The 57,671-nt window shown below is 68.9% G+C and carries 39 protein-coding genes (1 of these 39 running past the window's edge); 17 read left to right on the top strand and 22 right to left on the bottom strand.

Features of this window, described 5'->3' with window-relative positions; genetic code table 11:
- From KEG38_RS18095 to KEG38_RS18060, 8 genes are all read right to left on the bottom strand, one after another.
- A protein-coding gene (locus tag KEG38_RS18095; RefSeq protein WP_272420947.1) for an STAS domain-containing protein crosses the window boundary here: on the bottom strand, positions 1 to 629 show its 5' portion. 169 nt of this gene lie to the left of the window's left edge; the window shows 629 of its 798 coding nt (coding positions 1-629); it begins with the start codon at positions 627 to 629; its stop codon lies beyond the left edge, outside the window.
- A 210-nt stretch (positions 630 to 839) separates the two neighbouring features.
- Positions 840 to 2,417, bottom strand: coding sequence for a vWA domain-containing protein (locus KEG38_RS18090; RefSeq protein WP_272420946.1), 1,578 nt, complete (start codon positions 2,415 to 2,417; stop codon positions 840 to 842).
- 163 nt (positions 2,418 to 2,580) lie between these two features.
- Positions 2,581 to 6,510, bottom strand: a complete 3,930-nt coding sequence (locus KEG38_RS18085) for a serine/threonine-protein kinase (protein WP_272420945.1) — start codon at positions 6,508 to 6,510, stop codon at positions 2,581 to 2,583.
- A 313-nt stretch (positions 6,511 to 6,823) separates the two neighbouring features.
- Positions 6,824 to 7,267 carry a DUF4265 domain-containing protein gene (locus tag KEG38_RS18080; RefSeq protein ID WP_272420944.1) on the bottom strand — a complete coding sequence of 148 codons (444 nt, stop codon included), beginning with the start codon at positions 7,265 to 7,267 and terminating at the stop codon, positions 6,824 to 6,826.
- Positions 7,264 to 8,118, bottom strand: a complete 855-nt coding sequence (locus KEG38_RS18075; RefSeq protein WP_272420943.1) for an HNH endonuclease — start codon at positions 8,116 to 8,118, stop codon at positions 7,264 to 7,266. Before KEG38_RS18075 ends, KEG38_RS18080 begins: the two co-directional genes overlap by 4 nt.
- 1,084 nt (positions 8,119 to 9,202) lie before the next feature.
- Positions 9,203 to 9,922 (bottom strand): hypothetical protein, encoded by a 720-nt coding sequence (locus KEG38_RS18070; protein ID WP_272420942.1) that lies wholly within the window; start codon positions 9,920 to 9,922, stop codon positions 9,203 to 9,205.
- A complete protein-coding gene (locus tag KEG38_RS18065) occupies positions 9,919 to 10,716 on the bottom strand; it encodes a hypothetical protein (protein WP_272420941.1) in 798 nt (265 codons plus the stop codon). The genes KEG38_RS18070 and KEG38_RS18065 overlap by 4 nt, the downstream gene beginning before the upstream one ends.
- Before the next feature lie 45 nt (positions 10,717 to 10,761).
- Entirely contained in the window at positions 10,762 to 11,709 is a 948-nt protein-coding gene (locus KEG38_RS18060) for a histidine phosphatase family protein (RefSeq protein WP_272420940.1), read from the bottom strand.
- A gap of 227 nt (positions 11,710 to 11,936) precedes the next feature.
- On the opposite strand from KEG38_RS18060, the gene KEG38_RS18055 reads away from it, so the two are divergent.
- Together KEG38_RS18055 and KEG38_RS18050 are read left to right on the top strand one after the other, a co-directional pair.
- Positions 11,937 to 13,505, top strand: coding sequence for a PGRS family protein (locus KEG38_RS18055; protein ID WP_272420939.1), 1,569 nt, complete (start codon positions 11,937 to 11,939; stop codon positions 13,503 to 13,505).
- A gap of 192 nt (positions 13,506 to 13,697) precedes the next feature.
- On the top strand, positions 13,698 to 14,903 hold the full coding sequence (locus KEG38_RS18050) for an MDR family MFS transporter (protein ID WP_272420938.1): 1,206 nt from the start codon (positions 13,698 to 13,700) through the stop codon (positions 14,901 to 14,903).
- 52 nt (positions 14,904 to 14,955) lie between these two features.
- Here KEG38_RS18050 and KEG38_RS18045 read toward each other — a convergent pair whose 3' ends face one another.
- Entirely contained in the window at positions 14,956 to 15,906 is a 951-nt protein-coding gene (locus tag KEG38_RS18045; RefSeq protein WP_272420937.1) for an NADP-dependent oxidoreductase, read from the bottom strand.
- Between the two features lie 165 nt (positions 15,907 to 16,071).
- On the opposite strand from KEG38_RS18045, the gene KEG38_RS18040 reads away from it, so the two are divergent.
- Positions 16,072 to 16,983: a hypothetical protein gene (locus KEG38_RS18040; protein ID WP_272420936.1), complete on the top strand. Its 912-nt coding sequence runs from the start codon at positions 16,072 to 16,074 to the stop codon at positions 16,981 to 16,983.
- A gap of 19 nt (positions 16,984 to 17,002) precedes the next feature.
- Here KEG38_RS18040 and KEG38_RS18035 read toward each other — a convergent pair whose 3' ends face one another.
- From KEG38_RS18035 to KEG38_RS18015, 5 genes are read right to left on the bottom strand one after another with little or no spacing between them, the layout of a single operon-like run.
- Complete coding sequence (locus tag KEG38_RS18035; RefSeq protein WP_276073216.1) at positions 17,003 to 18,295, bottom strand: acetyl-CoA C-acyltransferase; 1,293 nt, start codon at positions 18,293 to 18,295, stop codon at positions 17,003 to 17,005.
- Between the two features lie 13 nt (positions 18,296 to 18,308).
- Entirely contained in the window at positions 18,309 to 19,730 is a 1,422-nt protein-coding gene (locus KEG38_RS18030) for a 3-oxoacyl-ACP reductase (RefSeq protein ID WP_272420934.1), read from the bottom strand.
- Entirely contained in the window at positions 19,727 to 20,617 is an 891-nt protein-coding gene (locus KEG38_RS18025) for a MaoC/PaaZ C-terminal domain-containing protein (RefSeq protein WP_272420933.1), read from the bottom strand. Before KEG38_RS18025 ends, KEG38_RS18030 begins: the two co-directional genes overlap by 4 nt.
- 5 nt (positions 20,618 to 20,622) lie before the next feature.
- Positions 20,623 to 22,548 (bottom strand): acyl-CoA dehydrogenase family protein, encoded by a 1,926-nt coding sequence (locus KEG38_RS18020; protein WP_272420932.1) that lies wholly within the window; start codon positions 22,546 to 22,548, stop codon positions 20,623 to 20,625.
- A gap of 4 nt (positions 22,549 to 22,552) precedes the next feature.
- The gene (locus tag KEG38_RS18015) at positions 22,553 to 23,191 is read right to left on the bottom strand and encodes a TetR/AcrR family transcriptional regulator (RefSeq protein WP_272420931.1); all 639 of its coding nucleotides are present in this window, start codon (positions 23,189 to 23,191) and stop codon (positions 22,553 to 22,555) included.
- Between the two features lie 186 nt (positions 23,192 to 23,377).
- Here KEG38_RS18015 and KEG38_RS18010 point away from each other — a divergent pair, with 186 nt between their 5' ends.
- The 4 genes from KEG38_RS18010 (at position 23,378) to KEG38_RS17995 (ending at position 28,308) form a co-directional block, all read left to right on the top strand.
- Positions 23,378 to 25,786, top strand: coding sequence for a TonB-dependent receptor domain-containing protein (locus KEG38_RS18010; protein ID WP_272420930.1), 2,409 nt, complete (start codon positions 23,378 to 23,380; stop codon positions 25,784 to 25,786).
- Positions 25,787 to 25,800: 14 nt separating this feature from the next.
- Positions 25,801 to 26,646 (top strand): hypothetical protein, encoded by an 846-nt coding sequence (locus KEG38_RS18005; RefSeq protein ID WP_272420929.1) that lies wholly within the window; start codon positions 25,801 to 25,803, stop codon positions 26,644 to 26,646.
- A 10-nt stretch (positions 26,647 to 26,656) separates the two neighbouring features.
- Positions 26,657 to 27,520 (top strand): hypothetical protein, encoded by an 864-nt coding sequence (locus tag KEG38_RS18000; RefSeq protein WP_272420928.1) that lies wholly within the window; start codon positions 26,657 to 26,659, stop codon positions 27,518 to 27,520.
- 185 nt (positions 27,521 to 27,705) lie between these two features.
- A complete protein-coding gene (locus KEG38_RS17995) occupies positions 27,706 to 28,308 on the top strand; it encodes a pilin (RefSeq protein WP_272420927.1) in 603 nt (200 codons plus the stop codon).
- Between the two features lie 3 nt (positions 28,309 to 28,311).
- Here KEG38_RS17995 and lon read toward each other — a convergent pair whose 3' ends face one another.
- Positions 28,312 to 30,723, bottom strand: coding sequence for an endopeptidase La (gene lon, locus KEG38_RS17990; RefSeq protein WP_272420926.1), 2,412 nt, complete (start codon positions 30,721 to 30,723; stop codon positions 28,312 to 28,314).
- A gap of 170 nt (positions 30,724 to 30,893) precedes the next feature.
- Here lon and KEG38_RS17985 point away from each other — a divergent pair, with 170 nt between their 5' ends.
- Positions 30,894 to 32,114, top strand: coding sequence for a GNAT family N-acetyltransferase (locus KEG38_RS17985; RefSeq protein ID WP_272420925.1), 1,221 nt, complete (start codon positions 30,894 to 30,896; stop codon positions 32,112 to 32,114).
- Here the strand turns inward: KEG38_RS17985 and KEG38_RS17980 are convergent, their stop codons facing one another.
- Positions 32,115 to 34,199: a glycoside hydrolase family protein gene (locus KEG38_RS17980; protein ID WP_272420924.1), complete on the bottom strand. Its 2,085-nt coding sequence runs from the start codon at positions 34,197 to 34,199 to the stop codon at positions 32,115 to 32,117.
- A gap of 310 nt (positions 34,200 to 34,509) precedes the next feature.
- On the opposite strand from KEG38_RS17980, the gene KEG38_RS17975 reads away from it, so the two are divergent.
- The 5 genes from KEG38_RS17975 to KEG38_RS17955 all read left to right on the top strand — a co-directional run bounded on the left by KEG38_RS17975 (position 34,510) and on the right by KEG38_RS17955 (position 42,124).
- A complete protein-coding gene (locus KEG38_RS17975; RefSeq protein WP_272420923.1) occupies positions 34,510 to 37,695 on the top strand; it encodes a beta-propeller domain-containing protein in 3,186 nt (1,061 codons plus the stop codon).
- 161 nt (positions 37,696 to 37,856) lie between these two features.
- Positions 37,857 to 38,330, top strand: coding sequence for a hypothetical protein (locus KEG38_RS17970; protein ID WP_272420922.1), 474 nt, complete (start codon positions 37,857 to 37,859; stop codon positions 38,328 to 38,330).
- Positions 38,331 to 38,436: 106 nt separating this feature from the next.
- Positions 38,437 to 39,924 (top strand): serine/threonine-protein kinase, encoded by a 1,488-nt coding sequence (locus tag KEG38_RS17965; protein WP_272420921.1) that lies wholly within the window; start codon positions 38,437 to 38,439, stop codon positions 39,922 to 39,924.
- Positions 39,921 to 40,958 carry a tetratricopeptide repeat protein gene (locus KEG38_RS17960; protein WP_272420920.1) on the top strand — a complete coding sequence of 346 codons (1,038 nt, stop codon included), beginning with the start codon at positions 39,921 to 39,923 and terminating at the stop codon, positions 40,956 to 40,958. Before KEG38_RS17965 ends, KEG38_RS17960 begins: the two co-directional genes overlap by 4 nt.
- A gap of 20 nt (positions 40,959 to 40,978) precedes the next feature.
- Positions 40,979 to 42,124: a putative metal-binding motif-containing protein gene (locus tag KEG38_RS17955; RefSeq protein ID WP_272420919.1), complete on the top strand. Its 1,146-nt coding sequence runs from the start codon at positions 40,979 to 40,981 to the stop codon at positions 42,122 to 42,124.
- Here KEG38_RS17955 and KEG38_RS17950 read toward each other — a convergent pair whose 3' ends face one another.
- From KEG38_RS17950 to typA, 4 genes are read right to left on the bottom strand one after another with little or no spacing between them, the layout of a single operon-like run.
- A complete protein-coding gene (locus KEG38_RS17950) occupies positions 42,125 to 43,612 on the bottom strand; it encodes an alpha/beta hydrolase (protein ID WP_272420918.1) in 1,488 nt (495 codons plus the stop codon).
- Between the two features lie 27 nt (positions 43,613 to 43,639).
- A complete protein-coding gene (locus KEG38_RS17945; RefSeq protein ID WP_272420917.1) occupies positions 43,640 to 47,188 on the bottom strand; it encodes a YhaN family protein in 3,549 nt (1,182 codons plus the stop codon).
- A complete protein-coding gene (locus tag KEG38_RS17940) occupies positions 47,185 to 48,432 on the bottom strand; it encodes a metallophosphoesterase family protein (protein ID WP_272420916.1) in 1,248 nt (415 codons plus the stop codon). The genes KEG38_RS17945 and KEG38_RS17940 overlap by 4 nt, the downstream gene beginning before the upstream one ends.
- Positions 48,433 to 48,478: 46 nt before the next feature.
- Entirely contained in the window at positions 48,479 to 50,317 is a 1,839-nt protein-coding gene (gene typA, locus KEG38_RS17935) for a translational GTPase TypA (protein ID WP_272420915.1), read from the bottom strand.
- Positions 50,318 to 50,433: 116 nt separating this feature from the next.
- Here typA and KEG38_RS17930 point away from each other — a divergent pair, with 116 nt between their 5' ends.
- The 3 genes from KEG38_RS17930 to KEG38_RS17920 all read left to right on the top strand — a co-directional run bounded on the left by KEG38_RS17930 (position 50,434) and on the right by KEG38_RS17920 (position 53,641).
- Positions 50,434 to 50,877 carry a hotdog fold thioesterase gene (locus KEG38_RS17930; protein ID WP_272420914.1) on the top strand — a complete coding sequence of 148 codons (444 nt, stop codon included), beginning with the start codon at positions 50,434 to 50,436 and terminating at the stop codon, positions 50,875 to 50,877.
- Between the two features lie 54 nt (positions 50,878 to 50,931).
- A complete protein-coding gene (locus KEG38_RS17925) occupies positions 50,932 to 51,801 on the top strand; it encodes a 3D domain-containing protein (protein WP_272420913.1) in 870 nt (289 codons plus the stop codon).
- 118 nt (positions 51,802 to 51,919) lie between these two features.
- Positions 51,920 to 53,641, top strand: coding sequence for a DnaJ domain-containing protein (locus KEG38_RS17920; RefSeq protein WP_272420912.1), 1,722 nt, complete (start codon positions 51,920 to 51,922; stop codon positions 53,639 to 53,641).
- A 27-nt stretch (positions 53,642 to 53,668) separates the two neighbouring features.
- Here the strand turns inward: KEG38_RS17920 and KEG38_RS17915 are convergent, their stop codons facing one another.
- Together KEG38_RS17915 and KEG38_RS55545 are read right to left on the bottom strand one after the other, a co-directional pair.
- A complete protein-coding gene (locus KEG38_RS17915) occupies positions 53,669 to 54,376 on the bottom strand; it encodes a hypothetical protein (protein ID WP_272420911.1) in 708 nt (235 codons plus the stop codon).
- A gap of 125 nt (positions 54,377 to 54,501) precedes the next feature.
- Complete coding sequence (locus tag KEG38_RS55545; RefSeq protein ID WP_272420910.1) at positions 54,502 to 56,253, bottom strand: S41 family peptidase; 1,752 nt, start codon at positions 56,251 to 56,253, stop codon at positions 54,502 to 54,504.
- A gap of 436 nt (positions 56,254 to 56,689) precedes the next feature.
- Here KEG38_RS55545 and KEG38_RS17905 point away from each other — a divergent pair, with 436 nt between their 5' ends.
- On the top strand, positions 56,690 to 57,499 hold the full coding sequence (locus KEG38_RS17905; protein WP_272420909.1) for a sigma-70 family RNA polymerase sigma factor: 810 nt from the start codon (positions 56,690 to 56,692) through the stop codon (positions 57,497 to 57,499).
- Positions 57,500 to 57,671: the final 172 nt, after the last annotated feature.

The raw sequence follows: 57,671 nt of genomic DNA, 5'->3' as shown, positions 1-57,671 counted from the left end.
CCGATGGCGCGCACCATCCCGATGAGGTAGTTCGCGGTCGCCGTATCCACCACATCGACGCCGGTCAAATCGAGCAATACGAAGCTGGCGCCCGTGCGCGAAACCGCGGAGAGCAGATCGTTCATCACGCGCGCGGCGCGGCTCGAATCGATGATCCCCACGAGCGGCAGCGCGATCACGCCGTCCCAGACCTCGAGCACCGGCGTCTCCAGGTTCCGGATCACGTCCTGCTGCCGCTCGATCACCTCGAGCTTTTGCGTGAGCTCGCGCTGCGCCTTTTGCGCCTCGGAGACGTCGATCGACATCCCGATCACGCCGGTGACCTGGCCGTTCGCGTCCTTGACCGGCGTGTACCAGCTCTCCCAGAAATGGCCCGGCGCGGGCTCCGTGATCTTGCGGTGCGCCTCGCCCTGGAGCGCGCGCTCGAGCCATACGTTGACCTCGGGCGGATAAAGATCATGAACGTTTTTCCCGGTCAGATCTCCCTCGGGCCGCGCGGCTTTCCCGTCGTGAAACCGCATGTATCCCTCGGAATCGACGGCCCAGACGACGACGTCCAGGTTATCGAGCAGCGTCCGCAAAATGGCCGCCTCAGCAGCAGGTCCGCGGTCGACTCCACCACCGTCCATGCCACCCTCCCACGGCCGAAAAGGCCGTTGAGTCGTTCAAATTGAAATGGTCTCAGGGGGTACCATGGACATATAGCCAGCGCCATGTCCCTGACGCGCCGAATCTGGCAAAGCAGTAAATGGACGGGGATGAGTAGCCGCGAATGGACGGAAGCCGTACGAACGGGCCTCCATACCGTCGGGAGAACCCCTAAGGTTGCTACGGAGGCATCAATACTGCGGGTGCTTCTGAATGAGGCTCACGACCTCGAGCAACTCGGGATCGTCACCTTTCACGTTCGCCGCGACGGCCATCGCGTGCGCGTCGGCCAGGTTCTGCGACGTCGGCGCCTTCAGGGCCTCGGCGAACGCGACGATGGCCTTCGCCTTGGGCAGCCCTGCCTTTTGCGCCGCGAGCAGGTCCCCCACGGTCGTCGTCACGAACGTCTCCTGGTCGAGGTACGTGAGCGGCGTCTTCCAGCGCGCCCGCACGGTGATGGTGTCGGTCGCGACGATCTGCGCCGGGTCGCAGGCCTTGAGCACCTGATTGAAGATCATCGCGTCGCTCGGCGCGAGGTGCTGACGCTCGACCTCCTCGGGGTTTTCCGAATACTCCTCGCCGTAGAACTTGTGCATCTGGAAGTACCACGGCATCGTCAGCTCGACCTGCACGCCGCGCGCTGCGATCTCCATCGTCTCGTCGAAACGCTCGACGAACATGCGCGAAGCCTCGTCCACGCCGTCGAGGTAGACGTACGCGCCGCGCCCCTTGTCGGTCACGATATCCATCAGCCGATCGTCGTACGAACCGCCGGGCCCCGTACCCACGCCGACCAGGTAAATGCCCTCCTTGTCGGCGTCCTTCGATTTCTCCCCGATGAAGGCGGCGTCCGTCTCGCCCACGTTCGCCCCGCCGTCGCTGATCAGGACCACGCGGTTCAGCCGCCCCGAACCATAATGCTGCTCGGCGAGCCCATAACCCGCGACGAGGCCGCTGTGCAGGTCCGTCCCGCCGTTCGCCGTCAGCCCGTTTGCCAGGGACACGATCTCCGGATCGTTCGGCCCCGTCACCACGTGGCCGCTCATCACCACGTTGTTGTTCGTGTCCCAGGTGACGGCATTGACGATATCGCCCTCGGCGAGGCTCGCGGCGATGGCTTTCACCGCCGCCCGCTCCCGCTCGATGCCGGGGCCGCCCATCGAACCCGACACGTCGAGCACGAACGTCACCGTCATCGGGCGCCGCGGCTTGACTGCGTCGTACGAGCGCACGGCGATCTGGAAATCGAGCTCGTTCGCGACCGCGGTATTCGCGAGCTCCGGGTAGAGCGCGAGCTTGCCCGCGGCCGGCGCGTCGTACTGGATCCGATAATAATTGAGAAACTCGTACGTGCGGATCTCCTGGGCCATCGGCGTGATGCCCATGCCGATGAGCTCGCGCGCGTGGACGGGGGAGCCCATCGAATTGGAATCGTCGGCCGAGAGATAAAGGACGACGGGCTTCGAGCTGTCGAGCCCTTCGCAGGTGAACTCCGCGGCCGCGTCCGTGCCCGCGTCCGCGCCTGGGGAGGGCACGACCGGATCCGGCGGCGGCTGCTCCCCCAGGGACCCGCCCGAGGAGCTGCTGCCCACGCCCACCGACCCCACGGGCCCAGGCCCGCCTCCACCGCTTCCGCCCGACGCCTCGTCGACGTACCCCCCCGAGCTCATTCCGGTGCTATCCACGGCAATACAAGCGGCGAGGGTCCCGCCGAACGAACCCAGCAACAAAGGAAGCACGGAAAGCGAGCGCAGAGACCGTAGTTTCATGAGGACCTCCAAAGCGAGGAGCCGAAGCGGAGCAAACCGCATGCCCGAGGCACGAGGTACGATTTCAGCGTCGAAGCTCGTTCCTTGTTTCGCCGTCCCCCTGGCGCACGCTGGCACAAGGCACCACGCGCCAACCTACGGCGTCAGGCGGTCACGGCACTTCTCAGGCTCCGGCACCGAGCTCGCGCCCGAGCTCCATCGTGCGGGCATTCTCGGGCACCCGCTCGAGAAAGCTCTCGCGTGTCGCGCCGTCCGTCATTCGGTTCGCCCGCGCGAGGAGCCGCGTCCGCGCCTGGAAGATCGCGTGTTTCCCGCTCGCCGCGCTCCCCGACGCGACCAGCGCCTCGGCATACACCAGCCGAAGCAGCGCCTCGCCCTCCTCCATGCCCCCGAGCGACGCGAAAAGCCCCATCGCCGCCCCTGCAATGCCGAGCCCTGACGGCCAGTTGCCCTGCGCGAGCAGCGCGCGCGCCCACGCCGCGAGCGCGAACGCCCGCAGCGGCCCGATTGCCGCCAGCGCCTCGGCCGCGCCCTCGGCCTCGATCTCCGCCGCTTCCAGGTCCCCGCGCGCGAGCAGCAATGCGGACAGGTAAATCCGCGCCCGCCCCTCCTGCCGCCGGTTCGATTGCTGCGCGAAATCGGACATCGCCTCGCGCAAATGCCGCCCGGCCTCCTCGAGCGCCCCGCGCGCGGCGAGCGCAGGCCCGAGGTTCTGCTTCGCCAGCGCCGCCACGTTGTACAGCCCGAGCCGCCGCGCCTCGCCGAGCAGCTCCACGAGATCCCGCTCCGCCTCGGCAAACAGCCCGAGCTGAATGCGCGCATGCGCCGCGTTCACCCGCCCCACGCAAGCATCCCTGCGGTTACCCGTCGCGAGAAACGCCGGAATGCTTCGCTCCGTCGCGAGCAGCGACGCCGCCGGATCCCCCGTGCAGAGCGCCCGCGACGCGTGCAATGCGTAAAGCCGCGCCGCCACCCCCTGATCCCGCTCCGCAATGGGCCACGCCGCCATTCCAAGCTGCCCGATGAGCACCTCGGCCGCCGCGTGCTCTCCCGCATGCAGCAGCGACGCCGCCACGTGCGCCACCGCGCTCACCGCCGGCGCCGACGTGCCCATGGCCTCCGCGCCCGGCGCGCGCACCGCCTCCGCGAGCGTCTCCAGCGCGTCCTTTTGCCCGAGCCGGACCAGCATCGACGCCGCCGTCGCCGCCGCCCCGTACCACGCCCCGCTCCCCCGCGGCAGCGCTTGCATTGCGCTCGCAGCGCGCGCCGAAGCCTCGGCCGCCTCCCCGAGCCAGCGATACGCCTCCGCCTGAATCCACGCGAGCTCCCCGCGCGCCTCGGGCGACGCGCCCCGCGCCCCCTTCTCGGCCCGCTCGATCGCCGCCCGGAAATCGTTCCCTTCGAGCGCCTGCTCCGCCGCCCGCCGGTACCACGCCGCGGCCCGCGCCGTTGCCTTTCCGCGCTCGTAATGTTCTGCGAGGACTACCGCGTCCCGCTCCCCTGCCTCCTCCAGCCACGCCCCCGCGAGCTCGTGCCCCAGCGCGCGATCCGCCTCCGTCAGCGCCGCATACGCCGCCTCGCGCACGAGCGCGTGCCGGAACGCATACTCCTCCTGCGCGGGAAAACGACTCTGCGGCCGCTTCACCACGAGCTCCCGTGCGCAGAGATCCGTCAGCATCGGCCCGAGCGCGTCCTCGCGTGTCCCCTCGCCGAGCAGCGCCGCGGCCCCGCCTCGCCAGAACACCTGCCCGAATACGCTCCCGGCGCGCAAAAGCCGCCGCGCCTCGGGCGGAAGCGCGATGAGCCGCGCCTCGACCATGGCGAGCACCGTCTCCGGCAGCTCCGCGGCCCGCCCGCTCTCGGCCGCGCGGATCAGCTCCTCCAGGTAAAACGCATTGCCCCCGGCCCGCTCCACGAGCCGCGCCACCATCACGTCCGAGATCCGGTCGCCGAGCACCTCCCGCACGAGCCGCTCGGCCGCCTTCTTCGACAGCTCCTTCAGCCGGATCTCCTGCAAAGGCCGCCCCTCCCAGAGCCCCGGAAACACCTCCGGCAGATCGGGCCGCGAAAGCGCCAGCACGAAAATCGGCCGCTCGGGCAACGCGCGGAGCAGCTCGTCGACGAGTTTTACCGTCGGCCGATCCCCCCAATGCAAATCTTCGAGGATGAGCATCGCCGGCCGCTCTTCCGTCTCGACGCGCAGGAGATCCTCCCACGCGGCCCGGATCTGATCCCCCATCAGCAAAGGATCCCTCCGCGCCGCGCGCAATTCGATGCTCTCCTCGTCCGCCGGCGGCACACCCGCGAGGGGCCCGAGGAACATCACGGCCCGTTCGAGCGCCTTGCCCGCGAGGTGCCGCCCGAGCCGTGCGCGGAGCCTTTGCCGCTGCACATCGAGCGGCATCCCCCCGGACAACCCCGCCTGCCCGCGCAGCATTTGCCCCACCAGTGCGAAAGGCGAATTCTGGCTCATCGGATCGCCCTGCCCGACCCAGATCCCGACCGAATCCCGCTTTTCGCGCACCTTGCGCAAAAGCTCGTGCCGGAGCCGGCTCTTGCCCATGCCCGGCGCCGCCAGGATCACCGCCGCGCGCGAGAGCGGCTCCTCGAAACATTCGTCGACGAGCGCCATCAAAATGGCCATCTCGCTCTCGCGACCGACGCAATGCGTGGGCCGGCCGAGCAGCGTGCGCGCCGCCTCCGCCACGTCGCGCTCGCCGCGCAGATAGAGGCCCCCCTCGTCGCCGTCGACATCGAACCGCACGTCGAGCAGCCCCGCCATCACGTCATCGAGCCGGATCGGCGGCGCCTTGCCGGCCGTCGCCTTCTTCCCGAGCAGCCTTACGCCCCGCTCGATCACCGCGCCCATCGGCAGCCCCTCGGACGATACCTCCGCGCCCGCCACGAGCGCCATCGGCGCCTCCGGCAACGCCGCCCGCAATTCCAGCGCCGATCGCGCTGCCCGCGCCGCCTGATCGGTCGCCGCGCCCGTCGACAGAAGACTCACCACGAGCGTCCCATCCGAAAGCGCGTCGAGCCGCCCCCCATATCGCTCGACGATCGCCGCGAATGCCCTCGACCGACCGCTCTCCGCGTCCATCGCCGTCTCGGCCCCTGCAAGCTCGATCGTCGGCGCGAAAACCTCGCTCTCCCCAACCTTCGGCGCCCGCTCGCCCGGCGGCAATTTCGTCAGCACGAGCGACACCACGCGCCGCTCCTTGCCCGTCAGCCCGCTCGGCCGCATGCTCGCCTCGATCGCGTCCGAGCCTTCGATGAGCCCGAGCCCCGCGAGCTCCGCCGCCACCGCGGCCCCGTCCCGCGGCCGATCCTTCGGCGCTTTCGCCAGCATCCGCGCCACGAGATCGTCGAGTGCCTCCGGCACCCCGAGCCTTTGCGACGACACCCGCGGCGCCTCCTCCAGCACCACCTTGAGCAACGCCGCGTGCATCTCCTCCGCCGCGAACGGCGCCCGCCCCGTCAGGCAATGAAACAGCACACAACCGAGCGCGAACACATCCGCCCGCGCGTCGATTCGCTTCGATCCCCGCGCCTGCTCCGGCGCCATGTACGCGGGCGTCCCGAGCACGTAGCCCGAGTTCGTCAGCGCCTCGCCGCCCTCGACCCGCGCGATCCCGAAATCGAGCAGACGCACATCCGTCGCGCTCTGCCCCACGAGAAAGATGTTCCCCGGCTTCAGATCCCGGTGCACGATCCCCGCCGCGTGCGCGACCCCGAGCGCCTCGGCCACGCGCAGCGCGACGCCCACGCTCTCCGCGGCGTCGAGCCCGGTGCGCTTGAGCCGGTCGCTCAGCGTCTCGCCTTCCAGCCACTCGAGCGCGAGCCACGGCTCCCCTTCGGCGCCGAGCCCGTGCGCCACGTGCCGCACGATCCCCGGGTGATCGAGCCCTTCGAGCAGCTCCGCCTCCCGGACGAAGCGCGTCTCGGTGTCGGCGTGCGCGTGGGCCCAGAGCACCTTCAGCGCGACGAGCCCGCCCGTCCTGCGGTCCCTCGCGCGAAACACCTTCCCCATGCCGCCCGAGCCCGCCACTTTGTCGAGCTCGAACCGATCCGCGACGACGTCTCCGGGCTTCATCCTGGGAGCCCGATGCGTAGCGGAAAGCGCGGGAAAAGGCCAGGTTTTCGGTGCTCTTCTCGTCCGCGGCGGCGGGGTGGGGCGGCCGGCAGAAACCGGCGATAGGGCTCGGGCGGGCGCACGCCGAACTTCTCCTCCAGCTCTTGGAGGGACTGCTCGCTCAGGGGTTCTCCGCGGTCGTCGATTTGCATGTCATCGCAGCTTTGGCAGGGTGTTTGTCCATACTCGTCAGCTTGGGCCCCAGAAGAAAGCTCTGCCCCCCGGTGCGTGAATCGTGATGCTGCACTCGCCGGCCGTGTGAGGTGATCAGTCATCACACGTCCCCCAGGCAGCCCTCCTCGTATTCGAGAACCCCGGCAGCTTCCTGTTCATCCAAGAACTTGCGCACGTCGTTGTAGGGAACAGTCGGCGGGATATCGACGGCAACGAGCCGAGGCAGATCCAACTCGGACTCGCAGCCCATTTGTCGCAGATGATCTCGCACAACGCGAACATCCCCTTCTTCTTCGAACCACAAGCGTACAGTGCTATGACCGGACGCCGTGACCAGCCCAGAAGAACGCAACATGCCGCCTTCATCCGGTGTGGCCGCCACGATGTCGTTGTATGCCACGCCCCGGGCGTAGAACGGGATATTGTCTATCCTGTAGCCGTTCGATACGGGAACTGCCCACAGGCTCTCGAGATCGACGGTCCCGTCCTCGTTCTCGACATCGAATAGAATCTTGACGTGCTCAGGATGCGGCTGTTCGTTCATAACGTGTCGCCTTTCTTTAAGTTGCAGTCGCGGCAGAGGATCTGGCCATTGGAGGGATCTCCGTTGCCACCTTTGCTTCGAGGAATCTGGTGGTCACGATGGCGCTCGTTTCCCGGCGGGCGGACGCCGCGCTGTGACTTTTGGGCGGGCACGGCTTGGGAACCGCATGTCTCGCAAACGTTCACTCCTCCATTTCGCGCAGCGTTGGCCGCATCGATCTCTGCCTTACCCTTTGCTGTGAATAGCTTGCCAGCTCTCGGCCCGCCAGCACTCCCCCCCGCGCGGGGCTGCGTCGTCGTCTTGACCGTCGTCCCATTGGGCGGCGTCGAGGCCGTCGGCGGGCTCGGAGCCGGCGCGCTCGGCAGCTTCGGCCGCCGCAAAAGCCCGCCCGGTCCGCCGGCCGCGCTCGGCAGGAACACCGGCATGCTCCGTAGCCTCTGCTGGGCGGCCCGCAGCACCCTCGCCCCCGCGGTCTCCAGGGCTGCCGCTCCCCCGGAGCCGACCATCAACAGGGCGTCCGCCAGGGCGTTCAGGATCGCGAATTTCAGCTCGGCATCCGCCCAGCCTTTGCCATACCCCTTGAGAAATGCCTCCCAGGCGATCTTGGCGAGCCCCTCGTCGTCGTACGTCGGCAAATCCGGGATTGCATCCAGTTGTTGGGCGAGATTGGTCCGGATGTCCTCGAAGACTTGGCTATCGGCTTTGTCCCGAATGTCGTAGCCAAAGTTTCCCAAATAGACGACGTTGATGGAGTCCCTCACTCCATCCGCTTTGCCAAGCGTCGCCCCCCATTCGCGTCCGATCCGCTCACCGATGCGCCTCGCCTCCTCCTCGGCGTCCCTCCGCGCCAAGCTGGCCTTCTGTTCTTCATACGTTTTCCCGGGAGGAGGCGGCGGACACGGCACTCTCGTGCCAGGCGTGGGTGCGGGCGTGGGAGCCGTTTGCCCGACGAAACGCTGATCCGGAGGCCTGTTTCTCGGCCTGTCGCAGGGCCTTATCGCCGACGTCCGCGTCACGGTTCGGACGGTCGTGCGTGCCTCGGCGCTCGGCTTCTCCACTTCCTTCTCCGGCGGAGGCGGAGGCGGCGGCGGCTTGTCGCAGGGCAGATCCTGGTACGCGAGCCCCAAGAGCTTCCGGCTCTCGGACGGCGCGTGGGGGTCATGAACGAAGACGGCCTTGACCGAAGGATTTTCCAGGAGCTTTTCGAGCGGTTCGAACGCCGGTCGATGCACTCCGTCCCCGAGCTCGTACCAGTAGCGCGCATTCGGGCCGACGCGGGGATGACGCCGGCAGACGCGAAACACGCTCTTTCCGTGGAGCTCCTGCGCCCACCCCACCGCGGGTACGCCCGCCGCGCCGCACCCGAGGAGCCATGCCGAAACGCAAAAAGCGAAGAGCACCGGAAGCCCGCGCCGAAGGAACCGCAGCGCAGCACCCACGAGCATCAGGGCGGCACCGGTGACCCAAAGGCGAGGGTGCGACGAGGGTGAGAGCACGCGATGAAAGGTCATGACCAGGCCCACCATGACAGGTCACAGCGGCCACCCCTGTCAACGGCCCCCCTCCGCACCAGACCGAACCCAACCGCGCCCACCCCGGGGACCCCTCCCCACGAAAATCCCCGCGCCGCGCTCCCCCCGGCGACACCTCCCCGCCAAAAATCCGCCCTGCAATTCTCCGCGGGGACCCCTCCTCCGCCCGCCCCTCGGCGACAAAATCTCGCGGGGAGGCCCTCTCCCCCCGACCTCCCCGCGGGGAAATTCCTGCGGGGACCCCTCCCCGCACGGCGAGCCTCGCCAAAAAGCTCCCGTCGACCCCTCCCCGCGCGTTTCCGCGCGAAGACGCGCTCCTCCCCGAAGCCTCCCGCCCCCGTTTCGCGCTCTTTGACGCCTCCCTTTCACACCTCCCCCGTCCACCTCGTAAGGTCGCAACCCCTCAGAGCTGAATCCCCGCCAGAATCGTCGCAATCCCCTGCACGACGAGGACGAGCCCGCACACCACCGCGAACGCCACGGCCCCGCCCGTCCGCCGGAACAGTTGCGATTGCCCCCCCACCGTCACGAGGCTACGCATCTCCTCGGATCCGCCGAGCTCCCAGCGCGCCCGTGCGTCCCTGTAAAACCCGTCCACGCGCTCCTGCTTGCGCGTCGCGGCCGTGATCATCACGTCGGCGCCCTCCGGCACCACCGCCTCCTCGACCTCCACGTGGGTCGCGCCGGGCGGCACCAGATCCCGCGCCCACGGCGGCCACGACGATAGCGCCTCCTCCACACGCACGGCCGGCGACACCCATTCGTCCCCGACCACCTCCGCGTCCCCGAGATCGACCACGCACGTGCCACTCGTGTCGCGAAGCGCCGCCCGCGACGCGCGCAGAACCGAGCGCTCCCCGAGCCGCTGCCGGCGCTTCCCATCTCCGGAAAACCCTCGAAGCGTGGTGCGCACGGCGACGCAGCCCTTCCGCGAGAGCCCGTCGATCGGCTCCTCCGCCGCGGCAATCGTCCCCGCGAGCTCCACCACCCCGGGCTCGATCTCCGCAATCTTCTTCGTCGGGCGCCGCCACACCTCCAGCACCAGCGCCGCCCCTTCCCGCGCCCGAAAGATCAGCGCGCTCCCGGCGACCAGAAGTCCCGCCCCGAGCAATGTGACGATCATCGGAAGCTCCTCCGCGTACGGCTCGCCAGCGACAGCACCGCAAACCCGGCCGCCGAAAGCACGACGAGCGAAAAGAGCCCCCCGAGAAAAAGCAGCGGGCTCATCCTGCTTCCGATGCGCTCCTTGGCGCGATCGAGCGGATCCATCGTCACGAAATCCAGGCCGTCCCGGCAGGGCACGATGTCATTCGTCTGCTTGCAACCGAGCACCGTCACCGGAATGCCGTCCGCGAGGACACGCTCCCGGTACACGGCCGAATCCCCCAGCGTGGCGAGCTCCTTGCCGCACGCCTCCCGGATCGAAACCGGGATCTCGAGCCCCGTCGCTTCCTTTTCCTTCATCGACGCGACCGCGATTCCCACCCGCGGATCGTCGCCAAAGAGCCACGCCGCGTCCTCCTCCTCGTCGATCCGCACCCGCTCGTTCGTTTTGGCAAAAACGAGCCGGAAAGCGAACCCGTCGTTCCTGCGCACGGCCACGTCGTCGAAGCTGCCCACGGCGCAAAAAACCTCGAATCGGCCGCCGCCGCTCGTGGACGGGCGCCCGACGGCCCCGACCCACCCCGCGGCGGGGGCGCCGAGCGGCGAGGACGACGACGCTTTGAGCAGCGAAAGCTCGCCGCGGATCGCGATCGGCCCGTCGTCCGTCCTTCGCTCCGCGTGCGCCGCGAGCCTCGACCCGATCGACGCCGTCCGCAAAGACGCCCCCAGAAAAAACAAGGCGCCGAGCGCGAACGGCAGGAACGCGAGGCCAACGAGCACCCGGGTCTTTCGTTTCGGCTCGAAGGAAAGCATCTGCGTCACCGTCGCCTGCCCGGGGCCTGGCCCCAAGGGAAAAGGTTACTGCAAGGAGGCCCAGCTCGTCGAATCGACCCGCGTGATATAGATCGACCCGCCGCTGCCGTCGGGCTTGTAGATGGCGGCTTCGCCCCACTGGAGCGCGTCGAGCACGCCGCATTGGTGCCCCGCGTGGCCCACGATGGCCACGTTCGTGCCCGGCGGAGGCTCCGTCGCTACGAGCGACATCGTGTTCGCGCAGCGGTTCCCCTCGTCGTACGCGAAGCCCGTGATGTCCTGGTTCGGTTCGACCGCCGGGCCGAGGTTCATGAGCTCGGCGGTCTTCATGCAGCGGCAGAACTCGCTCGCGAGCACGCGCCCGAACGGAAAACCTCGGTTCTTGATGGCGAGCCCCATCTGCTCGGCCTGGGAGATGCCCGTCGCATTGAGCTGCCGCGCCGTCGCGGTCGCGCAGTTCGAATCGCAGCTCTTCCACCAGCCCGGCGACGACGTCTCGGCCGCCGTCCCGAGCTGGAACGCGTCCTCGCACACCTCCGCCTCCGCGTGACGCCATACGAGGTTGTACCCGCCACCGATGAGCGCCTGCCCGATCGTCACGGCGAGCTCGGCCGTCGCCGGCCTGCCCCCACAGCTCCCCGGCGCATCGCAGCCGTACACGGCGTAATGGTACGTGCGGGGCATGTCCGGCGTCGTGGCCACCAGATTGCGGAGCGGCTCGCTCGCCGTGGAGGCCGCGCCCTCGTAAACGACGGTCGCCATGGGATCGTCCGGGCCTTTGGGCATCGCATTCTCGGCGCGGACGATCCGCGACGCTGGCTTGCCCGATTTCACCCACGAGAGCTCGACGTCCCCCAAGGCGACCGATGCCTTCAGCTCGCTCGGGTCGATCACGGTGCCGCCGCGCCCGCCCGCGCCGCCCTCGCCCGTGCAGCCGGACCCGGCGCCCCAAAGACCGAGGATCAACGACGTCCCGACGAGAACCTTTTTCATTGATTCCTCATTCCTAGAGCACCGCCCGGGGCCCGTCAACATCGTCCCGAACACGCGCTCCACTCCTTGCGGTCCTTCCGCGATTTCCGCAACCGGACCCATGCCTCGTCATCCAAATCGTCGGCGCTCGCGATGCGATGCCCGGCGGCCCACGAGGGCCCTGGACGCGTGCTCGCTGCGAGCGCCGTCCTCTTCCATTTCAAAGCCCACTCCGGAAGCGATCGATCATGCCGACAAACCTCGGCGGGGCCGCGCGCCTCGCCCTTTTGCCCCTCGCCCTGCTCACGCTCGGCGTGAGCTGCGCCCCGGCTCCCGAAGCCGAATGCACGGATGGCCCCATTTGCGAGACGAGGGCCACCGGCGAACGTTACGTGGTCCCGCGCTGCGTGCCCGCCTGGAACGACGGACCCGTCCCCGCCGATTGCGGCGTCTTCGTCTCGACGACCCTCGGCGACGACGACGGCCCGGGCACACAGGACAACCCCTTCCGCACCCTCGCCCACGCCGCGCAGGTCGCCGGCGAAGGCCGCCCCATCTACGCCTGCGCCGAGGACTTCTACGAGCGCCTGGTCCTGCCCGCCGGCGCCAGCGTCTTCGGCGGCCTCGATTGCCAGGAAGGCTACCGCTGGAAAGACAAGACCGTAAAGACCCGCCTCTATGGCTCGCCCGACGAGGTCCCGCTCGTGCTCGCGCCCGGCCCGCTCGCGACCCGCATCGAGGACCTCGCCGTCTTCGCCGCCGACGCGACCCGCCCCGGCGGATCGTCGATCGCCCTGCTCGCCGACCACACCCACGCCGAGCTCTGGCGCTGCGACGTGCGCGCCGGGGAGGGCAAAGACGGCGAGAATGGCGCGAGCCTCCCGTCCGATCCCGCGCTCGACGGCCTCGACGGACTCGACGGCCAGGCGGCCTGCGTCGCCGATCCCGACCTCGGGACCCCGGGCGGCACGCGCGTCGAGCGCATGTGCGAGGGCGGCAGCGTCACCATGGGCGGACAAGGCGGCGACGGCGGCGCGATCCTGCCGGATTCGTTGCAATCGACCCCCGGAAAGGCCGGCGAGCTCGGCACGCCCGCGGCGCCGAGCTTCGGCCTCGGCGGCGCGGGCGACGCGGGGAGCGGCTGGAGCTGCGCGGCTGGCAAGGGCGCGCCCGGCAATCAAGGATCACGGGGCACGCCCGGCACGGGCGCGGCGGGTTTCGGCCGGCTCGACGCCACGGGATATTTCGGCATCGCGGGCGGCACCGGCGGGTTTGGTTTGCCCGGCCAAGGTGGCGGCGGCGCCGGGGGCGCGCGGGGCGCGGCCTCGATTTGCGCCAATGCGACGCCCGGGGCCGGCGCGAGCGGCGGCAGCGGCGGCACCGGCGGCTGCGGCGGACATGGCGGCATGGGCGGCGGGGCCGGCGGCGCGAGCATCGGCATTGCCAGCATCGAATCGACGATCGTGCTCTGGGACGGACGCGTCGCGGTCCATCGAGGCGGCCGCGGCGGCAACGGCGCCGATGGCCAGATCGGCGGCGCCGGCGGAATGGGCGGCAAGGGCGGCACCGGAAAAGGCCTCTCCGCGCCCGACGCTTGTCCGGGCGGCGCGGGCGGCGCGGGCGGCAAGGGTGGCCCCGGCGGCGGCGGCCTCGGCGGGCCTGCCGTCGTGATTGCCCACGTCGGCGCCGAGCCCGAGCTTCGCGGCGCCGTCTCGCTCGCCACGGGCAAACCCGGCGACGGCGGAAAGGGCGGCGACGGCGACGTCGCGGGCAACCGCGGCGCGCCCGGCATCAGCGCGGCCATCCGATCCTTTTGATGCTCCGCGCTTGACGTGCGCGCGCGTGCGCGGCACCGTCGCGGCAATCGTGAATTGTATGCGCCTCACCCCCGGCCCCTCTCCCTCCGGGAGAGGGGTGAACGACGCCTTTTCTCCCCTCTCCCGAGAGGGAGAGGGGATGGGGGTGAGGGAATCGTTCTTCGACGAACTTCGGTTCCGGTACACCGGGACATGAGCTCGCTCGCCGTACGTTTTGCCGGCATCACCGACGGTTTGCCCCGGGCGTTCTGGTCGCTCTGGGCCGGCATGTTCGTCAACCGGGCGGGCAGCTTCGTCGTCCCGCTCCTCTTCGTTTATCTCACGCAGCAGCGAGGCCTCGACCTCCCCACCGCGGGCCTCATCGCCTCGCTCTTCGGCGCCGGCTCGCTCGCGGGCACGTTGCTCGGCGGCGCCCTTTCCGATCGCCTCGGCCGCCGCGCCACGATGCTCCTCGCGCTCGTCACGAGCTCCGCCTTCATGATCGGCCTCGGCCTCGCGCGCGAGACCTGGCAGATCGCTTCGGCCACGGTCTTCCTCGGCTTCTTCTCGGACATGTTCCGCCCCGCGAGCCAGGCCCTCGTCGCCGACATCGTGCCGCCCGAGCACCGCGTGAAGGCGTTCTCCCTGCAATACTGGGCCGTAAACCTCGGGTATGCGTTCGCCGCGGTCCTCGGCGGCTTCATGGCGAAGCGGAGCTTCTTCGCGCTTTTCCTCGGCGACGCGCTCACGACGCTCGTCCTCGCCGCGATCATCTGGCGCTCCGTCCCCGAAAGCCGCCCGGCCGAGGCGCACCGCGACAATCGCGGCAGCGTGCTCACGCCCTTCTTCGACGGCAAGTACCTCCCGTTTCTCCTCTGCAACCTCGCGCTCACGCTGGTCTTTTTCCAGCACCTCTCGGCCATGCCGGAGGACATGCGCCAGAAGGGCCTCACCACCGAGCATTACGGCATCGCGGTCGCCACGAATTGCTTGCTCATCGTGCTCTGCCAGCCGCTCGTCACGCGGTGGGTGAAGGACGTCCCGCGCGGCGTCCTGCTCGCGGCCGCCGCGACGCTGACGGGCATTGGATTCGGCACCGTGGCGCTCGCCTCGACGCTCCCGGCCTACATGGCCACGATCGCGGTGTGGACCTTCGGCGAGATCATCTTCGCGCCCGTGAACGCGAGCATCGTCGCCGACCTCTCGCCGAAGCATCTCCGCGGCCGTTACCAGGGCGCCTTTTCGCTCACCTTCAGCTTCGGCGCGATGGGCGCCCCCTCGATCAGCACGCGCCTCCTGCCGAAGACGGGCCTCCCGCTCTTCTGGCTCCTCTGCCTCGTGCTTTGCCTCGCTGTCGCGGCTTGCCAGCTCGTCTGGGGCAAGAACCTGCCGCCGCCGGCTCCCGAGGAAAAACCCTGACGCGCGCGGCCACGCGGAACCCCCCGCGTGGCCGCATGTCTGGACGACCGTTTTACAGGACGAGCACGGCCTTGCCGCGGGTGCGCCCCTCGCGGCTCTTTTCCTGCGCCAGCGCAGCCTCCGCGAACGGCAGGATCGACGAGACGTGCGTGCGGATCTTCCCCGCGTCGAGGAGCTCCCCGAGCTTCGCGAGCTCCTCCGCGTTCGGCTCCACGAAATGGTAATACGCCTCGATCCCGCGGGCCCTCGCCTCGTCCGCGTTCGGCGTATCCACCACGCTCACGAGCCGCCCGCCGGGCTTCACGAGCTCGTAGCTCAGGGAAAGCGTCTCGCCGCCCACGCAATCGAACACCACGTCCACGCCCTCGGGCGCGATCGCCCGGACGGCCGCGCGCACGTCGCCCGCGCGGTAATCGATCGGATGATCGACGCCGAGCGAACGAATGAAATCCTGGTTGTCGGGCCCGGCCGTACCGATCACCGTCGCCCCTGCGTGCTTGGCGAGCTGCACGCCGAACATCCCGACCCCGCCGGACGCCGCGTGCACGAGCACCGTCCGCCCCGGCCCCACGCCCGGCGCGCGCCGGAACAACGCCTGATACGCCGTCAGCCCCGCCAGGGGCACGCTCGCGGCCTCGTGGAGCAGCAGCGATTTCGGCTTCGCGGCCACGATCGACTCCGGCACGACCACGAATTCGGCGTACGTCCCGCCCTGCACCTCGGGCTTGCGCGTATATACGTACACCACGTCGCCGCGCTGGAAACGGCTGACGCCCGCGCCCAGCGCGTCGATCGTGCCTGCGCACTCCCAGCCGGGGATCAGCGGGAATCGGTGTGGAAGGGCCTTCGCCAGGTATCCCTCGCGAATTTTCCAGTCGACCGGGTTGATGCCGGATGCGGCGATCCGGATCCTCACCTCGCCCGGGCGGGGCTCGGGCGTCGGCAGATCCATGGGCGTAAGCGTCTCGGGACCTCCGAACTGTTCGATGGCAATGGCTCGCATGGGCTCTCTCGTCTCCGGGATACGGCGCGATCTTTCGCGCAGGGGACGCGAAATGTAGGCGTCGAAGGGTCCTCGACAAGCGACCCGAACGCGCGCCCAGAAAAAAGTGACACCGGTGGGCGGCCTCGCTGTACCATGCCGTTTCCCCCGAACACGAGGTCCCCCGTGCTCCGACGACTCCTCTTCCCCATCGCTGGAATCGGCCTCTCCCTGTTCACGATCGCCTGCGGCGGAGGCGCGCAAACGACCCCGCCGCAGACGGCCGCGGACGCGGACGCAAGCACGGACGCGGGCTCGGACAGACCGACGACAAGGGCGAAGCGGACCCCGACGGACCCGGACCTCGGCCGTGACAAGGAGAACCCGGTGCCCCGCTGCGGCCCGGTCGACAGCTACGCGTTCATCTCGGAGTACACGTGCAAGGACGGTTCGCAGCCGCTCGGCGCCGATCCCGAAAAAGGGCGGCAGGCGCGCTCGGGCAACGTCGGCGCGAACCACACGGGGCACATCATCGACAGGTACGTCGTCGAGTGTCCGGACGGCGAGGTCGAGGTCTTCGTCGACATGTACGGCTGCCCGGCCGCGGAGAGAAAGCTCGAGGCGATGAGGGACACGGAAAACCCCTTCGGCCCGCCGGGCGAATCCTTGCCGCGCCCGCGCCTTCTGGCGATCGCCACCGTGTTCAAGAAGATGAGCGAGGCGCCGCTCTCGGAGGCGAGCCGCGAGCACATCTCGAACGCGGTCGCGTGGGCCTCGGCGAGCCCCGACATCGAGGTGACGCTCTGCCCGTGGTTCCGCGATTACATCGACGGCCCGAACCCGAAGAGCCACTCCCCGGTGGCGACGATCCTGCTCGCCTACACGATCCTCGGCGTCGCGGCGCACCAGATCGAAAACCCGCGCGCCGATCCGATAGCCACCCAGGTCGTGGGCTTGCGGACGGCCGTGCGTGTCTATCGGGAGCTCCGGGACGACGGCGCATTCCGCCGCGTGCCCATCCTCGAACAGCTCGACAAGGTCGAGGCCGACGGCAAGCTCGCGGACTGGTTCACCAAGAACGCGAGCTGCGGTCCCTAGTCCCGAGGGGGACGCTCTGTCAATCGATCCGCTCGAGCAGCGCCGCCGCCCCGAGCCCGCCCGCCGCGCAAATTCCGAGAAGCGCCGTCCGTTTGTCCGAACGAACGAGCTCGTTCGCCATCGTCGTCACCATACGCGCGCCCGTCGCGCCGAACGGGTGACCAAGCGCGATCGATCCGCCGTGCACATTGAGCCGTGCCGGATCCACCTCGCCCACGGCCGCGCTCTTGCCGAGCCTCTCGCGCGCGAATGCCGCGCTGCCGAGCATCTTCAACACGCAGAGCACCTGCGCCGCGAACGCCTCGTGCAGGTCCACGAGATCGATCTCGGCGAGCGTGCGCCCGGCCCGGTCGAGCACCTTCGGAATGGCGAGCGCCGGCCCCATGAGCAATTGATCCGCCGGATCGACGCCCACGTACGCCCACGAAGTCAAAGCCGCGCGCGGCTTGTACCCGAGCGCCCGCGCCTTCTCCTCGCTCATCAAGAGCACCGCCGCCGCGCCGTCCGTGAGAGGACTCGCGTTGCCCGCCGTCACCGTGCCGTCTTTTGCAAACACGGGCCGAAGTTTTGCGAGTTTTTCCTCGCTCGTATCGGCGCGCACGAGGCCATCCGCGTGCACCCATTTCCCTTCGGACTCGACCGGCGTGACCTCCTCGTCGAACCGCCCCGACGCCATCGCCGCCGCCGCGCGATGATGCGAGCGCGCCGCGAAAGCGTCCTGCGCCGCGCGAGAAATCTCGTTTCGACGCGCCATCTTCTCGGCCGCCTCGCCCATCACCTCGCCCGTCGTCCGCTCGGCGATCTTCGGCCGCGTCGGCAGGATGTCCGTGAACGGCGCGAGTTTTCCGACCGCGCCGAGAATCGCCTTCGGATCGGCCTTCCCCAGCGCGACCGGCGCGAGCGCGTGCACCACCTTTTGCGGCAGCTTGATCTCCGCATTGCTCGTCGAATCGCTCCCGCCGGCGATCACGATGTCCGCCTCGCCGCGCTCGATCGCCGCCGCCGCGAGCGTCACCGCTTGCAGGCCCGACGCGCACGCCCGCGTCACCGTCATCGCCTCGCAGGCCGGATCGAGCTCTAGATCCAGCGCGATCTCGCGCCCCACGTTCGGCGCCGTCCCCGGCAGGATGACCCCGCCCCACACGATCGACTCGACGTCCCGCCGCCCGAGGTTCGCCTTCTTCAAAAGCCCTCGCGTCGCGGCCACGCCGAGCGCGATCGTGTCGAGCTTCGTGAAATCCGTGAATGCCTTGACGAACGGCGTTCGCAGACCATCCACGACCACCGCCCGCCGCCCTGTTTTTCCAGACATCCCCATTTCCCCTTCACGCGCCGATGAGCGCGCCTCCGCAGACCCGAACCGTCCGCCCCGTGATCCCCGCGGCCCCCGGGCTCGCGAGGAATGTGATGACCTCGGCCACGTCCTCGGGCAAACCACCCTGCCCGAGCGCGGCGAGGCGCCGCCCTGCTTCACGCACCGCCACCGGGATCGCCGCCGTCAACCGCGTCTCGATGAACCCCGGCGCGACCGCATTCACCGTGATGCCCCGCTCCGCCAGGATTGGCGCGAGCCCCGCGACGAACCCGAGGATCCCCGCCTTCGAGGCCGCATACGCCGATTGCCCGACGTTGCCGGCGATCCCCGCAATCGACGACAAGCACACGACACGCCCGCCCTCGCGCATCAGCGGCTCGAGCGCCTCGTGTGTCCGGACGACCGCGCCGAGGTTCACGCCGATCACCTCGTCCCATTGCTTCTCGCTCATGCGCCCGAGCGTCTTGTCCCGCGTGATCCCCGCGTTGTGCACGACGACGTCGAGCCCGCCGAGCTCCCGCACCACATCCGCGATCCGCGCGGTCGCATCGTCCGCCCCGAGATCCACGAGCAGCGCCGAGCCTTGAATCGATCGCGCGAGCTGGCTCGTCGGCCCATCGTCGCCCGGTCTGTCCAGACAGACGACGTGCGCCCCCTCCTCGGCGAGTCGCCGCGCCGTCGCCGCGCCGATGCCCCGCGCCGCGCCCGTCACAACCGCGACCTTCTTTTCGAGCGGCCGCACGAACGGCGGTTTTTCGTCGGACACCTTCGTCCGTGCATCGACCACGAACGGCTGAGCCGAGACGAACGCCGATCGCGGCGAAAGCAAGAATCGAAGCACCGGCCCGAGGCGCGCCTCGGCGCCTTTCTCCACGCGCACGAGGTTCGCCGTCGCGCCCCCGCGGCCGATCTCCTTGGCCACGCTCCGGACGAACCCTTCGAGCGCGGCTTGCGCGGCCGCCGCCGCGGGCCCATTCCCGCTCGGCCGCCCGAGCACGAGCACGCGGCCCGACCGCGCGAGGCGGCTGACCAGCGGGTGAAACGTCTCGTAAAGGGCGCGAAGGCCGGCGACGTCCCGGAGCCCCGTCGCATCGAAAACCACGCCCGCGACACGCTCGTTGTCCCCGAGCGCCGAAAGCGCGCGCGCAGGCCTGCCGTAGGCTTCGCCCGGCTCCACGAACGCGGACGCGATCGAATCGGACCCGGTCGAGTACGCATTCGCGCCCGCCGCCGCGAGCGTCTCCGCAATCACGGGCGCGAGCTCGGCGCCCGCCGACGCGCCCACGACCACACTCGCGTCCGCGAGGGGCCTCTCGCGCCACGGCCCGCGCGCGCGCCGGAGCGGCACCGGCAGCGGAATGGGCAAACCAAGCGCATTCACGACCGCCCGCGCCCGGGCGTTCCTACCAATCTCGAGCAAAACGTCACTCATGATCCCTTCTCCGCCTCGAAGTGACCTTCCAGATAACTTCCGCCCCCATGGGCGTCTCCCACCCAGATCCCGCGATTCTGATCGACGTACACGCCGACCCGCGCGGGCAGGACGAGCGGCCGGGTGAACCGCACGTCGATGGTTTGCAGCCGGCTCGGATCCCCCGCGAGCCGCGCCCGGTTCAAGGCCTCGACCGCCCGCGCGAGCGTCGAGAACCCGTGCAGGATGCACGACCGGAAGCCCGCCGCGCGCGCATACGGCGCGATCCAGTGGATCGGATTAAAATCGCCGGTGAGCTTCGCGAAGTCGAGCCCCGCGCTCTCCGGGATGCGGGAAAACGCGATTTCACGCGCGTCCGCCGGCACCGTCGGCCGCGCCTTCTTCTCCTTGCCTTCGCGCTTCTCGAGCGGAATGAACGTGCGCATCTCGGCCACGAGCGCCATGCCCGCGCTCTCCGTGCCCGTCTCGATCACCTGCGTCACGAGCGCGCGGTGGCCGTCGTCGTCCACACGATCGATCCGCGCCCGCACGCGGAGCGGCTCGTTTGCCGGCAACATCGCGCGTTGCTCGATCCGACAGCCCGCATTCACCACGCGGCTCAGCGGATACGGCAGCACCGCGAGCGCCCGCGCCGCGAGGGGAAATCCCCATTGCGGAAACATGTGCGCCGGCAAGCGTCCGCGATACCACGCGGGATCGCCGCCCACGTGCCGCACGTAATCGCGCACGAGCTCCGCGGGCCGCGGCGGAATCTCCTCCTCCAGCCACCCGCCCCGCTCCGGATCGATCCCGCTCGCCGGCCGACGCACGAGCGACGCGAGCGCCGCCTGCCCCATTCCTTTCAGCACCGGGAGCTGCGAAAGCACGTGTTTCGTCGAGACACCCATGGGTTTTACTCCGCGGCGACGGCCTGCTTTTCGGCCTCGGGCGAGAGCATCGCGAGGATACGTCCGCCCGTCGTGGTGATTTCCTCGTGAAGCGCGCGCGCCCGGAGCTCGGCCCGATCGAGATACCTCTCGGCAAGCTCCCGCCGCCCCGGATGTTTTTTCGCCTGCGCGACCAGAATCTCCGCGATGGCCTCGTCCGCGAGGAGGCGAATGAGCCGCTCGGCGTGCAACATCGCGAGCGAAAAATCCCGTTTTGGATCCCAGCCCTTCGTCAAGGCGTCGGGCCAGGACGCAAACGGCACGACCGTCAGCGTCCGCAGCTTGCCCGCCGCGGTGCGCGTGAGGAGGTGCTGCTGCGCCGAAAGCGAATACCCCTGCACCCGCGCGAGGCGCCGATCGAGCTCGTCTTTCCCCGTCAACGCGCCGAGCCGCGCGTCCGCGATCCGCGCGAGGAAATCACGCGGCCGCTTGATGGCACCGAGCAGCGTGTCCTTCATGGCCATGAGCGCCTGGATCTGGCTCGTCCCCTCGTAAATGGGCATCACGAGCGCGTCGCGCAAAAGCTTCTCCGCGCCGTAATCCTTCGTGTACCCGACGCCGCCGTGGATCTGGATCGCGCGCCGGGCAATCTCCACGGCCTTCTCCGCGGCCAGGTATTTCAAGAGCGGCGTGAGCCTGCGCGAACGCGCGCGCCACCGCGGCAGCTCGCGCGCCACGCGCTCCCGCTCGGCCGGCCCGAGCCCCGCCGAGAATCGCTCGAAGAGCACGAGCTTCTGCGCCATCTCCTCGCTGTACGCCGCGTCCACCGCGAGCGCCCTGAGCCCCTGGATGTCCGTGCGCATCTCGTCGAGGTAATCGGCGATCATCTCGTGCCGCGCGATCGGCTTCCCCATCGAGCGCCGCTCCTCGGCATACGACTTCGCCAGGCGATACGCGGACTCCGCGAGCCCGATGCTCTCGAACCCCACGCCGACGCGCGCGTTGTTCATGAGCACGAGCATGTACTTGAATCCCTCGCCGCGCTTGCCGACGAGCTCCCCCGGCACGTTCTCGAACGAAAGCGCCGCCGTCACCGAGCCGTGGTGCCCGAGTTTTTCCTCGACCCGATCGATCGTCACGTACCGCTTGCGCGTCCCATCCGGCAGATCGTCATAAGCCTTGACGAGGAACATCGACAGACCGCCGAGCCCCGCGAACGGATCGTCCGGGTTCTTCGCGTCCTCGGTCCGCGCGATGACGAAATGGTATTTTCCGTGCCCCGACGTGATGAAAATCTTTTGGCCCGAGAGATACCAGCGCCCATCGGCCCCGAGCTCCGCGCGCGTGCGCAGCGCGGCCATGTCGCTGCCCGCGTTCGGCTCCGTGATATCCATGCAGCCCCACGCGTCTCCGCGGGCGATTTCCTCGATCGCGCTCGCGAAACGCGTGGACTCGATCCGCCCGCGCGCCGGGTCGAGCGCCGTCGATCCCTCGTAGATCGAATACGCGAGCATGGCCATCGCCATCCCGCCGTGGAACGAGTGATGCGTCATCACCGACACGTCGGCGCGCGCGATCATCTCGCCGGAGAGGAAATACAGAAGCAGCGGCGCATTCAGCCCCCCGAGCTCCCGCGGCAAACACAGCCTGTGCAGCTCCGCCGCCTTGATCGCCTCGAAGATCTGGTTCATCGCCGGCCCGGCGATCGCCTCGCCGTCTTCGAGGTGCGTGTCCTCGCGATCGATCGCGGCAGCGCGCGTCGCGATCTGCTCGGCCGCGAGCGCGCCCGTCGATTCGGCGACTTCGCGATAGAAGGCCACGGCCTCCTGGGGCGTCTTGAAGCCGTCCTCGGTTCGATAGCCGAGCTCGGTCACCTCCACGAGCGGAGCCCAGTCGACACCTTCCTCGAAATGGAACCGCAGGTCGTCGTTGTCGGTGAAGAAATTGGCCATGGATTCACCTTTTCGGAAGGGCCCCGCCGCGCGGCCGGGCGGGGGTAAACAAGCTCGCGCGCGCGATCCGAGCGAGCTCCTTGTCGCTGCGGGCGCGCGCGTCGTCGTCGAGCGCCCCTTGCATCACGGACGCCGTCGCGACCGCGGAGATGACGAACAGCATCACGTGCAGCACGTACGCCTCCGGATCGACGTCGGCGTGGTGTTTTCCCGCGGCCTGCCCGGAGCGAATGTACCCCGCGACCGCCTCGAGCCACGGACGCACCGGCCCTCGCAAGAGCTTCCGCATCTCGGCAGGCCGATCGAGCGCCTCGCGCAAGACGACCCGCGCGCGATCCGGATCCGCGGCGAAGAACCCGGAAAGCTCGCCAAACACCGCCTCGAACCGATCCTCGCTCGCCGCCGCCGCGAGCAAGAGCCGCGGCAACGTATCATTCCAGTGCGCGAGGATCGCGCCGAGGACCGCCTGACGCAGGTGCTCCTTTGACGGGAAATGGTGCAGCACCGCCTGCTTCGTCAACGAGACCTCGTCCGCCACCGCTTGCAGGCTGGTCGCGTCGAAGCCTTGCGCCGCGAAGAGGCGCGTCGCCGCGGCAACGATGGCGCGCGGCACGTCGGGGTCGGGAGATCGAGCCAGAACCATCCGGTCAGGACTTCCCTACCAGTTGGTAAGCGGCCGGTCAAGTGCGGTCTTACGTGCCGCGTCATGAAGCCGGGGCGTGACACGGGCGTACGTCTGCCGGCCGATCCAACGGCCGTTCCACGAGGACGCGAAATGGGTAGCACGACAAGCAATGCTCGTGCTACCAGCTCGGGACGAGATCCTCGCTTGCGTCCGCGCCTCCTTTTCCCTTCGTCCCTCCTCCTTCTGGCATGGCTCGTCGCCTTGCCCGCGCGCGCGCACGACGAGGTCACGCCACCCGTGCCGAAGAGCCAGCCCGCGCCGACGTGGCCCGAAGGCCGCGCGGAGGCGCACGACGTGATCGTCCCGCTTTTGATCACCGTCGGCCCCGACGGCCGCGCCGTGGCGATCGAGATCGAGGCGAGCGTCTCGCCGGCCTTCGACGCCGAGGCGCTCCGCGCCGCGGCGCAGTGGACGTTCGAGCCCGCGCGCCAGAACGGAACGCCCGTGAAGGCGCGGATCCGGATGATCGCCCGATTCGAGGGCGTGACCGCGGTACCACCGGACAAACCAGCGGACAAACCCGCGCCCGGCCTCCTGGATCCGCCCCCGCATTCGCATCCGCATCCGCCGCCGCCCCCGCCTCCGCGCCCGATTGCCGTGACCGTTCGCGGCGAAGGCCCGCCGCGCAGCGCCTCCGAGGTCGTGCAAAAGCGCGACGTCCTCGCGGCGGCGCCGCATCGCACGGCGAGTGATCTCCTGCGCGTGGTTCCCGGCGTTTTCATCACGCAGCACGGCGGCCAGGGCAAGGCACATCAGATTTTTTTGCGTGGCTTCGACGCGGCCCACGGGCAGGATCTCGAGCTCCGCGTCGCGGGCGCGCCCGCGAACGAGGTCTCGAACATTCACGGCCAGGGTTATGCCGACCTGCATTTCGTGATGCCCGAGGTCGTGAAGAGCGTCCGCGCGAAGGCCGGGCCCTACGACCCGCGGCAGGGCGATTTCGCGGTCGCGGGAACCATCGAAATGGATCTCGGCCTCGCCGAGACGGGTTTTACCTCGTCCCTCGGGCTCGGCACCTACGGCGAGCGGCGCCTCTTCCTCGCGTATCGCCCCCAAGGCACGACCGAAGCGACCTTCGCGGCCTTCGAGGCGCAAAGCACCGACGGATTCGGCCCCTCGCGCGCCGCGCGCCGCGCCTCCGCGATCGCCCAGCACGTCTTTCCGATCAGCACGAGCCTCTCGGCCCGCGTGATGGCCTCGGCCTACGCGGCGCGTTTTTCCTCGCCGGGCGTGCTCCGCCGCGACGACATCGAGCGTGGCCTCGTCGATCGATTCGCGACCTACGACGCGCGCCAGGGCGGCGACTCGACCCGCATCCAGGTCGTCCTCTCCCTCGATCACGATGACGACAGCGGCAAAGCGCGCTTCTCCTTCACGCCCTACTTCGTCGCGCGTGGCCTCCGGCTCCGCGCCAATTACACGGGCTTCCTCCTCGACCCGGTCGACGGCGACGCGCAGCAGCAGATCAACGAGGCGACGACGTTCGGTTTGTCCACGCATTACCACCGGAAGACGCCGATCTTCTCCCCCGAGGACTCCCTCGAAATCGGCGTCCAGGCCCGGGGCGACACGATCGAGCAATCGCAGCGCCGCCTCTCGGTCGTCACCGATCGCGTCATGGAAACGCGCGTCGATGCCCGCGCACGCGCCGCCGACGTGGCCGGATACGTCGACGCCTCGCTCCGGCCGCTCCGCCGCGTGGTGATCCGCGGCGGCGTGCGCGTGGACGGGCTTTTTTATGGCGTCACGGACCTCGCCACGGGCGAAGGCGCGGGAGCGGCGCGCGCGGCCATGGGCGCGCGCGTGGGAGGCAAAGCGACGGTCGACGTCACCTTGATCCCGGGCCTGCACGCGGTCGCGAGTTATGGCGACGGCTTTCGCTCCCCGCAGGCCCGGACCCTCGGCGACGGCGAACGCACGCCCTTCACCACCGTGCGCTCCTTCGAGGCGGGCATTCGTTATGCCGACGGCGACCGCATGCGCGCGAACCTCGCCGTCTTTCACACCCGCCTCTCCGACGACCTCGTCTTCGACGAAAAGGCCACCGCCTACGAACGCGTCGCCGCCACGCAGCGCACCGGCTTTTCGCTCGATTTCGTCCTCCGTCCGCGCGCGTGGATCGTCGAGAGCGGCAGCGTCACGTATACCCGCGCATCCTTCACAGCGGGCCCCGATATCGGCTCGCTCGTCCCCTACACGCCCCAGCTCGTCGCGCGCACCGACGTCGCGCTCACGCCTCGCCTCGCCCGCCTTTTCCGTCGGGATCTCGTGGGCAAGATCGGCGTCGGCCTCGCCTACCTCGGCGTTCGGCCTTTGCGTTTCGCCGAGGTTGGCCGGGACATCTTCCTCGCCGACGCCACGATCGGCGCGCGGCTGCGCGAGGTCGAGATCGAGCTCGACGTCTACAACCTGCTCGACGCGAAATGGTACGACGGCCAGTTCACCTACGCTTCGAGCTTCACGCGCGGCGCGGCGCCTTCGCTCGTTCCGCTCCAGCATGTGACGGTCGGCGCGCCGCTCACCTTGATGGGCACCTTGTCCCTCCACCTCTAGAATCCGAGGAGTACATGAAGCTCTCCATGGTTCGCCTGGGCCTCTCCTCCGCCGCCGGGTTTTTCCTGGTCGGCCTCTCCCTCGCCACGGGCGCCCTCGCCTCCGCCTGCGGCCCCGCCGAAACCACGAGCGGCAAGCGTGTCGCCTTGCAGACGCGTATCGTCGCCGACGACGGGATCGACGCGCCGTTCGTCAATGCCTACGGCTGGTCGATCCGCCTCTCGCTCGCCGCCGTCTCCATCGGCCCGCTCTATTACTTCAATGGCGCGCCGATCTTCTCGGCCGCCGCCGCGCCACCGCGCCCGGGCGATACGTTCGCACGCTTCCTCGGCCTCGGCGTGGCCCACGCGCACCCCGGCCATTACCAGGCCGGCGACGCGATGGGCCAGGTGCTCGTCTCGTCCTCGGTGGACCTCGCGAAAGGCCCCGCGGACCTCCCGCCCGGCGATGGCGTGGCCGGCCTTTATCGCTCCGCCCGCTTCTCGTACGAGCCCGCGCCCACGGGCGACGCGAAGGACACGCTCGCGGGGCACGTCGTCGTGCTCGAAGGCGAGGCGCAGAAAGACACGCTGACACGAATCTTCCGCGTCGAGGCCGACGCCGCCGACATCCTCGACGCTTACGGCGAGCCGCGCCTCGAAGGATGCGCCTTCGAGGGCGAGCCCGACGTGCAAAACGACGGCACCATCACGATTCACATCGCGCCGAGTGTATGGCTCGATCAGGCCGAATTCGACGCGGTTCCGGAGAGCGCGGACGGTTCGCCCGTGGTCCTGCCGCGGGACGGCCTGGCCTTCCGTGCCATCACGCGCGGCTTCAAAAAAGGGTCCGCCGTGACCTTCGCGTATTCGACACCTTGAGGAGAATCCCATGAAACGACTGTCTGGAATGACGCACCTTTGCTTCGCCGCCGCGCTCCTCGCCGGTTGCGGCGCCGAAGAGCCCGCGGGCACGGGGGACGTGGCGATCACGACCTGGGGCGAGGGGTACATCGAGGAGGAAATCCCGGCGTCCGACTTCGAGGACGGCTGGAGCATCAAATTCTCGAAATTCCTCGTGGTGCTCGGCGGCGTGCGCATCGCCGACGATACCGGGGCGATCGGCGCCGAGCTGAAGACCACGAAAATCGTCGATCACGTGGCCCCGGGGGTCAAGCCGCTCGTCACGTTCGAGGACCTCGAGGCCAAACCGTGGACGAACGTCAGCTTCGAGGTTCGCCCCGCGGGGGGCGATACCGAGCTCGGCGACGGCGCGACCGCGGCCGACCTCGACGCAATGAAACAAAGCAAATACGCCATCTGGGCCGAGGGCGAGGCCACGCAGGGCGCCGTGAAAAAGACGTTCCGCTGGGGCTTCGGCGTGCCCACGGCATACACCGAATGCAAAGGCGAGAAAGACGGCCGTGAGACCGTCGGCGTCCTCATCACGAACGGCGGCATCGACAACGTGGAGCTCACGATCCACGGCGATCACCTCTTCTACGACGACCTGCAATCGCCGAACGCGAAGTTGCGCTTCAACGCTCTCGCCTCGGCGGACACGGACAACGACGGCGAAGTGACGCTCGCCGAGCTCGCGGCCAAGAAGCTCGTGGACATCGATCCCGCGGACGGCGCCTATGGCACGGGCGCGGCTGGCGACGTGAACGACCTCGGCGCGTTCGTCACGGACCTCTCCCGCACCGTGGGGCATTTCCGCGGCGAGGGCGAGTGCATCGCGACGGATCCGAAATGACGTTCCCCCTGCCGGAAATGGTCACCCCTCGCCCTTCGGGTGACATTTTTCGTCACCGGGGCGTGACGCACCGCAGCGCCTGCGGATGGCGCGCTCCGCTTTCTTGCATCGAAGCGCAGGATAAAGGACGATACGCGGATGGCACGTGGCGTGCTTGACGCGCGCTCTCCGGGGGAACGAGGAACATGAAACGGCGGAGGGAGGGTCGAGGGTTTACCTTGGTCGAGCTGATGATCGTGGTCGCGATCATCGGCGTCCTGGCAGCGCTCGCCATTTTCGGCGTGCGGCGTTACCTCGCGGCGGCGAGGGTCAGCGAAGCGAAGCAGACCATCGGCGCCATCGCCCGTGGCATTGCAATGCTCACCGAGCGCGCCGCGAAGAGCGAGGTCCTCCCCCTCGGCAGCCTCTCGGAGGCGAGCACCACGACCTGGTGCCCCGAATGCGGCGGCACCATGCTCTGCGTCGCGCCGCAAAACGTCCCCGCGGCCCGGAAATACCAGCCCGAAAACCTGAGCGGCAAGGACTTCGACCAGTGCTGCTGGCGCTGCGTCCGCTTCGGCCTCGATGACCCGACGTATTACCAATATCGGTATTCCGTGGGTCAAGCATATCTCGGCCCGCCCCTCGGCGGGCCCGACCCCGGCGCCACGGGCGTCGAGGTCGCCGCCGTGGGCGACCTCGACGGCGACCAATCCGTCAGCACGTTGACGCTCACCGCCACACGCGACGCGCCCACCGGCCAGCTCCGCTTTTCCACGCAGGTCTTCGTGGCGAACGAAGACGAGTGATCGTCACGCCGCCCGCGGCGTCTCCACCTCCACCGGCCAGGCGGCCGCAGGCACCGCGCGCAAAGCGATCGTCAGCACCTCGTCGAGCGTCTCCACGAGGTGGAAATGCAGTGACCGCAGCACCTCCTCGGGCAGATCCTCGAGCTCGGCTTCATTGTCCCGCGGCAGGATGATCTCCGGAATGCCCGCCCGATGCGCGCCGAGCACCTTTTCCTTCACGCCGCCGATCGGCAAGACCCGCCCGCGCAGCGTGATTTCCCCGGTCATCGCGACATCACGCCGGACGCGTTTGCCCGAGAGCGCCGACACGATCGCCGTCGCCATCGTCACGCCCGCGCTCGGCCCGTCCTTCGGAATCGCGCCGGCGGGGACGTGGACGTGGATGTCCCGCCCCTCCAGCCGCTCCCGCGGCACGCCGAGCGCCGCGCTGTGCTCGCGTGCATATGTCAGCGCCGCGCGCCCGCTCTCTTTCATGACGTCGCCGAGTTGCCCCGTCAGCGCGAGCTCGCCCTTGCCCGGAACGATGCTCGCCTCGACGTGCATGATATCGCCGCCCTCCTGCGTGTAATACATGCCCGTGGCGACCCCGAGTTCGTCTCGATCGAGCGCGGTCGTGGGCCGCATGCGTGGGCGCCGGAGGAGCGCCCGGACGTCCGCCACCGTCTCGACCAGCACCCGCTGCGCCGCGCCCGTCGCAATACGATGGGCCGCTTTTCGCGCCAAGGAGCCGATCGCCCGTTCGAGCTGCCGCACGCCCGCCTCGTGCGTGTAACTCGTGATGACGTCGAGCAGCGCCGTGTCCGACACGACGAGCTGCTCCTCTTCGAGCGCGCACTCACGCCGCTGCCGCGGGAGCAGATACCGCCGGGCAATCTCGAGCTTTTCGATCTCGGTGTATCCCGGAAACGTGATCGTCTCCATGCGATCGAGCAGCGGCGCCGGAATGCCCTCGCGCAGGTTCGCCGTGCACACGAAAAGGACCTCCGAAAGGTCGAACGGCAAACCCAGGTAATGGTCGACGAACGTCACGTTCTGCGCCGGATCGAGCACTTCCAGGAGCGCCGCCGCCGGATCGCCCTGGTACGAAACGCCGAGTTTGTCGATCTCGTCCAGCGTGAAGACGGGGTTCTTCGAGCCCACGCGCCGCATGCCCTGCAGGATGCGGCCGGGCATCGCGCCGACGTACGTGCGCCGGTGCCCGCGGATATCGGCCTCGTCGCGCGCGCCGCCGAGCGAGACGCGGATGTATTTGCGACCCATCGCCCGCGCGATGCTCTCCGCGATGCTCGTTTTTCCCGTACCGGGCGGCCCGAGGAAGAGCAGGATCGGCCCGCGCGCCGCCCGCTGTGCCCGCTCGGGCGCCGAAATCTGCCCCTTCAGGCGCAATTTGATCACGCTGAGCAGCTCGAGCACCCGGTCCTTCACGTCGCCGAGGCCGTAATGGTCCTCGTCGAGGATCTGCCGCGCCATTTCCAGATCGACGTGGTCGTCCGTCCGCCGATTCCACGGCAAATCGCCGACCCATTCGAGCCAGCTCGTCACGACCTGCGCCTCGGGCGAAGTCTCCCGGCTCATCCGCCGCAGCCGCCCGAGCTCGCGCCGCACCTCCTCGCGCACCTCGATCGGCAGATCCGCCGCGTCGATCTTCTTCTCCAGCCGATCCGCGATGCCCGCCTCGTCCTCCTCGCCGAGCTCTTTCTGGATCGCCTTCAATTGCTCGCGCAGATAAAGCTCCCGCTGCCTTTCGCCGAGCTCCTCCTGCACCGTCGTCCGGATCTTCTCCTGCGTCTCGGCGATCCCGATTTGCCGATGCAAATGCACCGTGAGCGCGCGCAGCCGCTCCACGGTCCGCAAGGTCTCCAGGAGGCCCTGTTTCTCGGCCACCGGGAGATCGAGGTAAAACGCGACGTGATTCGCGAGCGCGCTCGGATCCTCGACGCCGCCGAGGAACTGCTCGAGCGCCTCTTTCGGCGCACCGCGGCGCTTGCCGTACTCGATCGCCCGCTCGCGCACCTCGCGGGCGAGCGCGAGCACGACCGCCTCCTCCCCCGGGCGGCGAGGCAGATCGGCGAGCTCCACGCAAGCCGCGCGCAGGATCCCGTCCTCCGTGACGTATCGCAGCGCCGTGGCGCGGCGCTCGCACTGCAAGACGAGCGAGAGCCCTGTCCCCAGACGCTGGACCTGGGCGATCCGTCCGATCACGCCGACCGCGAAAAGACTGCTCTCCGTGGGCTCTTCCGAGGTGTCACGTTGCGCGACGGCGAAGACACGCTTGTCCTCCCCGTCTGCGCGAAGCGCTATCTCCACCGCGCGCAAGGTCTTCAGCCTTCCTGCGGTGATCGGCGTCGCGAGCCCGGGAAACAGCACCGTGTCGCGCAGCGGTAGGACGGGCAGGGTGAACCGTTCGGCCATCATTTCCCCCGGATTTGGCGGTCAGATCGACGTTTGCGAGGGCCGTGCCATCGGGGACGTCACCGTTCGTCCACCAAGAACGCCACCGATGCCCCTCCTCCGCGCCCGGGAGACACACGGAGCACGGAGCGAGCGCGCGGGCGCGGCGAATGATGTGGTAGGTTCGTCCCGCCATGACCATCGAGATTCGCCTTCTCGGCCCCGAGCACGCGGACGAGTTTGCCCATCCCATCCTTACGGCCTTTGGCCTCCCGCCCTCGCCCGAGCGCGCGGAACGATCCCGGCGGCTCCCCGAGTTCGTCACACGGATCGGGGCCTATGACGGCAATGCGATCGTCGGCAGCGCCGGCGCGTTCGCCTTCGACTTCAGCACGCCCGGCGGCGGCACCGTGCCCACGTCGGGCCTGACGATGGTCGCAGTGATGCCGACGCACCGGAGGCGCGGCATCCTGCGCAAGCTCATCGAGCGACAGCTCGCCGACGCGCGCGACCGCGGACAGCCCATCGCGGCGCTCTGGGCGACCGAGGCGACGATTTATGGTCGCTTCGGGTACGGGATCGCCGCGTTCTCGGGCGACGTATCGATCGAGCGCGACCGATCCGCATTCGTGGGCTCGCCCGTCCCCTTTGAAGCGCATTTCGTGAGCGAAGCGGAGGCGCTCGAACGCATGCCGCCCCTCTACGAGCGCGCGCGCCGCGCAGCCCCGTGCATGCCGTCGCGCTCGCCCCTGTGGTGGAGCCTTCGGAGGCTTCTCGATGTGGAGTCGACGCGGGCCGGATCGGGGCCGCTGCAGCGCGTGATCGTCAAGGTCGACGGCCGCGACGAGGGGTATGCGCTTTACCGCACCCGCCTCGAAATGACGGCCCCGCAGATCCCGGTCGTCACGGTGACGGTACAGGAGGCGATGGGCGCGTCGCCCGCGGGCACGCGCGCCGTGTGGCGGTACCTCTGCGACATCGATCTCGCGACGCGGATCAACGCCACGTGTTTATCCCCGGATCACCCGCTCTTCCTCCTGCTCGCGGAGCCGCGGCGCATGCATTACCGCACCTACGACTCGGTGTGGGTCCGCATCGTGGACGTGCCTCGGGCGCTCGCAGCGCGACGTTATGGCGCGGAGGGCTCGATCGTGATCGAGGTCGACGACGAATTCTGCCCGTGGAACACGGGTCGGTATCGGCTCGACGCGGCCACCTCGCACGTGACGCGGACCGAGGACCCCTGTGATTTGCGGGTCTCGGCCGCGGCGCTCGGATCGGCATACCTCGGCGGTTTTTCGTTCTCGCGCCTCGCGGAGATCGGAGGCGTCATTCCGCGGACCGAGGGCGCGCTCGAGCGCGCCGATCGCATGTTCGTCGGGTCGCGCCTCCCGTATTGCCCCGAAATCTTCTGATTACTGCGGCATCCCCTGCTGCGGCGGCGGGGGCGGGCCCGGCGGCCTCGGGCCCCGGCCGCCCGGGGGCCTCAAACCCTTGGGAAAACGAGGCCTCGGCGGCCCGTCGTCCGGCCCCCCGCTCATCGGCACGCGGCGCGGGCCTTTCATTGCTCCCTCCTCGGCCGGATCCTCGGCGCGTGACATCAGCGGTTCGTCCGCGCCCTCGCGATCGTCGCCGCCGGCCCGGTCTTCGGCCTCGGCCTTCTTGTCGTCAGCCTCGGAATCGAAGGCGAGCCGCTCTGCGAGCGGCATCTCGGGCAGCTCGAGCAGCGCACCGTCCCCGAGAAACGGCAGGATGTTGATGTACGCGTTCATGGCGTGACAAACGGAGTCTGTCCGGACGTACCGTTCCCGAACGCTCCAGAACACGCCGCCCGCGGCCGCCTTCCGGTTCTTCACCACGAAATCGTTCTCGGGCGCGTAGGTGTATTGCATGATCTGCCGAACGGCGGCGACCACGGCGTCCTTGTAGGCGTCGCAGTTCTCCTTGCCCTTGTCCCGGCAGAACATGAATACCTCGCTCATGACCTCGGCGAGCCAGCCCGTGCCGCTGCTCGAAAGCGAGCCCTTCCAGCGCCCGTGCCGGTAGGCGTCCTCGGGACGCTTCCATTGCCGCCCGAGGAGCTCGCGCGAGCAGCGGAAGACCATGTCCTCGATGCGTTTGTCGCCGGTGGCCTTGGCGAAATCGAGCAGCGAGAGGACGAGCCAGGAGCTCGAAATCGGGTTCGGCTTGCGGTACTCGTCGCCGACGTAGCAGCCCTGCGTTTCTACCTTCTGGGCGAGGTACATCGCCGTCGTCGCGGCGGCGTCGAGGTACTTCTTGTCCTTCGTCGCGCGGTTCAAACGCGAGAGCGCCGAGAGGACCTGCCCGGTATAAAGCGTCGACTCCTTCGCCTGCACCGCCCAGGGCCCGCCCTCGTGCTGGCTCAACGACGCGCGCACGGCGCCCGTGGGAAGCTGCATTGAAATGAGCCAATCCCCGGCCTTGCGCGCGGCGTCCATGTACTTCGCTTCCTTCGTCAGCGCGTGAAGCTCGAGCAGCGTGAAGATCGTCTTCGACGTCGTGCCGACGACCAGCTTTCGCTCGGGTTTGCCGCGCTTCAGATCGAGCGTGTAGAAAAACCCGCCCGCGGTGTGGTCGCGCTCGTCGCGGCTCTGCATCGAAAGAAGGAATTCGGCCGTGCTCTTCGTCTGGTCGAGCAGGCTCTTGTCCTTCTTCATCGCGTGGAGCTTGAGCAGCGTGAAGCCCGTCGAGGCCGTGTAAATCGTGTGGAGCTCGGGCTCGAACGCATCCGCCGGGGCGTGATAGTACTTGTGCGCCCCCTTGTGCTCGGCGTCGAGGATGCGGAGCAGATACGCTTGCCCCTCGTCGATGCGCTTCGTGAGCAGCGCCTTGTCGAACGATCGGAGCGGGACGAGGCCGTGATCGAGCTCGAGCCCCTTGCCCTCGTGTTCGAGGATCGACATGCCGTGGTCGGGCAGCTCGATGGCGAGCCGCGTCGTCCCGAGCGCCTCCTTCGTCCCGCCCCCGGAAGCGACGGCGCGCCGCGTCGCTTCCTTGAGCGTCACGCATAAGGACGTGTCCGACGCTTCGCCGCGCGCCACCTGGGCGCCATCGCGATATCCCCACACGACGGCGCGAAATGGCTTGGGCGATGTCACGGGAAGCTCGCAGGCCACGCTCTCCCCTTCCTTTTCGATCGCCGCGACCTTTCGCGCGAAGCCGAGCACGCGATCGCGAAAGACCTGATTCTCGAGCGGCGCGCCCGCATTGTCGGGGCCCGTGATCTTCGGGTCCGGCACCTTCGGCAGGTTCTCGGTGATCTTCGCGTCGAAGCGGTCGTCGTGCAGGTCCGGCCCGCGGACGCGCGCCTTCTTCTTCTCGGGCGCAATCGCCGCGCTCGCCGTGCCGCTCGGAGCCGGCGCCGCCTCGCTCTCCTTGCCGCTGTCGCGGTTGCAGCCCGCTGCGCCGACGAGGGACAACGCCGCCGCGGAGGCGAGCGCCGAGAACCAGGCTATCGAAATGGGGCTTCTCTGCCGCATGGAATGGTCCTGAAGGGAACTCCGACCCTTACCAAGGATCGCGGACCTGCGCAAGGCAGCACGAAATCGCCGCACGCCCCAGGCGTCCCCCGGGGACGGAGCGTCCGCGACACCGCAGCAGATATTTTGCACCCATACGGACAGCAGGTTTTCGCCATTGACGCAACGCACGACATCGTTGTGCGACATGTATGCCCATCGGCGCTCGCAAGTGTGGTGCGGCGGCGCCTTGACGTCCCCCGGATGCGTCGGTTAGGTAGGAAGGCTTTTATTCCTTCATCTTGTGTGAAGGACGAAGGGAGCGACATCGATGCGCAGCTTCTTGAATCGTGGCCCCGTGGCACGAACGGCGGGTCTCTTGACGGCGCTATTGTTCGTGGCCGGGCCGGGATGCGCCACGAATACGGGTGATGGCGAGGAGAACACGGGCGAGAGCAAGGAGGCCGCGAAGGCCCAGACCTCGTTCCTGTCGGCCGATCAGCCGAACTACCAGTTCACGTGGGGCGAAGAGGAGGAAGAGGAAGAGGAGGAAGAAGAAGAGGAGGAAGAGGAGCAGGAGCTCGAGGAGGGCGACATCTACCGTGTCATGAACAATGGCACCCTCCTGAACCTCAACTGGTATCGCGGCCTGCAGGTGATCGACGTCAGTGACGTGACCGAGCCCAAGGTCGTCGGCCAGCTCCAGGTGGGCGGCACGCCGGTCGAGATGTACGTCGACGGGACGCGCGCGATCCTCTTGATGAACGACTGGTACGGCTACAAGGGCAAACCGAACAGCCTCGAGGTCGACAGCACGTCGGGTGGCACCGTGCTCCTCGTCGACATCTCGAACCCGTCGAAGCCCGTGGTGCGCTCGCAGTACGACGTGCCTGGCTACATCCAGACGAGCCGCTACGCGAACGGCGCCACGCAGGACGCGCTGTTCGTCGCCGCGAGCCACTACGACTGGTTCATCAACGATCAAGGCTATTGGGAGTGGATCCAAGGCAGCACCGTGAAGAGCTTCGACGTCGGCCAGACGGCGATGACGGAGAAGAGCGAGCTGCCCCTCGGTGGCTACGTATCGGCCATCCACGCGGAGAACGAAGTGCTCCTCGTCGCGCGCGAGCAGCACTGGTGGTCGTCAGGGCAGAGCGACGTCGCTGTCATCGACATCTCCGACAACGGCGGCACGATGGTCCAGCGCGACGAGGTGACGGTCAACGGTTACATCCGGTCGCAATTCCACATGGACTACCGGAACGACCAGCTCCGGATCTTCTCGGGCCCGCAATGGAGCACGGGCGATCATAGCTACCTGCAGACGTACGACGCGTCGAACCTCGACAACGTCGTGCCGATCGACACGGTGGCGTTCGGCGAGAACATGTCGCTCTTCGCCGCGATCTTCCTCGATGATCGGGCGTTCGCCGTGACGTATCGCAACTACGATCCGTTCCACGCCTTCTCGATCGATCCGAACGGTCACGCCGAGGAGAAGAGCGAGTTCATCGTCTCCGGCTGGAACGACTTCTTCCGGCCCGCGTTCGACAACTCGCGCCTCATCGGCATCGGCGTCGATGATCAGAACGGCCGCAAGCTCGCCGTCAGCCTCTACGACATCACGAACCTCGAGAACCCGAACCCGCTGCTCGACCGCAAAGAGGTGGCCGGCGAGGATCACGGCTGGAACTGGTCCGAGGCGAACTGGGATCACCGCGCGTTCAGCGTGCTCCACGACGCGGTCAACGTGACGGCGCCGACGGGCCAGACCGAGACGGGCCTCGTGCTCCTGCCCTTCGCCGGCTACAAGATCGTGAACGGCAACTGGTCCTACGAGTCGGCCGTCCAGATCTTCACGTTCTCGAACTCGACGCTCACGCGGCGCGGCATCATGGACCATACGGACGCGGTCCGCCGCACGTTCAAGCTCGACGCGACGAACGGGGCAAACCTGTCCGAGACAAACCTCCGCATCTGGGATCAATCGAACCTCGACGCGCCCCAACAGGTCGGCGAGCTCGGCCTCGCGCCGGACTACGGGCAGGTCTGGGTCTTCGACGACCACCGCGCGCGCCTGCGCGGACCGGACTTCGACGATTACTGGTACTGGTACGATCCGAACGCGATGGCCAAGGTCGAGATCATTCCGGACGACGAGCCCGTCGACACCGGCACGCCCGTGGCGACCATCGAGATCCCGGTGAACGCGCACTACTACCAGGTGGGCGACCTGCTCGTCAGCGTCTCCGGCAAGTGGCTCGACTATCCGAACTTCGAGACGACCATCAAGGCGTGGGACCTCTCGGATCCGGCGCACCCGGTCGAGGCCGGCCAGCTCGTCACGACGGAGCTGCCGTACAGCTACTACTACTACGGTTACGGGGCCGGGGCCGTCGTCGGAAAGAAGTCGCTCGGGTTCATCTCGACGAACAATGTCCAGGGCGAGCCGGTCTCGATGGAGTACTGCTATTCGTACACCTACGACTGGTCGTCGTGCCGGGGCCAGGAGGGCTGCACGATCTTCACGGGCAGGCGCGAATGCCGGAAGATCAACGACGGCGCGCTCGACTACTGCGTCGGCGGGTTCGCGCAGTGCACCGATCACGCGGACGCGGAGTCGACCTGCGTCCCGCTCGACTGGTCGGAGGCGGAATCGCAGGCCTACACGTACTGCTACGGGAGCGAATACGAGGCGGCGCGCTTCCGGACGAAGGCAAAGCTCACGCTCGTGAATTTCTCGAACCCGTCGCAGCCGACGGTCCTCGCGCCGATCGACGTGACGGCCGGGCCGGACGAGGAGTTCGTCCAGGTGAACGCGGCCGACGACGACATCTATGTCACCGTCAAGAAGTCGGATGCCAAGCCCGGCGACACGCGCCCCTACGCGCGGTACTACGTGAAGCAGCTCGAGCTGAAGCACCCGTCACAGCCGAAGCTCGAGGCCCCGATGAACGTGCCGGGCAGGTTCATCGCGAAGAAGGGCAACACCCTCTTCACGCAGGATCTGGTCTGGGGCAACAGCCAGTACATCGAGACCGCCGTCGCGAAGCTGCAGATCAAGGGCAAGAAGGCCGAGCTCGACAACTATCACCACTTCGCGAACCGGTACGTCCATCAGCTCTTCATCGACGGCGACAGGCCGGTCGCCTCGCACAACCTCGTGTGGGAGCCCTACAGCTACTACACGAACAACAATGACCGCTTCAGCGTCCTCAAGCCGAAGAGCGGCAACAACAATACGTTCCAGGTCCTGTCGAACGTGAAGCGCCCGGCCAACGCGAGCTTGCTCAGCGTCGACGAGCGCCGCGCCTTCTTCTCGCTGAACGGCGGCGTGCTCATGGCAAGCCTGGAAGACCCGACGACGCCGACGTCCACGGCCTTCTTCCCGGGTTGGAACTGGTACTACAGCGTCACGCCGGTCATCGACGACGACGAGGTGCTGATCGCGGCAGGGCGCTACGGCGTGCACGAGGCCGATCTCGACACGTACAACCTGCTGACGAGCGGCAATTAATCGCGCTCTGCCATTACGACGCTCGCGGGCCCCGCGGGCTTCGCGAGCGTCCCCCCCTCCGTCGGGCGACGCCTCCTGACGCACCCCGCCGTTGACACCACCTGCCCCGTGGCGCCATGATGCGCCGCGACGCACTCCCTCATCCACGCGTCGGAAATTGTATGAGCAAACGCAAAGAGCTGTCCTACAAATGGGTCATCATCGGCGGCGGCGTCATCATCTCGCTCTACTTCGTGATGCGCCTCCTCCTGCTCGGCGGGGTCGAGACCTCGATCGTCGCGAGCTTTGGCCCCGAGAAGGGCGGCCTTGTCATCGCCGGCATCGTGGCGTTCGTCTCGTACTTCGTCGGCGGCATCCTCATCGGCATCTTCAGCCCCGGTGAGACGGTCAAGGAGCCGGCCCTCGCGACGTTCATGGCGATCCTGCCGAACGCCATGCACACGATCATCTGGCACCTCCAGTACAGCTACCCCCTCGGCGGCGCCCTGGTCGGTCTCGCGACCACGTTCGTCGTCGGCATCCTGATGGCCGTCGCAGGCGCATGGATCGGCGAAAAGGTCCAGGGGCGGACTGTCGAAAAACTGCGCGAGGAAGGCGAGCTCCCGCCGCCGAAACCCTCGAGCGACAGCAACTGACCCGCGTCTTCTCGTTCCGCCTCCCCGGCACCCCCGCCATCTTCTTCACACACCCTCACGACACGCGAGATCCACGAACGAATATCGTGGTATCCTCGGTCCCATCGTGACCGTCATCGCCGAGGGACAGCTCATCGCCGGAAAGATCCGCCTCGAGCGCCCGCTCGCACGGGGCGGCATGGGCGCGGTCTGGATCGCCCACCACCTCAAGCTCGATCGGGCCGTGGCCGTGAAATTCATGGAGTCGGGCCTGACCGCCTCCGACACCGCACGCGCCCGCTTCGAACGCGAAGCACGCGCCGCGGCGCAAATCCAGAGCGCGCACGTCGTCGAGGTGCACGACTACGGTGTCGAGTCCGAAACGCCCTACATCGTGATGGAGCTGCTCCGCGGCGAAGATCTCGCCGCGCGCCTGGACAAACGCGGCAAGCTCGACCTCGCGGAGGCCCTGCGCATCACGCAGCCGATCTGCAAGGCGCTGCGCCGCGCGCACGAGCTCGGCCTCGTGCACCGCGACCTCAAGCCCGGCAACGTCTTCCTCGCCCGGCAAGACGACGACGAGATCGTGAAGCTGCTCGACTTCGGCATCGCCAAAGCCGTGTCGCCGGGCACGCCGCAGTCGGGTGACGTCACGCGATCGGGCAACCTCGTCGGCTCGCCGCTCTACATGAGCCCCGAGCAGATCCGGAAGTCGAAGGAGGTCGATCACCGCAGCGATCTCTGGTCGCTCGGCGTGATCCTCTACCAGATGCTCACGGGAAGGACGCCGTTCGTCGAGGACGAGGTCGGCGCCGTGCTCGTGGCGATCTGCACCGATCCGATCCCGAAGCCCTCGACCCTCGCGCCAGAGCTCGGACCCGAGGTCGATCGTTTCTTCGACCGCGCCCTCGCCCGTGATCCGGCCGAGCGCTTCCAGAGCTCGCGCGAGCTTTTCGAAGCCCTCGAAGCACTCACCGCGAAGCCCGCCGCCGAGGTGAAAAGCACACCCGTCGCAAAGCACGACCCGACACCCTCGCTCGAAGCGAGCGACGAGATCGTCCCGAGCCCGTCGCCGCGCCCGAGGGAGAAGAACACCGTGGTCGCGCTCGCCGAGACGATGGCTGCTCCCGACGGTCCGGGCACGCTCACGATGTCGCCCTCCGGCCGGACGCAGGACGATGGCTCGACGCCGAAGCACAAGCAACGGAGGTTCGTTGCCGCGGGGCTCGGCGCGCTCGCCATCGGCGCCCTCGGATGGGTGTTCCTCGGCCCGGTCGCGCCGGCCCAGGAAGCGCGCATCGACGGCCCGGGCAGCCCGACGTTGCCGCTGCCGCCGCCCGTGACCGAGCCCGAGGCGCCCGCGCCCAAGCAGCCTCCGCCCACGCCCGAGGCGGTCCCGAAGACGACGCCCGAGACGCTCGCCGAGGTCGATCCGCAGAAGCGGACGCCCACGGAGGCGCCCGTTCGTAGTGACAAACCGGTCGTTCCTGCCAAACCCGCGACCCCGAAGACGGACGCGGACGGCAAACCCGAGCCCGCGCCGGCCTCGACGACGAACGAGGACGACGAGCTGCTCGGTCTGTCGAAGCCGGCCACGACGCAGCCCCCGCGATGAATCGAAGCCGCCGCGTCTCCCTCGCCGGAGCCGCGCTCTTGGCGGCGCTGATCTTCCCCTTCGGATCCCGGGCGGACGAGCCGCCGAAGACCGAGACGGTGACCCCGCCGCCGCCCGCGGAGCCCTCCGAGGAGGAGCTGCGCGAAGAAAAACGCGCCATCGCCCTCGAAAAAGGCCGCCGCGCGATGCAGCTCTTTCGCGCGGGCCAGTACGCCGACGCCTATCCGCTCTTCCGCGACGCCGACGAGGCATTCCACACGCCGCAGCTCGTGCTGTACATGGCGCGTTGCCAGGACAAACGCGGCAAGCTCCTCGAAGCGCGCGCGCTGTACGAGCGGACGGTCGCCGAGCCGCTGCCGGAGACGCCATCGAACTCGCTCCTTCGCGCACGGCAAGCGGCGACCGCGGAGCTCGGCCCGGTGCGCCTGCGTATCCCGACGCTCGCCGTCGACGTGCGCGGTCCGCCGCCCACGGAGGTGACGCTGTTCGTGGACGGCGAGCTCTGGCCGATGGATGAGCCGCGCGAGCTCGATCCGGGCAAACACGAGGTCGAGGCGTTGGCACGGAGCGGCGCGCGGACGACACGCGAGGTGGAGCTGCCCGAGGGCCGAAGTGTGTCGATCGTCCTGCGCCTCGGCCTCTTCGCGAAGGGCGTGGAACGGACGATCGAGCCCGCGGCGGCCCCGCCGACGAGGCCGACGTGGAGCATCGTGGCCGCGAGTGGGCTCTTTTCGATCGGCGCGCTCGCGCTGGTGACGGGCGTGGTGATGGGCGGGCTCACGCTCGATCGGCGTGAGGTGCTCGAAACGGAATGCGTGCAACAGCGGTGCACGCCGGCGGGCATCGACGCGTACGAGCAGACGAAGGCGTATGCGTCGGTGTCGAACCTGGGGTTCGGGGCGGCGGCAATCGCCGCGACGGCGGGGGTCTCGGTGCTCTTGTTCACGCCGAGCACGAAGCCCGCGGCCGCGCGCGGCGCACGCGTGGAGCTCGACGTTCGAGGCGGGTTCATGGCCGTGCGAGGCGTGTTTTGAGGCGGACCGCGCTGCTTTTGATGGGCCTTGTGGCGGGGCTCCTCGGCTGCGAGACGTTCATCTCGCTCGGCGACGATTACACGCAGCAATGCACCACGCTCACGACGGTGTACCGGGACGCGGACAAGGACGGCGAGGGGAACCTGCACGATCCGCTCACCTGGTGCGGGGCTCCGCCGCCCGAGTACGTGACGAACACGCTCGACTGCAACGACAAAAGCGCCGAGGTGAACACGCGCGGGATCGACGATCAGTGCGACGGGATCGATCAGGACTGCGACGGCAAGACGGACGAGGATTTTCCGGTCCTCGATTGCCCGATTCTGATCGACGACAGGAAAAAGCCGTGCCCGGGCCGCACGGCCTGCGTGGGGAAGGACGTGCTGTGTTATGCGCTCTTCTACTACGACGCAGACAACGACGGGGCCGGCAGCACGCCGCGCATCGTCGAGGAACCCGGGAGCTGCACGCCGCCGCCCGTGCCCCTGGGCGGAGGCGCGTGGGTGCACGAAGGAAACGATTGCGACGACACGAATCCAGCCATCCATCCGGGGGCGAAAGAGATCTGCGACGACGGCGTGGATCAGAACTGCAACGGCACCGTCGGGAAGGTGTATCTGCGACAAACGTTTTCGCTGGGCGTGCTGAACACGGGGGCCGCGGCGGAGCTGTGGTCTTCCGGGACGAACAGCGGGTTCGTGCAAGCGGCGCCGAGCGATGGGGAATGCAATGGCCCGGAGGACGACGTCACGGGCACGGACGACGGGAACGTCGTGGGTGTCGGGCTCGGGGCGTGTGTCCCACCCGCGACCTCGGGCGAGCTCGAATCGCCGGTCGTGGACACGACGGGCGCGCCGAAGTTGTGGCTTTCTTTCCAGCAGTGGATCGATTTCACGCCCGCAGGGACGCTCGGGGCGCCCCCGGCGGTGGCGCTGTCGGTGCAACAAGGGCCCCAGCGGACGATGCTGTTCTCGCTGGCGAACCCCAGACCCACGGACGACCAGCCGGTGCCGGGATGGGACGAGTTGGAGCGCGAACTCGCCACCTTCACGGGCCCGGCCACGTCGCTCGTCTGGTCCTACGAGAGCGGCGACACGGGGGGCTGGGGCGGATACGCGATCGACGACGTCTTGCTCGTCGACGAACGCTGCGTCGACGCGCCCTGACTATTTGCAGGTCGTCCCTTCGGGCGGGAGCTTCCGATCGACGAGGTAATCGGTGACCGCCTGGTCGATGCAGGTGTTGCCTCGGAGGAACGAGATGTGCCCCGGGCCCTCGCGCGTGAGGAGCACCCCCGAGGAGAGCTGCGCCGCGAGCGAGACGGCCCAAGGATACGGCGTGGCAGGATCCCCCGTGGAGCCCACGACGAGGATCGGCGGCGCGCCGTCCGCGGAGATCGGTGTATTCGAGCGCCAGGGCTGAAATGCCCAGCGCGCGGAGGGCAGCGCCGTGGCGGGCAAATACATGCCGATTCGCGGCGCCTTCGCCTGGAGCTCGTTCGTGAGGTTTTGATAGACCTGGGGATCATTCGGAAACGTGTTGTCGATCGAGGTGACCCCGTAATAAACCTCGAACGACGCGTCATACGTGCCATCCGCGCTGCGGGCGACGTACGCGTCCGCGAATTCGAGCAGGCCCGAGCCGTCTCCCGCGGCCGCGAGCGCGAGCGCCTGGGCGAGGTATTTCCATTGGTGTTTATTGTAGAGCGGCTGTGACACGGCGTAGATGAGCTCGCCGGGCCCGAGCGTGCGCGTGCCGCCCGGCGGCGCAGGCAGCGGGGAAGCCTCGACCGCGGCCTTCACGGCGTCGTACGCGGCCCACGGGTCGCCGCCCGAATGGAAGGCGCACGCGGGTTTCGCGGCGCAGTCCGCGAGGAACGCTTCTAGCTCGGCCTCGAAGCCGAGGGCCTGCCCCTTGATGAACGCATCGCCGGAGACCGTCGGATCGATCGTGCCGTCGAGGACGAGCGCCCGGACACGATCCGGGTAGGCCTCGGCGTAGATCGTTCCGAGAAACGTTCCATAGGAAAAACCCACGTACGTGAGCTTGTCGTCGCCGAGGGCCTCGCGGAGGAGGTCCATGTCGCGGGCGATGTTGTTCGTCCCGACGAACGGCAAGAGGTCGCCGCTCCGCTGCTTGCAAGCGGCCGCGAAGGCGTCCGCGCCGGCGACGAGGGCCGCGCGCTCCGCGTCGTCGTCGGGCGTCGGATCGAGCCCGATGAGGGGCGCGAGGTCGTCGACGCAATCGATCGCGGGCGTGCTGCCGGCCTGGCCGCGCGGATCGAAACCGACGAGATCGAACCGATCCTTGAGGCGCTGCGGCAAAGCGATCTGCGCCGCGCGCGCCCAGCCCACGCCGGATGCGCCGGGGCCGCCGGGATTGACGAGCAAGGAGCCGATACGCGCGGACGGAACCGCGGCCGGGCGGCGCACGAGCGGAATCGAAAACGTCCGTCCGTCCGGCGCGTCGTGATCGACGGGCACAGAGAACGTGGCGCATTCGAAGCCGCCCCCGCAATCCTCCCAGGAAATGCCAGGAGCAGGGGGCGCTTGCGGGGGATCGGGATCACCGCCGCAGCCGAGAAAGAGGGGGGAAACGAGGAATGGGAAGGCCCCGGAGAGGCGCCGCGCGATCGTGACCATGAGGAGGTTCATGGTACCGCGAGGCGAATCAGGGAGGCGCTAGCTTGCAGGACGCAAACGAGCGCGCCCGCCGAGCGTGTCGAGGTCGTGCAAGCAAAGGCGGGACGGCGGGACGGCCTCGCGGGCGAGATCGGCGACGCGCGCGTGGTGCGTGAAGAAAAGGACCTGCGTCTTCTGCGAGAGTTCGCCGAGGATGGAGAGCGCGGCGCGGGAGCGCGCGTCGTCGAAATTGACGAGGATGTCGTCGAGGACGAACGGAATGGGTTCGTTGTGCTCGAAATGGCGCTCCAGGCTCGCCATGCGGAGCGCAAAAAAGAGCTGATCCCGCGTGCCGTCGCTGAGGCCCTCGACGCCGACCAGGCCCCCCGCGGGCCTCACGCATTTCAGGATCGGCCGGCCCTCCTCGCCCTCGTCGTCTCCGCGAATCCCCACGAACGACCCGAGCGTGAGCCGCTCGAAGAGCTCGGAAGCGCGGCGCACGATCGGCCCCTGGTGTTTCTCCCGGTATTGCTTGATCTCGTCTTCGAGCAGCCGGTAAGCGAGGCGCGCACGGGCATACTCCTCGACGAGGGTCGCCATGGCCGCGAGGTGCTGCTCCGCCTCCTCTGCCGCCTCGGCCGCCTTGCCGCTGCCGTCGAGCAGGGCGAGCCGCTCTTCGAGCTTGCCGATCTCCTTGTCGATGTCGGCGCGCGTATTGCTCGTCGCCTCGTTCTTCAACTCGACCGCGTTGAGGGCGGTGGCGACGTCGTCGCCCGTGAGCCCCTGGCATTCGGCGACGAGCGCCTCGAGGCCGAGCCCTTCGCCGAAATCGAGGAGCTGTCGCTCCAGCGGGTCGAGCCGCGCCCGGAGGTCGCGCACCTCCTTCGATCGCTCCTCGGCGACGACGAGCTCGGAGACGCTCGTCGCGCGCGCCTCGTCGAAGAGCTGGGCGAGCTTGCGTTCGGCGGCCTTGCGCTTGTGCGTGACGTCCTCGAGCTCGCGTCGCTTCTCGTCGAGCTTGCCCGTGACCTCGCGCTTCTTGATGTCGTCCTTCTCGGCGAGGGAGAAGCGTTCGACGAGCATGTCGGCCGCTTGCTCCGTGGGCTCGCCGGCGAGGTCGGGCGCAGCGACGCGCACGACGTCGAGCACGTTCGCGGAAAACCTCTTGGAGTCCTGCTCGATGCCCGCGATGCGATGCCGGATCGCGCCCGCTTTCTCGCATCGCTTCGTGAGCTCGGCCCAGAGCCGCAGGACCTCTTCGGCCTCGTCCGGGCGCGTGGTCCGGGCGAGATCCATGCTCTGCATCGCCTCGGCCCACGAGGCCGACCACGCGTCGAGCTCGGCCTGCTTCTTCGTGAGATCCGCCTTGAGCTGCGCGGACTCGGCCGTGCGTCGCGTGAGCTCCTTGTCATGGGACTCGCGCTCCGTACGCGCCCGCGCGGCGCGCTCGCAGACCGAACGTGCCCGCTCCATCAGCGCCGAGAGAGAGGCTTCACCCGGCAGGGGAGCGCCGAGGAGCCGCGCGAGCGCCTCCTCGTGATCCGTGCGCAGCGTGCGCATCGACGCGAGCTCGGCCTCGGCGGCCATCCAGCGCGCGCGGTCCTCGGCGAGCTTCTCGTAATGCACGAGAAACCCCTTCATCTCCGCAGGCGAGAGCGGCGCGATCCCGGAACGCGACCACTCCTGTTGCCACCTCGCGCTCTCGGCTTCGCGCGCGGTCGCGAGCGCCGCGAGCGAGGCCGAGAGCTCGTCGATCTCCTGCAGGAGGCTCGCGCGCTCGAAGGACAACGTCGAGACCTTCGCGACCCGATCCGCCTCGTGGAACAGGCGCTTCGCGAGTTCGTCGGCGTGCCGCACGCGCGCCTCGTAGTCGAGCACCATCTCGATGCCGACGCGCGCGGGAGCGGCGCGGAACGTCGCGACGTCTCCTTGCTCGATGACAGGATCCGCGAGGATCGAGCGACGCATCGCGACCCAGAGCGCATCCCGATGCTCACGCGCCGCCGCGACCTCGTCCTCCGTCGGCACGGCCCCGCCGCGCCGCGTGCGCTCGAGCTCCCGATCCACGTCCGCGAGCTTCTTGCGGCGATCCGCGAGCGTCTGCGAGAGCCCGCGCGCCTTCGCCTCGTCGTCGGCGAAGGCGCGTTCGAACCGCTCGATGGTCTCACGCGACGGCAAGGGCAAGGCCCCGATGCGGTCGAACGGCAACTCGAAGAGCGCGAGCGCCGCGTGCTCCCTGCGCACGCGCGCCCCGAGATCCTCGGCGACGCGCTCGCGTTCCCGGATGAGTTTGTCGAGATCACCCTCCCGCTGCGCGCGTTCGACGGCGCGTCCGAGATCGGCGACGTCGGCGAGCGGAGGCAACCCCGCGCCGCGCTGTCGCTCCTCGGCGAGCCTCGCCTCGACCGTCGCGAGCGCGCTCTCCGCGGCGCGGACCTGAGCATCGAGCGCCACGTGCTGCTTGACGAGCCCGCGGACGCGCAGCTCCAGCGCCGCGGGCAAACGCCACGCCTCGGCTTGTTCCGCCGTCATCGACCGACCGAGCCGCGCGCAGATCGCGCGCACTTCGTCTTCGATTTGCCGGAGCTCGCCGCGGAGCCGCGCCCCGTCGCCGCTGGCTTTCCGATGGCTGCCGAGGTCCTCCTGGATCTTCCGAACCGCTTGCGCCTTGTCGAGGAGCTGCGCGGGGACGTCGAGCGACACGAGCTTTCCTTCGAGCTCGGCGATCTCGGCGCGGAGCCGATCTTCCCACGGGCCCGCGTCGGCGATCACGGCCTGCGCGCGCCGCCGATCCTCGGCCGCGGTCTCGGGCAAGAGGACGACATCGCGGCGCGCTTCGAGCGAGAGGAGGATCTCGGTGCGCTCGGCGATGGGCCGGAGCGCGCGCTTGATCCGCGAGAGTCGGCGGTGCTCGCGCAGCAAGCTCTCCCGCTCGGCCTGGGCTGCGGCGGCGCGCTCGCGCAACGCGTCGAGCTCCTTCTTGTGCTCCTCCCAGGCGCGCACGGGCTGCGAGAACGTCTTCTGATCGTCCTTCGCCTTCTTGAACTTCTCGATGACGTGGTTGAGCTTTTTCGTGCGGCCGCGCGGGACGAAGATCTCCTCGGCGCGTTGTTCAAGCTTGCGCAGGAGCGAAGAGAGCCCGGTTTGCCCGAGTCCCGCGCCGAAGAGGCTCTCGCCGAGATCGCCGCGCCCCTCGACGAGCGCGCGTCCGCCTTCGACGAGGCGATCGTGCGAGAGGCCGAACATGGTCTCGAACTGCCCCTGCTCGAGGTTGCCGAGCAGGCGCCGGAGGTGCTCTTCCTCGATCGGCGCGTCCGTACGATCTCGTAGGGTATTCTTGCGGCCCTTCGTGCGGACGATCGAGAGCTCCTCGTCGTTCTCGCTACCGATGCGCCCACCGATGCGGAGGTCGGGCTTCTTATGGCGATGATCGTCCGCGGTGCGCTCGGGGATGCCGAAAAAGAGGCCCGTGACGGCGCGTAGCGTGGTGCTCTTGCCGGCCTCGTTCGAGCCCACGACGACGTGCAGCGCGCGCGCGGGCGAGGAGAAGTCGAGGAGCAGGTCGGAGAACGGCCCCCAGCGGAGCAGCTCGAGCGCGAAGATCTTCAAGGCGCTTCCCCCTCCGGGAACAGCTCGGGCAGGAGGTAGTCCGGTAGCTCCGAGACGAGACGCCGGACGACGTCGATCTCCTTGATCCGCGGGCCCACCTCGGCCTGGAAATACTCGGGCGGGAGCTTCGCCGCGATGTCGTCGAGCTCGCGCCCGAGCTTGCCGAGCTCGACATCGTCCTCGACGATCCATCGAAGCTTGCTGAGGAGCGCCCCCACGGGATCATCACGCTCGGCGTGCGCGTCGAGATCGGCGAGGGTGCGCGTGCGGACCTGGACTTTCTCGACCCAGACCTCGCCGAGATCGTTCGCGAGCGTGCAGAGCTCGGTGCGGAATTTGTCGGGGTCACGCGAGAGCGCGGCGTGCGCGCGGCTCGGGCCGGTGACGGCGACACGCGCGCAGAGGTTACGGCCCATCGCCGCGTCGACCTCGCGCGAGAGCGCGGCGCGGCAAAGCTCGAGGACGTCGTCGGGCGAACGCGCGGGCGAGGCGTCGACCTGGCAGGCGGCCCAGCGCGCGACGTCGAGGATGCGGTGCTCGACCGATTTCACGCGGCCGTCCTCGACCGTGACGAGGCTCGCGCCCTTGGGCCCGGTCTCGCGGGCGTGGCGGCCCTGCAGGTTGCCGGGAAAAACGATCCAGGGGGTTTCGTGGAGGACCTCGCGCGCGTGGACGTGCCCGAGGGCCCAGTAGTCGTAGCCCTTCTGGACGAGCGACTCGACGCGGCAAGGCGCGTACGGCGCGTGCCCCTCGCGGCCCTCGGCGGCGGTGTGGAGCAGGCCGATGTTGAAGTAGCCCGTCCGCGGACCGGGGTAGGTCTGGGCGAGGTCCTCGGTCGTCTCGGCGCGGGCGTAGCCGCGGCCGTGCACGGCGACGCCGACGTCGTCGAGGACGATGGTCTCGGCGCGGTCGGTTCGGAGCTCGTGCACGTCCTTGGGCAAACGGAGGATCTTGCTCTTCGCGTCGTGGTTGCCGCGGACGATGAAGACGCGGATGCCGGCGTCGCGCAGGCGCGCCATCTGCCGGACGAAGAAGAGGCCCGTGTTGTAGTCGGTCCAGTCGCCGTCGTAGAGGTCGCCGGCGATGAGGAGGAAATCGACGGATTCGGCGATGCACGCCTCGACGAGCGCTTCGAGGGCCCGCCGCGTCGCGCCGCGGAGTTTGTCCGCGGGCGCCCCTTCGTATCGATCCAGCCCGCGCAGAGGACTGTCGAGGTGGATGTCCGCCGCGTGAAAAAACTTCATCAGGGGCCGCGGATACTACCCGCGGCGCCCCGCTCGGTCGATCGATTTACTCGACGGCCTGTGCCTGTTCGATCGCGTCCTCACGCCGATCGCGCAGGTTCACCGCGAGCACCTTCTTGCGCACCCGCACGAACTCCGGCGTGACCTCGACGAGTTCGTCGGCGTCGATCCACTCCATCGCGGTCTCGATCGTGAGCAGCCTCGGGCTCGCGAGCAGGACGTTCTCGTCCTTGCCGTGGTTGCGGATGTTGGAGAGCTTCTTCTCCTTGATCACGTTGCAGTCGGTGTCGTTCGGGCGGTTGTGCTCGCCGCAGATCATGCCCTCGTACACCTCGACGCCCGGCACGATGAAGAACGTGCCGCGCGGCTGCAGGTGGTGGAGCGCGTAGGGCGTCGCGACGCCCGCGCGATCGGCCACGATGGCGCCCGTGGGCCTGCGCATCATGGGCCCGCCCCACGGCGTCCAGCCGTCGAACATGGTGTTGAGCAGGCCCGTGCCGCGCGTCGACGTGAGGAACTCGCCGCGGAAGCCGATGAGCCCACGCGACGGGACCTGGAACTCCAGGCGCGCCCGGCCAAACCCGGGGTTCGTCATCTTCACCATGCGCCCGCGCCGCGACGAGAGGCGCTCGGTCACGATGCCGACGTACGTCTCCGGCACGTCGATCACGACGAGCTCGACGGGCTCCATGGCCTGCCCCTCGATCTCGCGCGTCACGACCTCAGGGTTCGAGAGCTGCATCTCGTAGCCCTCGCGCCGCATCGTCTCGACGAGGATCGCGAGCTGCAGCTCGCCGCGGCCGAGCACGAGGAACGTGTCGGGCGAATCGGTCGGCTCGACGCGGATCGCCAGGTTCTTCCGGGCCTCGCGCTCCAGCCGATCCTTGAGCTGACGGCTCGTCAGGAACTTCGACTGCTTGCTCTTGCCCGCGAACGGCGAGGTGTTGACGCCGATCTTCATCTTGATCGTCGGCTCCTCGACGACGATCCGCTCGAGGGCCTCGGGGCGCTGCGGATCGGCGATCGTGTCGCCGATGTTCACCTCGAGCCCCGCGATGGCCACGACCTCACCGGCCTGCGCGCTCTCCGCGTTGACGCGCTTCAGGCCCTCGAACGTGAAGAGCGCCTTCACCGCGCCCTTCGTGACCTTGCCGTTCTCGCCGAGGACCACGACCTCGCCTGCCTGCCGGATGCTGCCGCGCGCAATGCGCCCGACCGCGAGCCTGCCGACGTAGTCGTCGTGCGTCGTGTTGCAGACGATGATCTGCAGCGGCTCCTCGGGGTCACCCTTGGGCTCGGGGACCCGCGCGAGGACCGTCTCGAAGAGCGGAACGAGGTTCGTGAGCTCGTGCTCGAGCTCGCGCTTGCACTGGCCGAGCTTGCCGATCGCGTAGACCGTGGGGAAATCGGTCTGCGCGTCGCTCGCGCCGAGGTCGCAGAAGAGGTCGAAGACCTCGGAGAGGACCTCGTGCGGACGGGCGTCCTGGCGGTCGATCTTGTTGATGACGACGATGAGCGGGAAGCCACGCTCGAGGCACTTCGAGAGCACGAAGCGCGTCTGCGGCAGGGGCCCCTCGGCCGCGTCGACGAGCAGGAGCGCGCCGTCGGCCATCATGAGGGTGCGCTCGACCTCGCCGCCGAAGTCGGAGTGTCCCGGGGTGTCGACGATGTTGATCTTGACGCCCTTCCAGCGGACGCTCGTGTTCTTCGCAAGGATGGTGATTCCTCGCTCGCGCTCGAGGTCGTTCGAGTCCATCACGCGCTCGGCAACCACCTCGTTTTCGCGGAAAGCGCCCGCCTGGCGGAGCATGTGATCAACGAGCGTGGTCTTACCGTGGTCGACGTGGGCCACGATGGCGATGTTGCGGAGATCCTTGCGGGCCATTTTGGGGGCCGCTCCTAGCACGCGCTTTGTGACGAGGCGAGCGAACCCGGCGGGCCGCGCACGAGCGATGGCCTTCCAGACCAAGGGCTTTTCCGGCATGGTGCGCGACGAAAAAAATGTTGGATCTGGACGTCTTTCGGCAGCTCGCCGAGGAGCTCATCCCTTTCAACAAGTGGATCGGCGTCAAGGTCGACCACCTCGCGCGAGGCCACGTGACGCTGTCGATCCCGTGGCGTGACGAGCTCATCGGTGATCCCGTGCGCCAGGCGATCCACGGCGGCGTGATCAGCATGCTCGCCGACACGGCAGGCGGGCTCTGCGTGTGGACCGCGATCGAGAACCCCGCGCTCGGTCGGGTTTCGACGGTGGATCTGCGCGTCGATTACCTCCGGCCCGGTCGACGCGAGACGCTCGTCGGCGACGCGACCACGGTGCGCGTCGGCGCCAAGCTCGGCTGGGCCGACATCCGGCTCTACCACCCGAGCGACGCGTCGGAGCTCGTCGCCACGGCCCGCGGCGTCTACGCGCTGAAGAACCCGAAGCAGCCAAGAGACGCCTGACCCCCCCCGGCGTCCTCTTGGCCATCGGCGGGCGAGCGAGGGTATCCTCGTCGCATGCGACCTTTGACCATGGCGCTCGTCGCCTGCCTCTCGGGCGCCGCGTGCGCGACCGCAGCCGGGCAAGCCTGGGTGCAAGGCGAAGGCGAGCCCGCGCGCGAAGCCGAGCATCGCGGTTGGTCGGACACGCGGGGCGCGCGGGCGGGGTTTCTCGAAGCCGAGCGCGCGCCCGAACGAACGCCGGCCACGCCACGCGACACGACGCCCGCGGCCGCTCCCACGCCGAACGCGGAGGAGGTCGTGGCCATCACGGCGCAAGGCTCGGGCACGACGCCCGCGGCGGCCTTCCGCAACGGCGAGCGGTTCCGCAACACCTATTACGACTTCCCGAAAGAAGACGCGGGCCCGAAGAACGCGACGATCTACGACGCGAGCTGCAAGCCGATCACGCTCGTCACGCAGGACTTCCACGATCGCGTCTGCGTGCAGGGCAGCGGCCGCCTCTCGACGGGCGAGACCGTGAGCTTCGCCAAACGCGACTGCGACTGCGCCGCGGTCTGCCCGCGCACGAACCAGAAGATCTGCTTCGAGCGTCTCGACCCCGCCCGCTTCCCCACGGGCCGCGGTGCCCTCGGCAAGCCGATCACGCCGCTGCGCTCGGTGGCCGTGGACTCGTCGGTGATCCCGCTCGGGACCGTGCTCTTCATCCCCGAGTTCAAGGGCGTGAGCCTGCCCGAGGGCGGGCGCCACGACGGCTGCTTCGTCGCCGAGGACCGCGGCATGAAGGTCGTCGGAAGGCAGATCGACGTCTTCACGGGAGATCCCGCCGCGACGATCCGCCTGAACGGGCTCGTGCCCTCGAACCGCGGCGTACGCGTCTACGCAGACGACGCGCGCTGCCGCTCGCTCGTCGCCCGCGGGCCCTGATCCGCGTACTGCGGCCGCGCCAACCGTTTTCCAGACGCCCGCGAAATCCACACGGTCATCGGAGTGCCCCGTTGCGCCCCCGCGCGCACCCTGGCACGCTTTGGCCGAGTCGCCGCGCATGGCTGCTTCGCCCCCTGCCCCCACGACCGGATCGCCCCTCGTCGTCCCTCCGGGGCTCGTACCGACGGCGGAAGCCCACCTGGTGCAGACGCCGCTCCTGCACCTCTACGTGTACCTGCTCGACAAGCTCCTCACGGGGACGCTCGTGCTGACCACGAAGACGGGCGCGCGCGCCGCGGTGTCGTTCGACGAGGGAACGCCGACGCGCGTGATGGATCTCGCGGGCACCCGGTACGCCGAACGAACCCCGCTCGAGCGGGCGATGATCAAGCTCTGCGAGGTCGAGGCCGAGACGCGGTACGCGTTCTACGCGGGGCAAGACCTGCTCGCGGAGCGGGGCACGGAGGTGCCGCGGGTCGAGCCGCTCGCGGTGATCATGGCCGGCGCGCGCGCGTTCGTCGGGGCGCCGCAGGCCGAGGCAACGCTGCGCCGGGTCGACGACGTCCCGATGGGGATCGCGAACGGGGCGACGCCGGAGCGGTTCCGGCTGACGCCCGAGGAGCGCGCGCTCGTCGAGCGGCTCCGCAAGCAGCGGACGACGCTCGCCGACCTCGTGAAGACGAGCGGCGTGCCCCCGCGCATCGTGCGTGGCGTGGTCTACGGGATGACGATCACGCGGCATCTGGATTTCGGCGGCTCCACGCGCCCACCCGTGGGGCTCGAGCGCGCCGCCGCCGCGCGCACCGCGATGACCTCCGACCCGTACGGGTGGCGACCGACGTCGGGCACGACGGGCCCGCAGTACGTGGACCAGACCGGGACGCGGCCGCGGGACGAGGTGATACGCGCGGCAGACCCGACCGGGCCTCTACAGACCGTCAAGCGCGAGGGGACCGGGCCGCTCCAGGCCATCAAGCGCGAGGGAACCGGGCCCCTCCAGGCCGTCAAACGTGCGTCCGACCTGACCGGGCCGATGCCGCCCGACAAACCCGCGCCCCCGAACAACGAGAAACGCCGCGCCGAGATCGAGGCCAAGCTCGCCTCCGTTCCGAACGAGGACCATTTCCAGATGCTCGGCGTCCCGCGCGACGCGACGTCGAGCGACGTCCGGAACGCCTATTTCAAGCTGGCGCTGGTGTACCATCCGGACAAACTCCCGAAGGATCTGCACGACTTGAAGCCCCGGGTGGCGCGGCTCTTCGCGTCCATCAACGGAGCCTACGCGGCGCTGAAGGACGACGCGGGGCGCGCCCAGTACCTCGCGTCGCTGAGCGGCGCCGTGCTCGACGAGCAGGCCCAGATCGAGCGCGCCGTGAATGCCGCGCTCGAATTCGAGAAGGCCGAGGTCTTCCTGCGAAAGAACGACCTCACCTCTTGCGAAGCCTCCGTGCGGCGCGCCGTCTCCGCCGATCCCGAGCAGCCCGCGTACATTGCCTTGCTCGCGTGGGTCGTGGCGAGCCGGCGGCCGCTCCCGCCGGTGCCCGAGGAGGGCAAGACGAACAACGTCTACGACGACTGCATCACGCAGCTCGACGGCGTCCTCAAGGCGGAGCCCGATTACGAGAAGGCGCTGCTCTACCGCGGCCGGCTGCTCAAGCTCGCCGGGCGTGTCCACCAGGCGTACCGGGACTTCAAGCGCGTCACGGTCGTCAACCCGAAGAACATCGAGGCGGCGCGCGAGGTGCGTCTCTACGAAATGAGGCACCCGCCCGAGGACGACGGACCCGGCTCGAACCCCGGCCGGGGCCTGCTCGGCAAGCTCTTCAACAAGAAGCGCTGAGCATTCCCCGCCGGGATTCGCAGGCGTTCAGCCGCCCGGACAGGTGACGAGAATGCCGCCGCCGGACAAGCTGTCGCAGGAGAACTGAAAGCACGGGTCGTTCAAGCACGCGCAATTCGGCGTGCTGCCGCACGCGGCGGGGATCGGCTCGCAGTGGTAGGAATCGGGGTAGCCTGCGACGTCCGACGTGGTCTTCTGGCAATACTCCGTGGCCTTGTCGCAGAAGTTGTGGCCGCAGGGGAAGAGCCCCTCGGGCGGCTCGCAATTGCCGAGGTCCGAGACATCATGGCCCGCCTGTGCGGCGTCGCAGGGATTGCCATACACCATGCCGTCGCACGCGCAGGTCGGGAAATATGCGTCCGGGCACCCTTCCGGCCGCGGTTTGCAAATGCCGGTGAGGTCGGTATCGCCGCACCGATCATTCGGATAATCGCACCACTCGCCGGGTCCACACATGAGCCCGGCGAACCCGCCACACGGCGCGCCGCTGGAGCCGCCGCCCATACCGCCGACGCCGGAGGACGACGACGAACCGCCGGCGCCCCCCTGACCGCAGGAATCGGCGCCGCAGCCGCCACCGCCGCCCTGACCGCCGCCCATACCGCCCGAACCGCCCGCGCCCCCGCCCGAGCCACCCGAGCCATTGTTCGAATCGACGAACGACACGCTGCAGCCGCCGAGCAGCAAAACACAAAGCGAAGCTGCGCCCAACCATCCATGCAAAGCCAATCGCATCACGGCCTCCAGACACGCCCTTCAGCAAGCGTAATGCCACAGCGTATCACGTTCTTTTGAGGCCCACCGCGAATGCAAAGGCAGGCCGCGATGTCGCGGCGTTGGCCCAGCCTGCGCCAGAATGATCAGCGCGCCGCGGCCACGGAGGTCCCGAGCGCCCGGAGCGCGCGGCAGACCGTCTCGTCCCGGCAAGGACCGACACGCCCGCCATGCAGCGCCCACGGCACCTCGCGCACGAGCGCAGAATCCCGCACGTCCGGCCCGCGCCAAGGCTCGAGCGCACGCGAAAGCCGCGCCTCCCGCTCGGTCGCCGCCGGCAGCGAGAGCGTGATTTGCGGCAATATACCGACCTTCTGGACCGGCGCGCCATCCGGCAAAGAAAAGAGCAATGTCGTCAAACGAAGGACGCCCGCGTGTGCCTCGTCGTCGAGGTATTCCTGCGCGCAGCCTTTGCCATAAGTCCGGTCTCCAATGACCACACCACGGCGATAACTGGCGAGCGCCCCCGCGATCATCTCCGCCGCGCTCGCGGAGTCGCCGTCCACGAGCGCCGCGAGCGGACCCGAATACGACTCTTCCGCAGGGACCTCGGGCGCGCGCTCGACCTCGACGCCGCCATCACGCCGGCGCATCGGAAAAAGCGCCGCGCCGGGGAGGAAATGGCCGAGCGCCGCCATGGCGCCATCCGTCGAGCCGCCGCCATTCGCCCGCAGGTCGAGCAGCACGCCGCGAATGTCGTGCGCATCGCGGACACGCGCGAGCGCCGCGCCGATGCGATCGCCAAGGTCGTCGGGGACGTCCGGGATCGTGACGACGGCGACGCGACCGTCCGCGTATCGGACGATGTCGAAGGGCAGCTCCGGGGGTTCGGCCGGAGGCGCAGGGCCTTCCCGCGCAGGCGCGGGCGCGGGCGCGACGACGAGCTCCAAGGGCTCTGCGACATGGGGCCGGAGGATCGTCACGGACGCCGGCGGGCCATGCGGCGCGCCTTCGACGAGGGCGCTCTGCTCGGCCTGCTCCACGCTCATGCCCGTGAGCGGCACGCCCCGCACGGAGAGCACGACGTCGCCGTCGAGGAGCGGCGCGAGCGCGCCCCGATCGACGCGGACGCCGAGCGCCGTCCGCGTCATCTCCGACCAGAGGCGCAGCGGCGGGTTCGTCTCGAGGTCGAGGTCGTAGATCGAGATCTCCTCGTCGAGCGGCGCCCACGCGCCATGCGCGTCGAGCTGAGGCACGTACGCGCGCACCGCAGCCGCGATGACCACGCGGCCCCAGGCCTCGGCCGTGAGATCGGGGAAGAGCCGCTGGCTCGCCGCCGTGACGTACGGGTCGAGCGGTGCGCCGTACGCAGCCCGCGCCGCGCCGACCTCACGCCCGAGCTCCCGCGCAAGCTCACGGCCATTGCGCGTGATCGGACCGTCCTCGAAGGGCGCGGCGGTCACCGTGCGCCAGACCTCGGCGGGCGAGCGAGCGCGGCCTTCGGGGCGGCCTTCGCGCAGGCCCTCGTCGAACGACACGCGCAGCGTCTTCATCCAGGTAGCGAGCGAGGCGCCGACCACGTCCGCCGCGGCGCAAGGGTCGCCATTCGGCGCGGCCTCGAGCTCCCGCAGAAGTCGCTCGCCTTCGCGGCGCACGAGCGGCGCGACGGGCGCATCCGGCGCGACGGACCAGAGCCCGTGCGGGTCGAGCCAGTCGACGACCCCATCGGCAAACTTTGCGGCTTCGACGTCGGTGACCGGCGCCGCGAGGTTCGTGCGGACCTGCGCGATGATGGTCCGCGCCGCCTCGCAGGAGAGCGCCGCGGGCGCGCCCGTCGGAAGGACGAGTCCGCCACCCGAGGGCGCGCCGCACTCCGCGCCGAGGGCCTCTTCGTCCACGACGTCGAGGGTGCGCAGCGACCACAACGCGATGCCGCGTTGCGCGGGCCTTGGAGGCTCGGCCGGCCGGTGCACTGCGACCGCGAGGATGGCGGTGGCAGCAGCGAAGTACCACCCTCTGGATGCGAGACGCCTGCCCACGTGTGTCTGGAAAGGGTGTACCACGCCCGAGGCGCGGGGGTGAAAACGGCGTGCGAACATCTCGAGGAACGAGGGGTGCGCGTGGCCCCCACAACGCCGGGGCGCCGCTCGCGGATTCACGCAACCGTTTCGCGCCCCTGGGGCGCCCCGTGACGTTTGCGCGAAACGAGATCGGCCGGTTTCGAGAAAGAGCCTGATTTGCGTACGGCATCGGCCCTGCATTGGCGGGCCGTGCGCCTTCCCCACCCCGTCGTCGCAGAGGCGGCGGGAACGCCCCGGGGCGCGAGGAGTCCCCATGGCCGAGAGCCGAAGTCCCGCCGTCTTCGCTCACGCTCCGCGCCAGCGCGAGCTCGACAAGCGCGAGCCGTTGACCCCCGAGCTGGAACGCGACCTCGCCGAGCGCTTCCGGAGCGGAGACCGCGACGCGGGTCGCCGCATTGTTGAGGCGTGCCTGCCCTTCGTGATGACCATCGCCCTCGAGTACCGGCGCTGGGGCATCCCGGTGGAGGACCTCGTCCAGGAAGGCAACATCGGCCTGCTCAAGGCGGCCGAGCGCTTCGACCCGTCGCGCGGCTGTCGGCTCGTGACGTACGCCGCATACTGGATCCGCGCCGAGATCCGCGAGCACGTGGCACGCGGCTACCGCATCGTGCGCCTCGGCTCTTCGAAGAGCGAGCGTCGCGTCTTGCGCATCTACCGCCGCACGCACGAGCGGGATCCGGACGTCCTTGCCGCGCAGAGCGGCCTTCCGCGCGAGCGCGTGATGGAGCTCCTGCCGCTGCTCATGGCGCGCGACGTGAGCCTCGACAAGAAGAACCCCGAGGGCGACGCGCCACTCGACCGGCTCTCCTCGCCACTCCCCTCGCCCGAGGATCAGGCGTGTGAGGACGAGGAGCAGCGGCAGGTCGCCACGGCGTTGCGGCAAATCGTCACGGAGCTCTCGCCGCGCGAGCAAAAGATCGCGAACGCGCGCTGGCTCAGCGAGGACCCGGCAACGCTCGAAGAGCTCGGCGCCGACTTCGGCGTGAGCAAGGAGCGCGTGCGGCAGATCGAGGAGCGCGCGAAGAAGCGCGTCCGCGCGCGGCTCACCGAGCTGCTCCACTAGAAGCATCGCAAACCGCCGCGCCGGGGCGCTGCCCCGGGCCCCGCGGGGGCTGTTCGCCCCTCGACCCGAACCAGGGCAAGCCCTGGACTCGGGGTGGAAGAACTGCGCGATGCGCAGTTCTTCCAACGGGCCGGTGGTACACCGTTGCCGGTTGAGATGTCAGCGCCGCTGT

Origin of the sequence: Polyangium jinanense (assembly GCF_028435265.1) — a bacterium.
Taxonomy (GTDB): domain Bacteria; phylum Myxococcota_A; class Polyangia; order Polyangiales; family Polyangiaceae; genus Polyangium; species Polyangium jinanense.
This window is presented reverse-complemented; position numbering and strand designations above follow the sequence as displayed.

Excerpts from the sequence above, each read along its gene's own strand:
- KEG38_RS18085 (WP_272420945.1), bottom strand. The coding sequence starts at position 6,510 with ATGAAGCCCGGAGACGTCGTCGCGGATCGGTTCGAGCTCGACAAAGTG.
- KEG38_RS18025 (WP_272420933.1), bottom strand. The coding sequence starts at position 20,617 with ATGGGTGTCTCGACGAAACACGTGCTTTCGCAGCTCCCGGTGCTGAAA.
- KEG38_RS18090 (WP_272420946.1), bottom strand. The coding sequence starts at position 2,417 with ATGAAACTACGGTCTCTGCGCTCGCTTTCCGTGCTTCCTTTGTTGCTG.
- KEG38_RS18055 (WP_272420939.1), top strand. The coding sequence starts at position 11,937 with ATGCCGACAAACCTCGGCGGGGCCGCGCGCCTCGCCCTTTTGCCCCTC.
- KEG38_RS18050 (WP_272420938.1), top strand. The coding sequence starts at position 13,698 with ATGAGCTCGCTCGCCGTACGTTTTGCCGGCATCACCGACGGTTTGCCC.
- KEG38_RS18070 (WP_272420942.1), bottom strand. The coding sequence starts at position 9,922 with ATGATCGTCACATTGCTCGGGGCGGGACTTCTGGTCGCCGGGAGCGCG.
- KEG38_RS17940 (WP_272420916.1), bottom strand. The coding sequence starts at position 48,432 with ATGAAGTTTTTTCACGCGGCGGACATCCACCTCGACAGTCCTCTGCGC.
- lon (WP_272420926.1), bottom strand. The coding sequence starts at position 30,723 with ATGATGGCCGAACGGTTCACCCTGCCCGTCCTACCGCTGCGCGACACG.
- KEG38_RS18000 (WP_272420928.1), top strand. The coding sequence starts at position 26,657 with ATGAAACGACTGTCTGGAATGACGCACCTTTGCTTCGCCGCCGCGCTC.
- KEG38_RS18035 (WP_276073216.1), bottom strand. The coding sequence starts at position 18,295 with ATGTCTGGAAAAACAGGGCGGCGGGCGGTGGTCGTGGATGGTCTGCGA.
- KEG38_RS17960 (WP_272420920.1), top strand. The coding sequence starts at position 39,921 with ATGAATCGAAGCCGCCGCGTCTCCCTCGCCGGAGCCGCGCTCTTGGCG.
- KEG38_RS18030 (WP_272420934.1), bottom strand. The coding sequence starts at position 19,730 with ATGAGTGACGTTTTGCTCGAGATTGGTAGGAACGCCCGGGCGCGGGCG.
- KEG38_RS17950 (WP_272420918.1), bottom strand. The coding sequence starts at position 43,612 with ATGAACCTCCTCATGGTCACGATCGCGCGGCGCCTCTCCGGGGCCTTC.
- KEG38_RS17905 (WP_272420909.1), top strand. The coding sequence starts at position 56,690 with ATGGCCGAGAGCCGAAGTCCCGCCGTCTTCGCTCACGCTCCGCGCCAG.
- KEG38_RS17920 (WP_272420912.1), top strand. The coding sequence starts at position 51,920 with ATGGCTGCTTCGCCCCCTGCCCCCACGACCGGATCGCCCCTCGTCGTC.
- KEG38_RS17985 (WP_272420925.1), top strand. The coding sequence starts at position 30,894 with ATGACCATCGAGATTCGCCTTCTCGGCCCCGAGCACGCGGACGAGTTT.
- KEG38_RS17925 (WP_272420913.1), top strand. The coding sequence starts at position 50,932 with ATGCGACCTTTGACCATGGCGCTCGTCGCCTGCCTCTCGGGCGCCGCG.
- KEG38_RS18080 (WP_272420944.1), bottom strand. The coding sequence starts at position 7,267 with ATGAACGAACAGCCGCATCCTGAGCACGTCAAGATTCTATTCGATGTC.
- KEG38_RS18015 (WP_272420931.1), bottom strand. The coding sequence starts at position 23,191 with ATGGTTCTGGCTCGATCTCCCGACCCCGACGTGCCGCGCGCCATCGTT.
- KEG38_RS17915 (WP_272420911.1), bottom strand. The coding sequence starts at position 54,376 with ATGCGATTGGCTTTGCATGGATGGTTGGGCGCAGCTTCGCTTTGTGTT.
- KEG38_RS18045 (WP_272420937.1), bottom strand. The coding sequence starts at position 15,906 with ATGCGAGCCATTGCCATCGAACAGTTCGGAGGTCCCGAGACGCTTACG.
- KEG38_RS17930 (WP_272420914.1), top strand. The coding sequence starts at position 50,434 with ATGTTGGATCTGGACGTCTTTCGGCAGCTCGCCGAGGAGCTCATCCCT.
- KEG38_RS18020 (WP_272420932.1), bottom strand. The coding sequence starts at position 22,548 with ATGGCCAATTTCTTCACCGACAACGACGACCTGCGGTTCCATTTCGAG.
- KEG38_RS18005 (WP_272420929.1), top strand. The coding sequence starts at position 25,801 with ATGAAGCTCTCCATGGTTCGCCTGGGCCTCTCCTCCGCCGCCGGGTTT.
- KEG38_RS17955 (WP_272420919.1), top strand. The coding sequence starts at position 40,979 with ATGGGCCTTGTGGCGGGGCTCCTCGGCTGCGAGACGTTCATCTCGCTC.
- KEG38_RS17980 (WP_272420924.1), bottom strand. The coding sequence starts at position 34,199 with ATGCGGCAGAGAAGCCCCATTTCGATAGCCTGGTTCTCGGCGCTCGCC.
- KEG38_RS18065 (WP_272420941.1), bottom strand. The coding sequence starts at position 10,716 with ATGCTTTCCTTCGAGCCGAAACGAAAGACCCGGGTGCTCGTTGGCCTC.
- KEG38_RS17975 (WP_272420923.1), top strand. The coding sequence starts at position 34,510 with ATGCGCAGCTTCTTGAATCGTGGCCCCGTGGCACGAACGGCGGGTCTC.
- KEG38_RS17995 (WP_272420927.1), top strand. The coding sequence starts at position 27,706 with ATGAAACGGCGGAGGGAGGGTCGAGGGTTTACCTTGGTCGAGCTGATG.
- KEG38_RS18060 (WP_272420940.1), bottom strand. The coding sequence starts at position 11,709 with ATGAAAAAGGTTCTCGTCGGGACGTCGTTGATCCTCGGTCTTTGGGGC.
- typA (WP_272420915.1), bottom strand. The coding sequence starts at position 50,317 with ATGGCCCGCAAGGATCTCCGCAACATCGCCATCGTGGCCCACGTCGAC.
- KEG38_RS17970 (WP_272420922.1), top strand. The coding sequence starts at position 37,857 with ATGAGCAAACGCAAAGAGCTGTCCTACAAATGGGTCATCATCGGCGGC.